This is a genomic window from Paenibacillus glucanolyticus NBRC 15330 (assembly GCF_004000885.1).
Taxonomy (GTDB): Bacteria; Bacillota; Bacilli; order Paenibacillales; family Paenibacillaceae; genus Paenibacillus_AQ; species Paenibacillus_AQ glucanolyticus.
On record NZ_BIMC01000006.1, the window covers coordinates 172,750 to 230,420 of the forward strand.

General features: G+C 49.8%; 47 protein-coding genes (2 of these 47 only partly in view). 32 read left to right on the top strand and 15 right to left on the bottom strand.

Annotated features, from left to right (window positions below; translation table 11 throughout):
* The 3 genes from PGL02S_RS12215 to PGL02S_RS12225 all read right to left on the bottom strand — a co-directional run.
* Positions 1–1,310 carry the 5' portion of an erythromycin esterase family protein gene (locus PGL02S_RS12215; protein ID WP_063455987.1) on the bottom strand. The gene continues 142 nt to the left of window position 1, outside the view, so the window shows 1,310 of its 1,452 coding nt (coding positions 1–1,310); the start codon lies at positions 1,308–1,310; its stop codon lies off the left edge, out of view.
* A 186-nt stretch (positions 1,311–1,496) separates the two neighbouring features.
* A complete protein-coding gene (locus PGL02S_RS12220; RefSeq protein WP_036641069.1) occupies positions 1,497–1,694 on the bottom strand; it encodes a helix-turn-helix transcriptional regulator in 198 nt (65 codons plus the stop codon).
* Positions 1,695–1,716: 22 nt separating this feature from the next.
* The gene (locus PGL02S_RS12225) at positions 1,717–2,226 is read right to left on the bottom strand and encodes a DUF6773 family protein (RefSeq protein WP_228030064.1); all 510 of its coding nucleotides are present in this window, start codon (positions 2,224–2,226) and stop codon (positions 1,717–1,719) included.
* A gap of 467 nt (positions 2,227–2,693) precedes the next feature.
* Between PGL02S_RS12225 and PGL02S_RS12230 the strand changes: the two genes are divergently transcribed.
* Positions 2,694–3,575 carry a putative RNA methyltransferase gene (locus PGL02S_RS12230; RefSeq protein ID WP_306765990.1) on the top strand — a complete coding sequence of 294 codons (882 nt, stop codon included), beginning with the start codon at positions 2,694–2,696 and terminating at the stop codon, positions 3,573–3,575.
* A gap of 92 nt (positions 3,576–3,667) precedes the next feature.
* On the top strand, positions 3,668–4,099 hold the full coding sequence (locus tag PGL02S_RS12235) for a VOC family protein (protein WP_036641072.1): 432 nt from the start codon (positions 3,668–3,670) through the stop codon (positions 4,097–4,099).
* 106 nt (positions 4,100–4,205) lie between these two features.
* Here the strand turns inward: PGL02S_RS12235 and PGL02S_RS12240 are convergent, their stop codons facing one another.
* From PGL02S_RS12240 to PGL02S_RS12260, 5 genes are all read right to left on the bottom strand, one after another.
* Entirely contained in the window at positions 4,206–4,457 is a 252-nt protein-coding gene (locus PGL02S_RS12240) for a hypothetical protein (protein WP_244892241.1), read from the bottom strand.
* Positions 4,458–4,774: 317 nt separating this feature from the next.
* Complete coding sequence (locus PGL02S_RS28775; RefSeq protein ID WP_255308628.1) at positions 4,775–4,909, bottom strand: hypothetical protein; 135 nt, start codon at positions 4,907–4,909, stop codon at positions 4,775–4,777.
* A gap of 185 nt (positions 4,910–5,094) precedes the next feature.
* Positions 5,095–6,915: an ABC transporter substrate-binding protein gene (locus PGL02S_RS12250; protein WP_036641075.1), complete on the bottom strand. Its 1,821-nt coding sequence runs from the start codon at positions 6,913–6,915 to the stop codon at positions 5,095–5,097.
* Between the two features lie 80 nt (positions 6,916–6,995).
* The gene (locus tag PGL02S_RS12255; RefSeq protein ID WP_036641076.1) at positions 6,996–8,504 is read right to left on the bottom strand and encodes an ABC transporter permease; all 1,509 of its coding nucleotides are present in this window, start codon (positions 8,502–8,504) and stop codon (positions 6,996–6,998) included.
* A gap of 13 nt (positions 8,505–8,517) precedes the next feature.
* Positions 8,518–9,960: an ABC transporter permease gene (locus PGL02S_RS12260; RefSeq protein ID WP_006208510.1), complete on the bottom strand. Its 1,443-nt coding sequence runs from the start codon at positions 9,958–9,960 to the stop codon at positions 8,518–8,520.
* 147 nt (positions 9,961–10,107) lie between these two features.
* Here PGL02S_RS12260 and PGL02S_RS12265 point away from each other — a divergent pair, with 147 nt between their 5' ends.
* The 13 genes from PGL02S_RS12265 (at position 10,108) to PGL02S_RS12325 (ending at position 25,022) form a co-directional block, all read left to right on the top strand.
* The gene (locus PGL02S_RS12265) at positions 10,108–11,850 is read left to right on the top strand and encodes an ABC transporter ATP-binding protein (protein ID WP_036641077.1); all 1,743 of its coding nucleotides are present in this window, start codon (positions 10,108–10,110) and stop codon (positions 11,848–11,850) included.
* Between the two features lie 583 nt (positions 11,851–12,433).
* On the top strand, positions 12,434–13,069 hold the full coding sequence (locus PGL02S_RS12270) for an SGNH/GDSL hydrolase family protein (RefSeq protein ID WP_036641078.1): 636 nt from the start codon (positions 12,434–12,436) through the stop codon (positions 13,067–13,069).
* Positions 13,070–13,415: 346 nt separating this feature from the next.
* On the top strand, positions 13,416–14,537 hold the full coding sequence (locus PGL02S_RS12275) for a sugar ABC transporter substrate-binding protein (protein ID WP_036641079.1): 1,122 nt from the start codon (positions 13,416–13,418) through the stop codon (positions 14,535–14,537).
* 87 nt (positions 14,538–14,624) lie between these two features.
* The gene (locus PGL02S_RS12280) at positions 14,625–16,172 is read left to right on the top strand and encodes a sugar ABC transporter ATP-binding protein (RefSeq protein ID WP_051449230.1); all 1,548 of its coding nucleotides are present in this window, start codon (positions 14,625–14,627) and stop codon (positions 16,170–16,172) included.
* A complete protein-coding gene (locus PGL02S_RS12285; protein ID WP_006208514.1) occupies positions 16,169–17,164 on the top strand; it encodes an ABC transporter permease in 996 nt (331 codons plus the stop codon). The genes PGL02S_RS12280 and PGL02S_RS12285 overlap by 4 nt, the downstream gene beginning before the upstream one ends.
* 269 nt (positions 17,165–17,433) lie before the next feature.
* Entirely contained in the window at positions 17,434–17,889 is a 456-nt protein-coding gene (locus PGL02S_RS12290) for an acyl-CoA thioesterase (RefSeq protein WP_036641080.1), read from the top strand.
* A 47-nt stretch (positions 17,890–17,936) separates the two neighbouring features.
* On the top strand, positions 17,937–18,935 hold the full coding sequence (locus PGL02S_RS12295; protein WP_036641081.1) for a Gfo/Idh/MocA family protein: 999 nt from the start codon (positions 17,937–17,939) through the stop codon (positions 18,933–18,935).
* 128 nt (positions 18,936–19,063) lie between these two features.
* Complete coding sequence (gene desA / locus PGL02S_RS12300) at positions 19,064–20,140, top strand: Delta(5) desaturase DesA (protein ID WP_006208518.1); 1,077 nt, start codon at positions 19,064–19,066, stop codon at positions 20,138–20,140.
* Positions 20,141–20,174: 34 nt separating this feature from the next.
* Positions 20,175–21,308, top strand: coding sequence for a sensor histidine kinase (locus tag PGL02S_RS12305; RefSeq protein WP_036641083.1), 1,134 nt, complete (start codon positions 20,175–20,177; stop codon positions 21,306–21,308).
* On the top strand, positions 21,305–21,907 hold the full coding sequence (locus PGL02S_RS12310; protein WP_006208520.1) for a response regulator transcription factor: 603 nt from the start codon (positions 21,305–21,307) through the stop codon (positions 21,905–21,907). Before PGL02S_RS12305 ends, PGL02S_RS12310 begins: the two co-directional genes overlap by 4 nt.
* A 368-nt stretch (positions 21,908–22,275) precedes the next feature.
* Positions 22,276–23,496 (top strand): cation:proton antiporter, encoded by a 1,221-nt coding sequence (locus PGL02S_RS12315; protein WP_036641084.1) that lies wholly within the window; start codon positions 22,276–22,278, stop codon positions 23,494–23,496.
* A gap of 81 nt (positions 23,497–23,577) precedes the next feature.
* The gene (locus tag PGL02S_RS12320; RefSeq protein ID WP_036641086.1) at positions 23,578–24,066 is read left to right on the top strand and encodes a cation:proton antiporter regulatory subunit; all 489 of its coding nucleotides are present in this window, start codon (positions 23,578–23,580) and stop codon (positions 24,064–24,066) included.
* Positions 24,067–24,272: 206 nt separating this feature from the next.
* A complete protein-coding gene (locus PGL02S_RS12325; RefSeq protein ID WP_036641088.1) occupies positions 24,273–25,022 on the top strand; it encodes an SDR family NAD(P)-dependent oxidoreductase in 750 nt (249 codons plus the stop codon).
* 126 nt (positions 25,023–25,148) lie between these two features.
* Here PGL02S_RS12325 and PGL02S_RS12330 read toward each other — a convergent pair whose 3' ends face one another.
* Positions 25,149–25,895 (bottom strand): class I SAM-dependent methyltransferase, encoded by a 747-nt coding sequence (locus PGL02S_RS12330; protein ID WP_036641090.1) that lies wholly within the window; start codon positions 25,893–25,895, stop codon positions 25,149–25,151.
* Between the two features lie 231 nt (positions 25,896–26,126).
* Here PGL02S_RS12330 and PGL02S_RS12335 point away from each other — a divergent pair, with 231 nt between their 5' ends.
* The 8 genes from PGL02S_RS12335 to PGL02S_RS12370 all read left to right on the top strand — a co-directional run bounded on the left by PGL02S_RS12335 (position 26,127) and on the right by PGL02S_RS12370 (position 35,726).
* Positions 26,127–27,311, top strand: a complete 1,185-nt coding sequence (locus PGL02S_RS12335; protein ID WP_036641091.1) for an acyltransferase — start codon at positions 26,127–26,129, stop codon at positions 27,309–27,311.
* 144 nt (positions 27,312–27,455) lie between these two features.
* Complete coding sequence (locus PGL02S_RS12340; RefSeq protein WP_036641092.1) at positions 27,456–28,148, top strand: response regulator transcription factor; 693 nt, start codon at positions 27,456–27,458, stop codon at positions 28,146–28,148.
* 30 nt (positions 28,149–28,178) lie between these two features.
* Complete coding sequence (locus tag PGL02S_RS12345; protein WP_376167442.1) at positions 28,179–29,387, top strand: sensor histidine kinase; 1,209 nt, start codon at positions 28,179–28,181, stop codon at positions 29,385–29,387.
* Positions 29,388–29,605: 218 nt separating this feature from the next.
* Positions 29,606–29,935: a hypothetical protein gene (locus tag PGL02S_RS12350; RefSeq protein ID WP_036641094.1), complete on the top strand. Its 330-nt coding sequence runs from the start codon at positions 29,606–29,608 to the stop codon at positions 29,933–29,935.
* 187 nt (positions 29,936–30,122) lie between these two features.
* Positions 30,123–32,378 carry an outer membrane protein assembly factor BamB family protein gene (locus PGL02S_RS12355; RefSeq protein ID WP_152826982.1) on the top strand — a complete coding sequence of 752 codons (2,256 nt, stop codon included), beginning with the start codon at positions 30,123–30,125 and terminating at the stop codon, positions 32,376–32,378.
* 52 nt (positions 32,379–32,430) lie between these two features.
* Positions 32,431–32,772: a hypothetical protein gene (locus PGL02S_RS12360; protein ID WP_006208531.1), complete on the top strand. Its 342-nt coding sequence runs from the start codon at positions 32,431–32,433 to the stop codon at positions 32,770–32,772.
* A gap of 63 nt (positions 32,773–32,835) precedes the next feature.
* Positions 32,836–33,168, top strand: a complete 333-nt coding sequence (locus tag PGL02S_RS12365) for a hypothetical protein (RefSeq protein ID WP_127502868.1) — start codon at positions 32,836–32,838, stop codon at positions 33,166–33,168.
* A gap of 599 nt (positions 33,169–33,767) precedes the next feature.
* Positions 33,768–35,726 carry a copper amine oxidase N-terminal domain-containing protein gene (locus PGL02S_RS12370; protein WP_036641106.1) on the top strand — a complete coding sequence of 653 codons (1,959 nt, stop codon included), beginning with the start codon at positions 33,768–33,770 and terminating at the stop codon, positions 35,724–35,726.
* A gap of 120 nt (positions 35,727–35,846) precedes the next feature.
* Here PGL02S_RS12370 and PGL02S_RS12375 read toward each other — a convergent pair whose 3' ends face one another.
* Positions 35,847–37,301 carry an SLC13 family permease gene (locus tag PGL02S_RS12375; protein WP_051449231.1) on the bottom strand — a complete coding sequence of 485 codons (1,455 nt, stop codon included), beginning with the start codon at positions 37,299–37,301 and terminating at the stop codon, positions 35,847–35,849.
* On the bottom strand, positions 37,298–38,482 hold the full coding sequence (locus PGL02S_RS12380) for a glycerate kinase family protein (protein WP_036641113.1): 1,185 nt from the start codon (positions 38,480–38,482) through the stop codon (positions 37,298–37,300). Before PGL02S_RS12380 ends, PGL02S_RS12375 begins: the two co-directional genes overlap by 4 nt.
* A gap of 306 nt (positions 38,483–38,788) precedes the next feature.
* Between PGL02S_RS12380 and PGL02S_RS12385 the strand changes: the two genes are divergently transcribed.
* The 6 genes from PGL02S_RS12385 to PGL02S_RS12410 all read left to right on the top strand — a co-directional run bounded on the left by PGL02S_RS12385 (position 38,789) and on the right by PGL02S_RS12410 (position 46,469).
* The gene (locus PGL02S_RS12385) at positions 38,789–41,098 is read left to right on the top strand and encodes a helix-turn-helix domain-containing protein (RefSeq protein ID WP_036641114.1); all 2,310 of its coding nucleotides are present in this window, start codon (positions 38,789–38,791) and stop codon (positions 41,096–41,098) included.
* A gap of 191 nt (positions 41,099–41,289) precedes the next feature.
* Positions 41,290–42,210: an ABC transporter permease gene (locus PGL02S_RS12390; RefSeq protein WP_006208539.1), complete on the top strand. Its 921-nt coding sequence runs from the start codon at positions 41,290–41,292 to the stop codon at positions 42,208–42,210.
* Between the two features lie 12 nt (positions 42,211–42,222).
* Positions 42,223–43,083 (top strand): carbohydrate ABC transporter permease, encoded by an 861-nt coding sequence (locus PGL02S_RS12395; RefSeq protein WP_006208540.1) that lies wholly within the window; start codon positions 42,223–42,225, stop codon positions 43,081–43,083.
* A gap of 58 nt (positions 43,084–43,141) precedes the next feature.
* Positions 43,142–44,692 (top strand): ABC transporter substrate-binding protein, encoded by a 1,551-nt coding sequence (locus PGL02S_RS12400; protein WP_036641117.1) that lies wholly within the window; start codon positions 43,142–43,144, stop codon positions 44,690–44,692.
* Between the two features lie 27 nt (positions 44,693–44,719).
* Positions 44,720–45,775, top strand: a complete 1,056-nt coding sequence (locus tag PGL02S_RS12405) for an amidohydrolase family protein (protein WP_036641120.1) — start codon at positions 44,720–44,722, stop codon at positions 45,773–45,775.
* Between the two features lie 322 nt (positions 45,776–46,097).
* Positions 46,098–46,469 carry a Rieske (2Fe-2S) protein gene (locus PGL02S_RS12410; RefSeq protein ID WP_036641122.1) on the top strand — a complete coding sequence of 124 codons (372 nt, stop codon included), beginning with the start codon at positions 46,098–46,100 and terminating at the stop codon, positions 46,467–46,469.
* A 448-nt stretch (positions 46,470–46,917) separates the two neighbouring features.
* Here PGL02S_RS12410 and PGL02S_RS12415 read toward each other — a convergent pair whose 3' ends face one another.
* The 4 genes from PGL02S_RS12415 to PGL02S_RS12430 form a co-directional block, all read right to left on the bottom strand.
* On the bottom strand, positions 46,918–47,532 hold the full coding sequence (locus PGL02S_RS12415) for a hypothetical protein (RefSeq protein WP_036641235.1): 615 nt from the start codon (positions 47,530–47,532) through the stop codon (positions 46,918–46,920).
* Between the two features lie 208 nt (positions 47,533–47,740).
* Positions 47,741–48,283, bottom strand: coding sequence for a chromate transporter (locus tag PGL02S_RS12420; RefSeq protein WP_036641124.1), 543 nt, complete (start codon positions 48,281–48,283; stop codon positions 47,741–47,743).
* On the bottom strand, positions 48,283–48,852 hold the full coding sequence (locus PGL02S_RS12425) for a chromate transporter (RefSeq protein WP_036641237.1): 570 nt from the start codon (positions 48,850–48,852) through the stop codon (positions 48,283–48,285). The genes PGL02S_RS12420 and PGL02S_RS12425 overlap by 1 nt, the downstream gene beginning before the upstream one ends.
* A gap of 54 nt (positions 48,853–48,906) precedes the next feature.
* Positions 48,907–49,389, bottom strand: coding sequence for an Lrp/AsnC family transcriptional regulator (locus PGL02S_RS12430; protein WP_006208546.1), 483 nt, complete (start codon positions 49,387–49,389; stop codon positions 48,907–48,909).
* 369 nt (positions 49,390–49,758) lie between these two features.
* Here PGL02S_RS12430 and PGL02S_RS12435 point away from each other — a divergent pair, with 369 nt between their 5' ends.
* The 3 genes from PGL02S_RS12435 to PGL02S_RS12445 form a co-directional block, all read left to right on the top strand.
* Positions 49,759–50,856, top strand: a complete 1,098-nt coding sequence (locus PGL02S_RS12435) for a CapA family protein (protein ID WP_036641126.1) — start codon at positions 49,759–49,761, stop codon at positions 50,854–50,856.
* Between the two features lie 474 nt (positions 50,857–51,330).
* Positions 51,331–57,405, top strand: a complete 6,075-nt coding sequence (locus tag PGL02S_RS12440) for a phosphodiester glycosidase family protein (RefSeq protein WP_036641128.1) — start codon at positions 51,331–51,333, stop codon at positions 57,403–57,405.
* 167 nt (positions 57,406–57,572) lie between these two features.
* On the top strand, positions 57,573–57,671 hold the beginning of the coding sequence (locus tag PGL02S_RS12445) for an antibiotic biosynthesis monooxygenase family protein (protein WP_036641130.1). Its footprint extends 228 nt past the window's final position; only the first 99 of its 327 coding nucleotides appear in the window; the start codon lies at positions 57,573–57,575; the stop codon falls past the right edge of the window.

Here is a 57,671-nt window from a genome sequence, read left to right on the forward strand (position 1 = left end):
AACCGCGGTTCGAACATCCATGAGTTTCCGGCCTCATGGTTTCTGTAACGCAGATCTATGAAGGTATATGGTGCGCCTGCAGCTGACAGAATGGATTCCATGGAACCAGGCTCTGCCGGCAGAACGTCATGCACATTGCCCATGTTATCCGCGGTTTGCCCGCTGGCCGGGTACAGTCCAAGGACATAACTGTATTTTTTCATCTCATCGGATAGTTGTTCTCCCATTAATGCAACCGGATACGGAGAGCCCATCACTTCGGTCTGAGCCTTACGGATGTGATCGTTATGTCCCCAGACGATGAATTTCTCGGTAGGGTACACTTCGGTAGCCTGCCACATGAGGTTATCCAACATCGCTTGATCTCGCCATTCCATCGATTTAAGGAACGGGGTATAGTCGCCGCTTTCCATGCCAAGCGTAGACTCGATGGAGATTTCCACATACTCCTCAGCAACCCGAATCCGGTCGTTCAAGCTTCTCTCCAGCAGCGTGGTCAGCTTAGGGTTATCCGGATAAAGCAGCTTCAGATGAGCCTCGTTAGCCTCTGTTTTCAAAGATTTCAGAGCGTCCTTATAAACTTGAATGAGCTGCTTCTTCTCTTGGCGGTAAGCTGCAAGATCTGTACCAGCGGAGTAGCCGGAGAGTTTCTGCTCCGCTTCCGCAAGACGCCCAGCCATAACCTTATCCTTCAGCCACGCTCCGTCAAACAAAGGATTTTGCAACTGTATATCAAAACCTGTCAATACGAGCGGCTGCTCGCTCTTTCGGGAGGTTTTGATATATTCGAACAATGGCATGATTTCCTTGGACCACCAGACGCCGAAGATGGAATCTTTCATGGTTTGCTCTGCGCTCTGTTGTCCAGCTTTGCCGTATGCGAGAGAGGTATTTCCGAGACCGCTCTCAAAAGCCAGCACATGGTATCCCATCTCTTGATGAAGGAACTGAATCAATCGGGTTTTTGCAAGATTGAACTCGGCAACGCCGTGGGAACTCTCCCCCAGGAATACAAAGCGTTTGTCGTGCAGCAAAGGCTTCAGCATGGCCAGATCCTTGAACGGAGTGGTTCCGTTGTTCGTACCCGCGGGCTGTATCGTATCCAAGCGGTATGCGTGGTCCTTGGCCCAGTTCCCCCACTCGGCTATTTTTTCATCCGATGTTCGGGCAGTCTTAACTTCTGTAACCTGTCCTTGGATGGCATCCGGGGGAGAAGCGTACGCTTTTCCGTCAGGGATCAGGGATGTGCCCAGGATGGAGGCGGTGAGCAGGCACAAGGTGAATGCTTTGCTTGTTTTATGTAATGGCATGATAGATGAAGTCACTCCTTATAGGATGATCTGGATTAAATGAACGGTATTTAATTGTTGAACATACATAGTAAAAAAAACTCGTCAGGATGTTTCTGTGCCCTGGGTATGGTAATTGATCTTGGCATCCCCTCCTTAACATAGTCACGAATACGGTCTGATGGTCCAAATAAACGCCTTGCCAGTCTAGTCTTCATCCCAGAACAGATCATTGAGAGTACGCGAGAGAGCCTTGCAAATGGCCACGCACAAGCTGAGGGAAGGATTATATTTGCCAAGCTCGATCAATCCGATGGTCTGTCTCGAGACGCCGACAATCTGGGCTAATTCTTCCTGTGAAAGATCCTTTTGGACCCTTGCCATTTTCAGTTTGATATTTTTCATGCCAATTCACCTTGATACCTTTCTACGAATCAAACTCATCGTTCTGTGACATTCTTCGGCTGACCTTGTTGGCACCGTAGTGGATCGCAGAATTCATGACAACAAAGAGCGGGAGATAGATGATCAGCGAAACAAGGAAAACGATGAAGAAATACTTCCATTCGGTTAAACTGTTGCCATTCCCGTACAAGACCGCACTTCGGATACCGAAAAAAAGAGCGAGTACGACACCGATAACAAGACCCGAGATCGCAGTACGCTTACTGAACGAAACCTTGCTCTTCTGGTCGTGAATCTCTACCTCATCGGAGTAGATTCCCAGCGTCACGCTTCGGATGCCGAAATATAAGCTTCCTCCAATAATGATCAACATTTCCAGCAGAACGGATTCCGTTGTGGTCAGCATAAAAGACTTGATAATGACAGAAATACTGCAGATGACCATGATCAAGGTGTATACCTCTTTGTATAATTTGTTCTTCATATTGACGATGCGCTCATCCTCAACAGCGTTTCTCTTAAACCATTTCATATCCATCAATCCCTTCCGTTTCTCTAAAGAGTAAGCACCTGAAATTTCCTGAATACCTGAATTGTAATGGTATTTACGTCATTTTGCAATATATATATGTCATTATGATTAAAATAATTAACATGAACAAAAAAACGAAGTATATCCTATCCATGTATGTTACCGTAGTAGCTGGCCTTTTTCTTGATATATTTTGCTATGTAGAGGAACAGTGAGCAGCGGGTTTACATCCTTTGTCCTCATGTTAAAATGGTTATTGGGCGCATATCACCCACGCAAAATAGAGGATAGGAGCGTGTTCGATGCCATGATCCATTACATTCGTTTACGTTAATGTGAGGTACAGATCGTATAAGCTCGGCCATTTTTAAAAAGAGTGATGGCTAGAGTTTATTTATCTGTGCCTTTTTCATTTCGTCATAACGAATGGAAAGGATGATTGGGCTGTGTCCAAAAATGAAAAGTTGTTGCAAAAAGCGAAACTGCTGTCGATTCATGAGCAGATGTTCAAATGCACGATCTGCGGCTGTTCCATGAAAGTTGAACGATTGGCAAGTGTAGTGTGCGAGAAGGGCCATTGTTATGATATATCCAAGCAAGGGCATGTGAACTTGCTCTCCCATGCAGTCACAACAAAATATGATAAGGCCCTGTTCGAATCCCGAAAACGGATAAACAACAGCGGTTTTTTTGACCCGATGATGGAGCGGATTACGGATCGGATCCTTCAAGCAGAGAAATCAGAAGGAACGGAGCTGAAGATACTGGATGCAGGCTGTGGAGAGGGTTCCCATCTAACTGGTATAACGAACAAACTTGGGAAGCGGCAGCTGGAGCAAAACGTGCTTGGCGTTGGCATGGATATTGCCAAAGAAGGCATCATGATGGCCGCAAGAAATGCACCCGGACATATCTGGTGTACGGCAGATCTGGCGAATAGCCCGTTCGCGGACAAGCAGTTCGATTTTATTATGAATATATTGTCTCCCTCCAACTACGCCGAGTTCGGTCGAATGCTTGCAGATGATGGAATGGTAGTGAAGGTGATTCCGGGAAGCGGTTATTTGCAGGAGCTGCGAGAGATGTTCTACAGACAGACGAGCAGAGCGAGTTACTCCAATGACAGCACGATGAAGCTGTTTGGCCGTCACTTTGACCGGATGGATTCCGAGCGGATTCAGTATCGCGTCGATTTGGATTCCGGGCAGATGAGACACTTGATCCACATGACGCCGTTATCCTGGGGGGGTTCCCTGGAAGTCATTGGGCAGACGCTGAATGAAGAGATGGGGATAACCGTGGATTTGACTGTTCTCTATGGCTGGAAGAAGAACCAGAGGTTCTGGTAGTTAGATTCGGGAATTTATGTTTTGCTATTGTGCTCCTTTGGGAGATAATGTGAGTAGATGCCTATTATAAGAAAAAGGAGTTGACTAGTCGTATGACACTTCGAATGAATCCGTATCTCTATATGGACGGGAATGCTAAGGAAGCCGTTCAATTCTATGAGAAGGCTTTGGATGCCCATGTAATTATGCTTCAAACCTTTGGTGAAATGCCGGCTAACCCGGACTTTCCGCTGCCGGAGAATGCACGGGATCGCGTATCTCACGCTACGCTTCAGGTTGGGGATACGATCCTGATGTTATCAGATACGTTTCCTGGACAACCGGTTCAATCCAGCAATCAGGTTCAGATCTGCATTATGACGGATGCAGCGGAACAGGCGACACGAGTATATGAAGCACTCCGGGAGGGCGGACAGGTTGTCATGCCTCTTCAGGAGACCTTCTGGAGCCCGGCCTATGGCATCGTTGCGGACAAATACGGCATTAACTGGAATATCTCAACGGAAGTAGAAGTAAAAGGCTAGAAGCTGAGCGTCCAAAAGGAAACAATGCAAGAATCCCTAACGGTAAACCGTTAGGGATTCTTCTCATTCCAGTGGAGTGACCATCAATATGATATTCCCGGTGTGGTTATGCCCGGGTCCCATTCCACCACTTGTAATAGATTTGGACATGTCCGGTAGGACTTGCTACGAGCGGGTCGATGACTAGTGTCTTGCCGCTTACCTTAAGCTCGATAACCTTCTTGTTCTTCTCGGCAGAGTCCACTTTCACGAGGAAGGAGGAATCCGCCTGAAAGCCATACAGATTAAGGAGTTCGATCAGCATGCTGCGCTGCGTTTTATCGCTGGACATTAGGTAAAAGATTCTATAACGGCCCATGACGCAGATCAAAAATGGATCCAATCCAGGCCGGATTCTTTTGCCACCCTGCTGCCTCGCATATCCAGCTTATACCTGTACCACTCCCGCCATGATCCCGTGGTGCCTTTCGCGCACGCTCAGCACTACGCGAAGCAGCTTTCCCAGGCCGGCGGGCATACGAGGGTGACGATCACTATTTCCTTGAGGGCTTGCCCGAGCTTGTAGACGATATCAAGCGTATATAAAAAAGGAACGACATTAGCTGCGCATCATAGCTAATCACGCGACTTTCGTAGTTTGTCAAAGGTGCAAAAAAGAGAGCCGTGGCGCACTACCTAAAAGGATTGCTCCAGCGGAGAAGGCGGAATGATTCTGGAGAAGCGACAGCGGTCTCCTGAAAGCTTTCTGAAAGAAAGCTGCATCGTAAGCGTAAACCGCACCCGGATTTCTACATCAGCCCATTCATTCATAGAAATCTGGGGGCAACAGAGATCGGAAGAATCATCCGCATGCGGAGCGATACAAAAAAACAGACGGAGCGATGCAAAGATCTACCCACGAATATAGCGATGCTAAGGGAATCAGAAGTTAAGGGGCGCATATAACCTCACATCAAAAAAACGACATCAGCTTTTCGCTAATGTCGTCCTCTTTTTTACTTGCTCGCTTTATATGCGCTCAAGAATTCCTTCACCTTCGCCGGGTCGGCTACCAGCTCGTTGCCGGTTTTGACAATCGGGCTGACGGTGGAGTAGGCTTTGATTTTGTTGTTGTTGTAGTAAGTCAAAATCTCATCCTGGTTGATCGAGTAGAGCACCGCTCTTCTCAGATCATCGCTTGTTGCCACATCACGGTTCTTCGTGTTGAACAGCAAGTAGGATACCGCGTTGCTCTCAATGGTTTGCAGTTTCAGCTTGCTGTCGCCTTTAACCACATCGTATTTTGTTTCAGGCACGCCGTAGTACAGGTGAATTTCGCCGCTGCGCAGAGCGGAGAGTGTGCTGTCCGCATCCTTGATGAAGCGCATTTTCACTTGCTCGATTTTCGGCTCGTGCTCTGTACCCTTCATGTAACCAGGGTTTTTGAAGAAGGTCGCTTCATAATCCGTTTTGGAAGACAAGATGTAAGGACCGCTTGCATACAGCGTATTGTTGTACTTGTCGCCTTCGGTTACCGTGTTCTGGTCACCATATGGGATGTCTTTGTTCACATCGAACTTCTCAACGTCATATGTGTTGATCGATTCGACTTGTTTCTTCGATACGATCCCCGCAGATTGGTGAGCCAGGTAGTTCAGTACTTGCGGGAACGGCTCTGTAGTAGTCAATTTGATAACCTGGTATTTACCGTCTTTCGTGCTTGCTTGGTTCTTGTCATTGACCAGGGAAGTGATTTTGGTATCCAAGCCTGCTTCAAGAGCATTCTTAACACTGTCGCCGCTTCCGGATACTTTAGTGTTCTCAAGAACGCTCATATCCGTTACAGCTTCAACGGTGTTGATGTGCTCGTGAAGCGTGTAGGTACGATGATCAGGTACTGAATTTTTGTCTTTGGCTCTGTTCATGGAGAAGATAACGTCGTCTGCGCCTACGCGTTCGCCGGAATCTTCGGCTTTTTTGTTCGTGATTTTGGCAAAGTTAATGTCATCTCTAAGAATGAAGTAGTACTCCGAATTGCCTTCACCGATGGCATGGTTGTAAGACAGCGAACCTTCGGACGTGATCTTGTCATCATCGGTCAGGTTGATCAGACGTACATTCATGTTGGTATTGATAATGTTGATGGAACCGTCATTACCCTTGATCGGATCAAGCGAAGTCAGTTCCGAGATCGATTGGGACAGAATCAGCGGCTGCGAAGCGCGCTTGGATTGATCTTTGAAATCAACAGCTTCCCAAGGAAGGGAGCGGGATTTCGAGAGACGGACAGAGTTTTCGTCCAGCACATCCTTGTTGAACGCTTGGCTCTTCAGGGAAATGTACAGCGGAGCGATGTAAGCTTTGTCTGTAACAAGACGTTGTTCCAGTTGTTTGTAGGTCTCAGCAGCGTCTTCAGGCGTTTGTGTTGCTGCTTGGTCGATCAGCTTGTCCACTTCTTCGTCGGACATAATGCTGTAGTCGCCGCCGGTTTTGAACAGGGAACGAACAGCATAGTCAGGGTTGCCTGTCACGGTCGTCCAGCTGGACAGTGCGACATCATAATTACCGGCATCCTGTTGAGCTTTGTAGCTGCCGTAGTCCGGCTGCAGATTCAGCTTCACGTTGAAGCCGTTCTTTGTAAGCTGGTCGCGAATGATGTTGATATCCGATTCGCCGGAGCTCATGCCAAGAAGTTCAATATTCACAGCGGATGTATCTGCTGCTGTATCGGATGGTTCTTGCTGATTTTGCTGTGCATCATCTTTGGTTGTTACGTTGCATCCGGCCAGTACGATGACTAGCGAGAGGACCAGTAACAGCAAGGAACTCTTTTTCATTGTGGATACCCTCCTGAGTTGTAAAAATATATATAAAATATTATTGAAACCAAAGTTAGTGTGCTTTACTTGCTGGAGGTTTAATCCAGCTTAGGATCAAGCGCATCCCGCAGTCCGTCCCCAAGGAAGTTGAAGGACAGCACCAGTGCAATGATGGCAAGGCCCGGATAAATGGCCAGGTAGGAATGCGTCTCAAGGTACGTGCTTCCGATCTTGAGGATATTCCCCCATTCCGGAATGTGCGGCTCAACGCCGAGACCCAGATAACTCAAGCTGCTCGTCGAGATGACGGCTGCACCGATAGTCAATGTGGATTTGACAATCATGGGAGCGAGCGAGTTAGGAACGATATGCTTGAATATAATCGAAAAATTGCTGGAGCCGAAGGCTCTGGCTGCATCAACATATTCAAAGGTGGAGACAAGGAGCACATTCGCCCTCATTGTTCTTGCATATGTCGGTATAGCGCCTACGCTGAGTGCCAGAATGAGATTGACGGTGTTGGCTCCGAATGCAGCAATGATCGCAATGGCAAGCAGGATGCCCGGTATTGCGTACAACACATCCAGCAATCGCATGATAATGTTATCGGTATGACGGCCATAATAGCCGGAGATGGCACCCAGAACGCCGCCGATGATAACGGGGATCGCCGTTGAGGCAAATCCGACAATCAGCGAAATCCGGGCTCCGAATACGATGCGGGAGAACAAATCCCGGCCGAAGTTGTCCGTACCGAATGGATAAGCAAGGCTTGGCGGCTGCAGAATGGCACTGTAGTTGTTATCAATCGCAATACTGTAATCGAAGGTGAACAGGCTGCTTACCGATAGACAGAACAGGAAGACAACAAAGAACAGTCCAGACATGGCCGTCTGGTTAGCTGTAAGCTTCACCCATACGTCGCCCCAGCGGGTCATCGCCGGATTGCCGTTCTTGCGGATTTTGGCTAGCAGATTAATGCCGAGCACCAGGGCAAATATATTGCCCGTTACCGCAGTCAGAATGATCGGAAAGGCAAGCCAGATCATTCTGGGATGAGCGTAGTTCGTTTTTACATATCTGGCAACCAATATAAGAGCGACCAGCTGAATGATGGCCATGATCAGAAGTGTTGCCATCGCTGGCAGGAATGTATTTGAGACATAAGGCTTAAATAGATTCAGCGCCGATACAGCGATGACAAACAGCTGGGTTAACAGCATATAGACGGCAATCGTATATTCAGGCGGCTTCTGTTTCTTGATCAGATTGAAACCGAAAGTAACGGTAAACAGGTTTCCTGTGACGATGCTCAGCAGCTGGATGTAACCCAGAATCCTCGTGGAGCGCCGGATTTCTCCCTGGCTTCGAAGATCTCTTCGGATCAGCAGCGTAATGATAATCTGAATGATGGTAAAGAGTGCGTACACTGCAAAGGCGGTGAACACCCACGGTTTGATGGTTCCCCCAGTGAAATCAAAGCTGTTCAGCAGCAGGATCACCGTTAAGGTCAAAGATATAACCCATGTGAAGCTGGCTTGACTGTACTCGTGAGAGGATTTCAGCTGGTGTTTGGTTTCTTGTTTAGAAAGAAGCTTCTTGATCATGAGTACACCTGCTTTAGTATTGTTTCATCTTGGACCTGATCCGTGGATCAAAGAACGCGTACAAGATATCAATAATGACATTCACCAGTGAAATGGTAATGGCTGTGTAAACCACGCCGCCCATAATGGCCGGGATATCGGGGATAAACTGTTTATCCACAATGTAACTGCCGATACCGCTGATGTTAAAGACCTTCTCCGTTACGGCTGAACCGCCGAGCATCCCACCGAACTGAAGTCCGATGACGGTAATGATAGGAATAATGGCGTTGCGGACAGCATGCTTCATTAGAATGGTGCGCTTGCCGAGCCCCTTCGCCCTGGCTGTGATCATATAATCTTCATTAATGACTTCCAGCGTCGAAGACCGCGTCATTCTGGCTACCGAAGCGGTGAGTCCCGTCCCGAGCACGATGACCGGCATAATCATGGACAGCCAGTTCTCCGGATTAAAGGTGGCAGGCAGCCATTGCAGCTTGATCGAGAAATTCAGGATAAAGATCAATCCCTGCCAGAAGTTCGGAATGGACAGTCCGAGCAGAGCCACAAACATAAAGGTATAGTCAAAAAACGAATTCGGTCTCGTAGCCGAGATAATCCCGATTGGCAATGCGATCGCAATCGCAATGATCAGGGAGATAACCGTGAGTGTCAGCGTGATCGGGAACTTCCTGGCGATGCTTGAGGTGATCTCTTCGTTGCCAGAGAAGGATTTCCCAAGATCGAAATAGGCGATTCCCTTAATATTGTTCCACAGCTGCGTCAAGTACCCTTGGTCCAGACCGTGCATTTTGTTAAAAGCTGCGATCTGCTCCGGTGTTGCCGTCTCCCCCAAAATGTTGGCTGCCGGGTTGAACGGCGACAAGTGGAGGATCGTAAAGACGAGCACCGCCACGCCGAAGATCACGAAGACCGTCATGACGAGTCTCTCCAGAATATATTTCAGGTAGGGATTGCTGTACAAAAAAATAAGGATGTACATCAGCAGGCCCGGAATTAGTGATATAATGAAAAACAACGGATTCTCGATAAGAGAACCAAATGTATCGGCCATGGTCAAACGCTTCTGCTGGTTCAGCTTCAGTTCCTTGCCGGTTCTTTCCTTGAGGACTTCCTGGAACCTGGCTTGAACGATCTTGTCAACTTCCTGCCGAAGCTGCCCTTCATTGACCTTTTGCTTGAAGAAGCCATGCTTGCGCTTCTGCTGCTCCATAATTTCGGTGCGTAGTGCTTCCAAATATCCGGCAGCCAGCATCTCGCTGCGTATGCGGTTCTCAGCCGCAGCGTAGTCATCCTTCTTCCTCTGAACCAAATAAAATAGGAAGACCACGAGATTCACGGGCGCTCCCAATAATAATAGTAAGTATCTATAAGAAGGATTCAGAAGGATCTTACTGTAGGTGCTGCTTATTGAACTTATGAGTCTGTTTGGTCTTGCTGCTTCTGTCCCCCCCATAAGGTGCCTTTCCTCCTTGTTCCAAATTGCATTATTCCGAGTGATATAGTATATTTTATTTTAGCCTATTTTAAAAGTCAATAGATTATAAGAGTTGCAGAGGATATTACCTTTTTAACATAAACGCATAATGGCAGGTGAGCAGAGTTGGAACCGATATTGCAGGTTAAAAATTTGAGTGTAGCCTTTCAATCCCGCGATTCAGAATTCCACGCAGTGCGCGGGGTGAGCTTTGAGGTGAAAAAAGGCGAAACGCTCGGAATCGTTGGTGAATCCGGGAGCGGCAAAAGCGTCACGGCACGCTCGATCATGCGGCTGCTGCCGTCCCCTCCTTCTTATATGAAGGATGGAGAGATCCGGTTCCTGGGCCAGAATCTGGCCGAGAAAACAGAGAAGGAAATGGAGAGTATTCGCGGTCGGGACATCGGGATGATATTTCAGGATCCGATGACGTCGCTTAATCCGACTATCCGAATCGGCGAACAAATATCGGAAAGCCTGGTTAAACACCAGAAGCTGTCCAAGCACGAGGCGAAGAAGCAAGCGCTTGATATGCTGAAGCTGGTTGGCATTCCGAACAGCGAAGCGCGCTACAATCAATACCCGCACGAATTCTCGGGCGGCATGCGCCAGCGGGTCATGATCGCGATTGCGCTTGCGTGCAGACCTGCACTGCTGATTGCCGATGAGCCTACAACGGCACTTGATGTGACGATACAGGCACAGATCCTCAATCTGATGAAGGATATGCAGGAGAGGTTCGGATCTTCCATTATATTGATCACGCATGACCTCGGCGTCGTAGCGGGCATGTGTGATCGCGTGGCGGTAATGAAGGACGGCGTTATAGTAGAGACGGGAACGACGGAGGAAATCTTCGAGAATCCGCAGCATCCCTACACCTTGAAGCTGTTAAATGCGCTTCCGCGTCTGGACGAGAAGAAGAAAGCGAAGCCGGCGCCGATCATCGTGCCGAGCACGGACTATAAGGGACCTCTTTTGGAGGTTAAATCCTTGAAGCAGTATTTTGATATGGGCAAAGGCAATGTCCTCAAAGCGGTGAATGATATCAGCTTTCACATTCAGGCCGGCGAGACCCTCGGGGTAGTTGGAGAGTCCGGCAGTGGGAAATCGACGACAGGACGAGCTATTCTTCGCCTTCATCAGCCGACAGGGGGAGAAGTGCTGTATCAAGGCATGTCCGTTAATCGTCTCTCTCCTTCGGAAATGAAGGCGATGCGTCGCCATATGCAGATGATATTCCAGGATCCGTATGCTTCACTGAACCCAAGATTGAAGGTTGTGGACATCATCGGCGAAGCGCTGGACGTTCACAAGCTGACCGGCAGCAAGCAGGAGCGAAAGAAACGGGTCGAGGAGCTGCTCGATATGGTCGGATTGGATCCGGCCTATGCCACACGCTATCCGCATGAATTCTCCGGCGGTCAACGCCAGCGGATCGGGATTGCGCGCGCGCTTGCGGTAGAGCCGAAATTCATCGTGTGTGATGAGCCGCTTTCCGCGCTCGATGTATCGATCCAGTCGCAGATCGTAAAGCTGCTGGAGGAACTACAGCACCGACTTGGATTGACGTATCTGTTTATTGCACATGACCTGTCGATGGTCAAGCACATCAGTGACCGCGTTGCTGTTATGTATATGGGCAAAATCGTGGAGCTCGCAGAAAGCGAGGAGCTGTACTCCAAACCGCAGCATGATTATACAAAGTCTCTGCTGGCGGCCATTCCGGTTCCCGATCCGAAGATTGAGTCCCAGAAGAAACGGGTGCTGCTGGATGAACGCACCGGTGAGGACAAGTATAATCTGGAGCATTCGGAGCTGGTGGAGGTATCGAAAGGCCACTGGGTGGCCATGCCAACCGGAGCCTGATCGTACAATAATAGAACCTGTCCCGACCGGAGTCGGGGCAGGTTTTTTGTTGAATAAGGAGTATGAAGTTCAGAAGTTTACCGCCTTGATCTCGCAAAAAACTTTCGCTAATAACTTCGGCTGGATAGATTGAACTAATGAAAAGAAGAACCTCAACGGAGAAGGCGGAATTATTCTGGAGGAGCGGTAGCGGTCGCCCGAAAGCTTTCCAAAGGAAAGCTCGCATCGGAAGCATATACTGCACCCGGATTTCAACCATTTTTAATGGATTGATAGAAATCTGGGGGCAACAGCGATCGGAAGAATAATCCGTATTCGTAGTGATGCTCGGGCTGAGAATCTTTAGTTCAACTTATATAGATGCGGTCTGTCTTCTGAGGAAGGTACGTCGATAGACGTCTTCCTGATTCAACGGGGCAGTCCAAAAATTCACTCATAAATCGATGATTTGCATGATTCATTAAAAGGAATTGAGCCCTGTATGGCAAATATGTAATCCTAGGAAGCGTTCTCACGAGAAAATGAGCGTAACGAGTTTCCAATTGTACGTACAATAGCACCATACGGATGAGGAGGAAATGCAATGAATCGTTTGCAGCAAGGGGATGTTGTATTATTTCAAGGGGACAGCATTACGGATTGCGGACGTGACCGGAACTTCTCCGGCAGCTTGGGCAACGGTTATCCGCTATTGATCGACTCGATGTTTGGCATGAAATTTCCGGAGTTGAATGTAACCTTTTTGAATAGAGGGATCAGTGGAAACCGGGTCGTCGATCTGAATGGCAGATGGCAGGAGGATTGCCTGGACCTGAGGCCCGACTGGGTATCCATCTATATCGGAATCAATGACACCTGGCGCCGGTATGATAGCGGAGATCCGACAAGCACCGAGGATTTCAAGTCCGGGTACCGTAAATTGATCGAACGCACCAAAGAGGCGCTGGACGCCAAGCTGGTTCTCGTAGAACCGTTTGTGCTGCCGCATCCGGAGGATCGCAGAGTTTGGCGCGAGGATCTGGATCCGAAAATTACGGCGGTGCGCGAATTGGCAGTTGAATACGGTGCGCTGCTGGTGCCGCTGGACGGCTTGTTCGCTGCAGCGTCGGTGCGCCGCGAAGCGGCCTTCTGGGCTCCGGACGGCGTGCATCCGTCACCTGCCGGGCACGGCCTGATTGCGAAGGCTTGGCTCGAAACGATGGGCGTTCGTTTGGATTAAGGCATACACCCTGTAGGTGTAATATGCACTTAAACAGCTTGTCCACTAAAAAGAGCTCGGGCATGAAATGTAAGCAGCCCGCAGCTCTCTTTTTTCATAAGAATGACATACAGCTCTGAAATGCGGGCTTGCAGCTACCGATACATATATAAACAAAGGAATGACGTTGAGAAAATGCAAGCTTCCCGAAGGAGGCCTGCCCGAGAGTTAGAAATAACTTTCATTTTTTTTGCCTGCATGGTGTAATGCATTAAAGCGAAAAAATAATAGTTGACGCCTTTGTTTAAATCCTATAGGATTACTTGTATTAATAGTCCTTTTTACGGAAAACAGGGGGAGAGAGAACATGAAAGGCAGTAAACATGTAAGGAAATTAACGGCGCTGGTGCTCGCGTTTATGATTGTCTTAACCGGATGTGCCGAATCAGGCAGCGGCAGTGGTAAGGGAGCAGGCAATCTGGCCGACAAGGTCGAGAACCTGCCGGCAGGCATTGCCGAGAAGGATCCGGTGAAGCTGATGGTGGTTCGCAAGATCGGGGGCGATGATCATACGGCACAATTTTTTGCTGGTGCGAAGCAGGAAGGCGAGGCTCTCGGCTTTAAGGTAGATACCTTCTCGGCGAACGGGGACTCCGCCAAATTCCATGATGCCATCGCGCAGGCCATTGACAGTGATTACGATGGATTTATTATATCGCATGGAGACGATCCTGCATCGGTTCAAGATGTGAAGAAGATCACGGATAAAGGGATTCCGGTTGTCACCTTCGACTCCCTGCCGGAGATCGGAGACATTGCAGGGGTTACGCAGACCTCGCAAGACGATGAGCAGCTCGCGAAGCTTGCGCTGGACAAGCTGGTTGAAGAGCAAGGACCGGATGCTAACATTGCATACCTGTGGGTGGATGGATTCCCGCCGATGGTACGCCGTAATGCAGTCTATCAGGAAACGTTGAAGAACAACCCGGGCATTAAGGAAGTGGAGCGCTTCGGCGTAGCGAGCGACCAGACTTCCCTGGAAACGCAAAATGCGGTATCCGCCATCCTGACGAAATATCCGAAGGGTGAGCTCGACGCGATCTTTGCAACGTGGGATGCGTTTGCGATCGGCGCGGCCAGAGCGCTGGAGGAAGCCGGACGTACCGAGGTTAAGATTTACGGCATCGACGTGTCCAATGCGGACCTGGAGCTGATTCAGAAGAAGGACAGCCCATGGGTGGCTACGGCTGCCGTAGATCCGAAAATGATCGGTGCAATCAATGTCCGTTTGCTTGCCAAGAAAATTGCTGGCGAGGAAACACCTGCTGTCTACAACCTGGAGCCTGTATTGATTGAGCGTTCCGGCCTTGAGGGTTCAACCGAAGCGGTCAACATGGTGAACCTGGCTGATATCATCCCTAGCTGGGGAACGAGCACCGAGTTCGAAGAGGACTGGATGAAGGCACTGAAAGCTGCCAACGGCAAATAAACAGCATTATTCCTACAGGCGCTCTTGTCGGTTATCGATAAGGGCGCCCTATCCTATTTGAAGGGAAGAATACACTTGCGAAGCGTTATGGAGACAACAGCCGTCACTTCGACCACTCTGTCGACTGAGGCCCCCTTACTTCAAATGAAGCACATCTCGATTTCTTTTCCAGGCGTTAAGGCGTTGACCGATGTTGACTTTCAGACGACCGCAGGGACTGCCCATGCGTTGATCGGTGCGAATGGAGCGGGGAAATCGACTCTGATGAAGATCCTATCGGGAGCGTACAACCACTACGAGGGAGAAATCTGGCTGGATGGACGCGAGGTACACATTCGTTCGCCGAAGGAAGCGAAGGATCTCGGCATTCAGATCGTGTATCAAGAGGTGGATACGGCACTCATTCCGAACCTGACCGTCGGGGAGAACATCATGCTGGACCGGACGGTTCATGATATGGGAAGAAGGCACCTGATCCGCTGGAAGGAACTCTATCAGGAAGCCGAATCCATCCTGGCGCGCATGAATATACGGGTCTCCGGCAAAAAGCTGATTTCGGAGCTGACGCTGGCCGAGAAGCAGATGGTCCTGATCGCAAGAGCCGTCTCCAAGCAGTGCCGGATTCTGGTGCTCGACGAGCCGACAGCTCCGCTCAGCCACAGCGAAACCGAGCAGCTATTCAAGCTGGTGCGCAAGCTGAAGGAGGATGGAGTCAGCATTATTTTCATATCACACCGGCTGCCGGAGCTTTATGAAATCTGCGACGAGATTACCATTATGCGGGATGGCCAGCTGGTGAAAAGCGATCGCATCGCGAATATCGACCAGCCGAAGGTGGTGGAATACATGCTGGGTGCCAAGATGGACCAGCAATTCCCCCGCATCGAGCGAGAAATCGGTCCCACCTGGTTTGAGGTGAACAACATGCTGGACAGCGGCAAAATTAACGGCGTGAATCTCCATATCCGCCAAGGGGAAATTGTCGGTCTGGCGGGACTGGTGGGCGCCGGGAAAACGGAGCTGTGCCGGGCAATATTCGGAGCATCCGATACTTCGACCGGCGAGATCAGGCTGGGCGGCAGCAAGCTTCGCATCCGCTCGCCGCATGACGCTGTGCGGTATGGCATTGCCCTGGTGCCCGAGGAGCGCCGCCGCGAGGGCGTGTTCGTTGAAGAGCCGGTGTCCGTTAATTTAACGGCCGCGGTGCTGTCCCATTTTTCCAAATGGGGGTCATGGCTGAGCTTTGGCAAGGAGAAGCAAGCGGCGCGAGAGATGATTGAGCGTCTCGGGATCAAGACCCCGAGCGAGAAGGCGCGGGTGAGAAATCTGTCCGGGGGCAACCAGCAGAAGGTGGCGATTGGCAAGTGGCTGCTGGTCGATGCGGATGTGTATATTTTTGATGAGCCGACCAAGGGGGTCGACGTTGGCGCGAAGCGGGATATATTCAATCTCGTGGCCGAGCTTGCCAAGCGGGGGAAATGCGTGCTGTACGCCTCAAGCGAGCTGTCCGAAATCGTTGGCATCACTGATCGGGTGTATGTGATGTATGACGGCAGTATCACCAAAGAGCTGACGACGCGGTCATCCCATGAAGAGGAAATATTGCTTTATTGCACAGGAGGCGGGTTGACATGAATACAGCAAGACCTGTTAAGGAGAAGCCGGCGGCTAGCTTCGCATTTGATTTTCTATATAAATACGGCACACTGATTACGGTATTTGTGCTTATTCTCGTCTTCGGCACGGTGGCCGACAACTTTTTGAATACGAGCAATATCATTAACATTCTCCGTTCGATTTCGATTGTTACGATTATTGCCGTGGGCTTGACGGTTTCGCTGGCCGTAGGCGGCTTCGACTTGTCCGTCGGCTCGACGGCCTCCCTGGCGAATGCACTGGTCATATCCATGTTCGTCTGGCATGGGCAAAATATAGGCATCGGCATTGGCCTGACACTGCTGTTCTGTCTCGCTGTAGGGCTGATCAATGCCTTCCTGGTCATCAACTTCAAGATCGATGATATGCTGATGACCTTAGCGACGATGTTTATATTCCAAGGGGTTGCTCTTACGTATACCCGCGGCGCTACGATCTCCCAGAATATGATTCTGCCCAGCGGGGACTTTGCTACCGGCAAAATTCCGGCGGTGTTCGAGAAGATCGGGCAAGTTCCCTGGATCATTGTTATTATGGTGCTGGTTGTCATCGTGGTTCATCTATTCCTGACCTATACCAAACATGGGCGGTATATGTACATGATCGGCGGCAACCGCGAAGCGGCGGCTTTATCCGGAATTCCAGTGAGTAAATATCGTCTGGCTGCGTACCTGGTTTCGGCCCTGTTCGCTGCGATCGGCGGGATTATACTCGGTGCCCGAGTGATGACAGCCGAGGTCAATTCCGGCGGACCTTATCTGATGGATGCAGTCGCTGCGACCTTCATTGGATACTCGGTGTTTGGAGCGGGCAAACCGAATGCACTGGGGACCTTTGTGGGCGCGGTGCTGATCGGTATTTTGCAAAATGGCCTGATCATGCTGTCCGTTCCTTATTATGCAATGGATATCGTGAAGGGCTCCGTTTTGGCGTTGGCGCTTGCCTTGACTTACTATAAGAAGAGGCATTGATACAGCCATTGTAGGCAACCGCCGCGCTTGGAAGCTGGAACAGCAAGGTTGAGGCTTCACTTACATCACATACACATGTATACTTTCTAAAGACCTTCCCTCCAGTGATCCTGCTGCCAGAGTGGATGGTCTTTTTCCTATAAATCCGGTATGTTATCCGTGATTTGGCTATTTAGTTGACGTACGTAACTTTTTTTCATTATCCTTGTAGAAGGCTGATTTTAAATTGTACATACATTCGCCTCTTATAAAGAGAAAGGGGACTCATCATGAAAAAAACAACCTTTATCCAACCGGATCCTCAGACTTGGCTGGACACTTTCCACTTTGAAATTCCGATAAAGATAAGGTACTGCGAGACCGACATGCTGGGTCATGTGAATAACGTCAGTTATTTCATGTATTTTGAACAGGGACGCATTGAGTATTTCGAGAATTTGGGATTAACCGAGGATTTATTCAGTGACAAGACCGTATCGGTTGTTGCGGATCTGGAGTGTCAGTATCTGGCACAGCTGTATTTGAAGGACCCGCTCAAGCTTCATGTCCGGGTGTCAGAGATCGGGCGTTCCTCGATGGATGTGCAGTATGCGATTGTGGTGGACGGTGCCTTAAAGGCTGCCGGACGCGGAACCATTGTGCTCATTGATACGGCGACAGGCAAGAGCACGCCGATTCCGGATTCGGCACGAGAGAAGATTGCTGCATTTGAAGGATGGGTGTAAACGAGAAACGAAATCAATTATGAAGATAAGAGGGGAAGGGATTAAGGATGACCATCCGTTTTGCCATCATCGGCACAAACTGGATTACCGAGCGGTTTATTCAAGCGGCTCTGGAGACCGAGGAGTTTATTCTTGCCGCCGTGTATTCTCGAGCGGAAGAGAAGGGCAAGGTATTCGCGGCAAAGTATGCAGATCCAAAAGTATACACTTGTCTCGAGACGATGCTGCAGGATGATGAGATTGACGCTGTGTACATTGCGAGTCCGAATGCCTATCACGCAGAGCAGGCTGTACAATGCATGAACCATGGGAAGCATGTCCTCTGTGAGAAGCCGATGGCCTCCAATGCGGTTGAAGTGTCTGCGATGATTGAAGCTGCCAAGAACAATAACGTGCTGCTTATGGAAGCCTTGAAGTCGACATTAATGCCGAACTTCAAAATCGTAAGGGACAACCTGTACAAGCTGGGCCCCATTCGGCGTTACTTCGCAAGTTACTGCCAATATTCCTCCCGTTATGATGCTTATAAGCAGGGCACGGTTCTCAATGCATTCAATCCCGAGTATTCCAACGGCTCACTGATGGATCTGGGCATCTATTGCCTGTACCCTCTGGTTACCCTGTTCGGTAAACCGGACTCCGTGAAAGCTTCAGGCTATATGTTATCCACCGGGGTTGATGGGGAGGGGAGTCTGTTGTTATCATATCCGGAAATGGAAGCCGTCATCATGCATTCCAAGATCAGTGATTCCTATGCTCCTGCCGAGATCCAGGGCGAGAATGGAACAATGATCATCGATAAGATCAATCAGCCGTATGATGTGAAGATCCACTATAGAGACGGCACGATTGAGAACGTAACCCAACTGCAAACTCATGAATCCATGTATTATGAAGCTCAGGAATTCATTGATTTATTAAAATGCGGTGAACGGGAAAGTGCAACTAATACGCATGCCAACTCTCTTATTACCGCTGAAATCATGCAGGAAGCCAGAAGCCAGATCGGCTTGAGGTTCCCGGCGGACTCCCGGGCAGGTATATGATATTTGTCATACTCCCGAAATGACGTTTATGACTACGACGCACATGACAAACTATTTATAATTAGGTTAGACAAGTGCGTAATGAGATCATAACGTCCTTGCGCTTCATTACGAGGAGGAAGACAACTATGGCTAAGCCCGATAACAAACTGTCCAGCTTGAAAAAGAACGTTGCCCCTTATGAGGAAATTGACACAAAGGCGAGTATAGGTCAGCTTCTTAATACACTGGTTCCCTTAATACTGCTATGGTATGCCGCCTATCTAAGCTTATCTGTATCTTACTGGCTTACCATTCCCATAGCCGTTATTGCTTCGGGGTTTGTTGTTCGGACGTTTATCATATTCCATGACTGCACTCACGGGTCTTTCTTCAAGAATCGCCGGGCGAACAGAATCCTTGGCACGATTACGGGCGTTATTACGCTGTGTCCTTATGAGCAGTGGAAAAACACGCATGCCATTCATCATGCTACGAGCAGCAACCTCGATAAGCGGGGAATCGGCGATATGTGGGTATTAACCGTTGAAGAGTATGGAGCGGCATCCTTTTGGCAGCGTCTGTACTACCGGGTTTACCGTAACCCGATCGTCATGTTTGGCCTTGGTCCCATCGCTATTTTTCTGGTTTCCTATCGTTTTAACCGTAAAGGTGCGAGACGTAAGGAGAAGATCAGCAACTATATAACGAATATTTCGATTGTGGCTTTGTATGCAGTGCTATGCTGGGCGATTGGATGGCAGGCATTCCTGCTCGTTCAAGCTCCGATATTCATGGTATCGGGAATGCTGGGGATATGGCTGTTCTATGTACAGCACCAATTCGAGGAGACGTACTATGAGCATGATGAAGAATGGAGTTATATCAACGCAGCCGTTGAAGGCAGCTCTTATTACAAACTGCCGAAGGTTCTGCAGTGGATCACGGGCAACATCGGCTTCCATCATGTTCATCATCTTAGTCCGAAGGTTCCTAACTATAACCTTGAGAAGGCGCATGAAGCAGCACCTCCTCTTCAAAAAGCAACAACGATTACGCTGAAAACCAGCTTGAAGTCCATTCGCTTCCGTTTATGGGACGAAGAGAAAAAACTGTTCGTAACATTTAAGGATGCACGGCGATCGCTGCGTACGTCAAAAGAATCAGTATTGGAGAAAGCCGAAAAGAACCTGGCAAGCCCGAGACCCAGAGTGCAGGGCGAGTAATTCATCAGCTTGAACCGACGGAAGGTGGGACCCCATGCAGAAATGGTATCAGATATTTCATAAAAGCACGGGGTTAAGCCCGTATGTATGGGTTGTCTTCTACATCCTTCCGTTTTATTTCATCTTCCGGTCGACGTCTACCTATCAGATTGTCATCGGTATTCTGATGATTGTGATGTTTTTTGCCTTCTATGTTTTGTCCTTTCTGTCGAAAGGCTGGGTTGTATATTTCTGGACGAGTCTGCAGATTCTGATATCAATCACGATGTCTGTGGTTTTCAGTTACATCTATTTCTCGTTGTTTCTCGCATTTTTTATCGGGAATATCAGGAATAAGGCCGGTTTTTTCACGCTGTATACCGTTCATCTGATAACGACAGTCATTACGGTCAATTATGGATTGTTAACGCGGAATCCGTTCTTTATAACACAGCTGCCGTTTGTTCTGGTCAGTGTGGTAGGCGTGATTCTGCTTCCCGTGACCAACTATAACCGAAATAAGAATGATCAACTCCAGGGCCAATTGGAGGATGCGAACAAACGGATCTCTGAACTCGTCAAGCTGGAGGAGCGCCAGCGGATTGCCCGCGATTTGCATGATACACTGGGACAAAAGCTGTCTCTCATCGGTCTTAAAAGTGATTTGGCCGGCAAATTGATGACACAAGATACGGCAAGAGCCCAAGCCGAGATCGACGATGTTCGCCAGACGGCCAGAACCGCACTGAAAGAAGTGCGCGAGATGGTGACGCGGATGCGGGGCACCCGGCTTACGGATGAGTTCTTCCGCATTCGGCAAATATTAAAGGCGGCTCAGATCGAGCTGACCTTTGAGGGAACGCTGGAGCCGGATAATCTTTCGTTAATGAATGAGAATGTAATCAGCATGTGCCTGAAAGAGGCCGTGAATAATATAGTCAAACATAGCAATGCAACGACCTGCTCCATTGCGATTGAATCCACCGAAAGCGATCTGGTTGCGAGGGTGAAGGATAATGGAACGGGATTTGTGACGGATACGAAGAATCGCGGTAATGGGCTGCGAGGCATGAGAGAGCGGCTTGAGTTCGTGAATGGAAGCATGGAGTTCACTTCTGGCGAGGGTACAACGCTTGTCCTTCGAGTACCTACTGTGCTCAGACTGCCGGATAAGGAGGCGGGAATATGATCAGAATTGTCATTGCCGAAGATCAGCGGCTGCTGCTTGGAGCTCTGGCCTCACTGCTTGATCTGGAGGAAGATATGCAGGTGGTTGGAACGGCGGGCAATGGGAAGGATGCCGTAAAGCTCGTCAAACTTCATAGACCGGACATCTGTATCATGGACATTGAGATGCCCATGATGAACGGGCTTGAGGCGGCCGAAGAGTTGAAGGGTTATGGCTGTAAGGTTATGATCTTGACTACCTTTGCCCGGCCCGGGTATTTCGAGCGTGCCGTGAAGGCAGGTGCTAACGCGTATCTGCTTAAAGACAGCCCGAGCGAGGAATTGGCTGCATCCATTCGCAGCATTATGGCAGGCAGACGGATATATGCCTCGGAGCTGGTGGACGAAGCCTATTCCGGTGAAGAGAATCCGCTGACGGAACGGGAAAAGGAAGTTCTCAGTCTCATTGCAGACGGCAAGAACACCAAAGAAATCGCCACCCAGCTATTCATTACAACAGGGACGGTTCGTAATTATATTTCCGTTATTCTGGATAAGCTTGGCGTCAGCAACCGGATTGAGGCGATTACCCGCTTTAAGGAAAAAGGCTGGTTTAAATAAATACGAAAATGACAGAAGCCCCGTGGCACTAGCCATGAGGCTCTTTTTTTTCTGTTCGAAAAGGATATCGGTTGTAGAGATGCGTGGCTAAGTGTAGATACATGGATTTTTTTACCTGTTATATCATGCATAATAATGTATATTTATTCATTATTGCAGGATTGTTTGTGATCTTCGGATAGAATTTATATTTAATGGAAACAATGAAATAACTAATCAAATAATGAGATTTATTACGAGCTCGAACATAATGATCTAAATCGGAGTCAACCAAAGAATATGGATGCATTTTTGTAAATGTATGCATTTTTATGTATAATAGAAATGATTGCCAGTAATAAAATTTGAGGAGGAGGAGGAGGTCTTCTATGGATCATATGATGTTTGAGGTTGGAACTGCTCTGATTCTGGTTGCTATAGCCTCTGCGATTGCCGGAAAACTCAAGTTCTCAATTATACCATTCTTGATTGTGCTGGGGATGCTTGTAGGGCCACATGCACCAACGATAGGTATTCTGGATTTTAAGTTTATCGAGAGCCAGGGAATCATTGATTTTCTGGGGCAGATGGGTATCCTATTCTTGCTATTTTATCTCGGCCTTGAATTCTCCGTTCAAAAATTGATCAAATCTGGACGAAACATTGTGGTAGGCGGAACCGTATATGTAGTATTGAACTTTGTACTGGGTCTTGCTTACGGATTCCTGATCAATATGCCACTGTATGAGACGTTGATCATCGCAGGAATGTTGTCTGTTTCTTCCAGTGCGATTGTGGCTAAGGTACTGGTAGATCTGCGACGCACCGGTAATGCGGAGACGGAGCTTATTCTCGGTATGATTTTGTTCGATGATATTTTCCTTGCCGTGTTCTTGTCGATCATGTCTGGACTGCTGTTAGGCGGGGCGACATCGGTAGGAGCAACGATCATCTCGGTTTGTATTTCCATTGGCTACATGCTGTTGTTCTTTGTCATTGCGAGAAAAGGCCCGCCTATACTTAACAAATTGCTGAATATTACGTCCAGCGAGATTTTCATTATTGTTGTTTTCTCAACGATGTTCTTTATTGCCGGGTTCTCAGAGACCCTGCACGTAGCCGAAGCGATCGGTGCGCTGTTGTTTGGACTAGCTCTATCCGAGACGGAGCATAGCGAGCGGATTGAGCAGCTGGTTATTCCTTTCCGTGATTTTTTTGGGGCAATATTCTTCTTCAGTTTTGGTCTTGGTATCGATCCGACCACCCTGGGAAATGCGTTATGGCTGGCACTTGGCGCCGTGGTGCTGACCATTATCGGCAACCTCGTTGCTGGTATGATCGCGGGACGCAAGGCTGGACTGTCGCATAAGTCGTCGCTTAACATCGGGTTGACTATTATGGCACGGGGCGAGTTTACGATTATCGTTGCCAATCTGGGACTCGCGGGCGGACTGTCCGCAATGCTGAAACCATTCTCTGCGCTCTATGTTCTGATTCTCGCGATTCTTGGGCCTCTTCTAGCGAAAGAATCAAAACGCGTGTACCGTGGAATGAATCAATTATTCAAATGGACCGATCCTGTGGAGAAAGTGAAAAAAAGGAAAGCATAAGGACGACCGAGATGATTTACTTTCTCCCAACTAATCTATATAATCTAGAGATTGAATTAACCCAGAACGGAGGATTTACACATGAGTATTATTCGCGAATCTGATCTGCCGGGTATCGGGAAGAAGTTCCTTATTCAGGCGAGATCAGGGGATAAGCTGGTTGTTGTTATACATGACGACGGTCGAAGAGAGCTGTACCACTTTGAAGATGACAATCCTGAGGAGAGCATCTCCCAGATTACATTAGAAGATGACGAGGCTAGACAAATCGCCGGAATTATTGGAGGCATGACGTATAAACCGAAAGCATTGGAGACCATTGAGGTGACACTCGAGGATCTGATCATCGAATGGGCACGAATTGAGCCGCATTACCAATGCGTGGGACAATCCATTGCGGAGCTTCAGGTTCGTCAACGTACAGGTGCTAATGTATTAGCGATTGTGAACAAGAAAGAGCAGAGAATCAATCCGGGTCCGGACGATATCCTGACAGCGGGATCGACATTGGTGCTTGCGGGAGAGCGTAAACAGATCAAGCAGTTGAAAGAGCTGCTGGTCAACGGTTAATAGCGACAAGATTCACTGATGTGTGATGACCATATCCCAATATGGACAGCAAGCTTCTCCTGGTGAGAGGCTTGCTTTTTTTTGATGCATAAGAAATATGCTTCCATATTTCAGCGGGATAATATAGGTGCAATTTGAAATTCTCCACGAAATGCTCTATCTTTGATAGCGAGGCTATCATTTTGATGAAAGAAGGCGCATACAGCATGAGACTCAAGGATAAAGTAGCTATAATTACAGGTGGTGCCGGAGGCATCGGCAGCGGCATGGCTCTTGCCATGGCTAAGGAAGGCGCTAAGGTTGTAATTGTGGACGTGAATGAGGAGAAAGGGCGTGAAACGGAGAAAAGACTGAAAGAGTTCAGTGATTCGATGTTTATCAACGGTGATATTACCCATAAATCCTCGATTCAGAGTATTGTCGATGATGTTGTGAAAACTTACGGCAAACTCGACGTTCTCGTTAACAATGCACATGTATCCAAGCAGGTACCCATCGTGGATACAACCGATGACGTGATGGCGTTGTCGTTTGATACCGGTTTTTATCCGACGTTTTATTTTATGCAGACGTGTTATCCTCATCTGAAGGCAACCCGGGGCAAAGTGATTAATTTTGCATCCGGTGCCGGTCTGTCGGGCATGGTGAACCAAGCCTCCTATGCCGCAGCAAAAGAAGCCATTCGTGGGCTGTCCCGCGTGGCCGCCAACGAATGGGGAGCCGACGGCATCAACGTCAATCTGATCAGTCCCATTGCACTGACGCCGGGCGTTGAGCAGTGGAGCAAGGCATTCCCGGAAGAATACCAGGGTATGGTCGATAAAATTCCGCTGAAAAAAATGGGGGATCCCGAGCAGGATATCGGACGCGTGGCCGTATTTTTGGCAAGCACCGATTCCGACTACATGACGGGTCAAACACTGATGGTAGATGGCGGTTCAATCATGCTGAGATAATAGGGAATCTCTCCTTCAAAACAAAGAGCGCCAAGGGCCTTGTCCCTTGTGCGCTCTTTGTGTTTAATGGCAGGCTGATATGGGGTATGGATATCCGGAGGATAAAAGATAGTGGTTCGACTTCTCTTATCTTCGGGCTATCATCATAAACCGCGCGGCATTCGTCCGAATTCCCCGATCGGTGCGATGGTCGCTGATAAACTGCTGAAGGATGCGGAAATCATCTTCCTCCTGACCGAATCGAGGAATGATGGGTGTGTGCTTCAGCAGAAAGATCAGGTCCTCCTCGCGCTCGTAGTACTCGACTGCATCATACTCGGCATAATGAATATTGCGAAATCCGGCAAGCTGGAGTTCCTTCGTATACTGTTCCTTCAGGCTACCGTCCGGACGAAGGGATTGTCCTCTTCCAAAGGCCTGTACCAGATTGGCTTTATCACACTCGCGAACCTGCTGCGTCAGAAATACGCCATCCTCCATCAGGACTCTGGCAGTTTCGGATGCGTGGAAAGGGGAGTGCCGACATGAGATGATATTGAAAAATTCCGAAGGGAATGAAAGCGACCCAGCTTCCATCTGTGCAAAGCGTACATTGGAAATCGAGGTCCGCTGCATTTTCCGCCGGGCGGTTTCAACCATGGTGTGGGAAAGATCGATCCCAACCAGCAATGCTGCGTGGGAGGCGATAGACAACAGGTTCTCTCCGCCGCCAGTACCGATATCAAGCAGAACATCGGATGCTGTGCATAATCGACTAACCTGATCATAGAAATCCCATTCCACGCCTTCTGAAGTACATCTGATCTGGCTGAAGTCCCAGCCGTTCAAGGCTCCTACGGTATCATAAAATTGCTTGTATTCCTGTGAATTCATATATATGAACCACCTTTCATATTCCCATTTCACCCCGATTGGAAAGATAATTTAATTGTAAGTCCAAGGATTCCATACAATCAAGAAGAATTATGTTAGGAGAAGGGAGCAAAATCTTAAGTAATTGTTAAGGATTTGGAAGTATGGCGTTAAGAACTGTCCTATATACTTTATGAATCCGTTTCGTCTAACAAACGAAAAAAAACGGACTTCAGATGAGAGGGTATATCTATGAACAAAACGAATGTATTGCCAAGGGAGCGTCTTCCCGAATTGCAGCTGGTGCGCGCATTTGCCATTCTCGGCGTCCTGTCCGTTCACTCCACGTCGTATGCGGTGTCCGCCATGATGGAGTCCAAGTATTTTTTTATCTACAATTTCATGAATATCTTTATGAAGTACGGAACGCCTACGTTTATATTTTTGAGCAGTCTGGTCCTCTTCTACAATTACTATGATCGTCCCACAACGAAGGAGCTGATTGGCGGGTTTTACAAAAAAAGACTGTTATATATTATCATTCCGTACACGCTCTTTTCGGTGTTCTACTTCGTGCTGCTTCACTATCTGTATTATCAAGGCAGACCGTTTGGCGAGACGATGGAGAGTTTTGTCCAGAAGCTGCTGACCGGCAAAGCCTATACGCATCTATATTTTGTCTTTATCAGCATTCAGTTTTATGTGCTGTTTCCGCTTGCGCTGTGGTTATTCAAGAAACTGCCGTCGCTTGCGAAATGGGCGATACCGATTGGACTGGTTATCCAGTGGACGTTTATACTTATGAATAAGTATTATTGGCAGGTACCGAATAAGGGAAGCTGGGCGTTGTCCTACATTGCCTATTTCATGCTGGGAGCTTTTATCGGCATCTATTATCCGAAACTGAAAGCCTGGCTTGTGATCAGTCGTGCGAATGTTACGCCATACCGCGTTACGGCTTGGGTGATGCTGTGGGTAATGTGGGCTGCTGCGGGTCTTGGTCATGTCTACATGTATTACAACAATCGTCTGCACGGAACGAGCTATAATTCTACGCTGTACGAGTTGATGTGGAATGCACATACCTATTTTGGGGCGCTGGTGCTGCTCCAGCTTGCTATTCTATTTTATCGGATCGGGGTTCGTGGCTGGACGCCTGCGCTGGAGAGACTGGGGGCCGTTTCTTTTGGAATCTATTTAATTCATCCATTCTTTCTGCTCATCTACCGTGAATTCCCGCTTGCCACGGGGAGCTCGGTCATTACCCATCTGTGGTATGCCGGGGGTTTTGCAGCCGCAATAGGCTGCTCATGGATCGTTGTCGAGCTTACGGTGCGCTATATACCAGGTTCCTGGGTGATATTCGGCAATATTCCGAAATCGAAGAAATCCATCAAGCCTGCCGATCAACCGGCCGTGCCGCTCTCTGGTTCATAGTTCGCTTCGCAGCAGCCAGGACGTATGCGAAGCGAGGGCACGGCTGTCTAACATCAGGATAGATACTGCCGCGCAGCGCGCGGTTCGACTGCACAGGCTGCGTCTGGTAGACGTTCTCCTGTCAGTTGATATCAAGGAGGAGCCATGTCTTTAGTTACGATACTAATGGTAGACGATGAAACCGAAATTATTAAATTAATGGAGATTTACGTGAGAAATGAAGGCTATAAGCTGCTCACGGCTTCTCATGGACTGGAAGCGCTGGAGATTTTGAAAACGCAGAAGGTGGATTTGATCATCCTCGATGTCATGATGCCGCAGATGGATGGGATAGAGGCTTGCATGAAGATCCGGGAGGAGAACAACACGCCGATCATCATGCTGTCCGCCAAGAGCCAGGAGATTGATAAAATCTCAGGGCTCAGCATTGGCGCGGATGATTATGTGACCAAACCGTTCAGTCCGCTCGAATTGATTGCCAGAATCAAATCGCAGCTGCGCAGATACAAACACCTGAACAGCAGATCGGTACGAAACGAGAACGAGATCCAGATCGATGAGCTGATTGTCAACGTGGCTTCACACCGGGTCACGGTGGCGGGCGAGGAGATCAAGCTGACACCGCGCGAGTTTGCCCTGCTGCATATGCTGGCTATTAACCGCGGACTGGTGCTGAGCATGGACAAGATTTATACCGAGGTGTGGAATGAGCCGTTCATGGAATCGAAAAATACGGTCATGGTCCATATTCGCAAGCTGCGTGAGAAGATCGAGAAGGATCCGCAGCAGCCGGAGTATATAAAAACCGTATGGGGAATCGGGTACAAGATAGAGTAAACTTAAGCAGAGGTGACAGACTTGAAAGTAATGAAGCTCCATAGCATCCGCCTGAAGATGATGCTCATGCTGCTCACCAGCATCGGCATTACGGCTGCCCTGCTTATTATTCTCTATTCGTTAGGCACGCTGATCCTCAGTTTACCGGCGATCAATTCGCCGCTTGCCTGGCTCATCAATAATATTGGCTCGGAGCCAGTCATGATGCTCACGGGCATCATTCTCTTTTTTGCCAGCTATTATATGACCACAAAATGGTTCGTATCAGACCTGCAGAAGATCCAGACAGGACTTCAGGAAATTACAGCCGGACGATTCGATTCCAAAATCGAGCTCAAAACCCAGGATGAATTAGGCAGCGTTGCTTCCAGCATTAATCACATGACTGAGCAGTTGAACGCTTACCTGGAGGAAATTACGCACGGGCTTCGTGAAATTGCCAAAGGGAATTTCGATACCGAAATTCCGGTTTATTCCGGCAGTCAGCTGGGCGAGGTAGCCGAGAGCATCAATCAGATGAGCAGGCAGCTGCATCAATCCATTCTGGAGGAGCGCTACGCCGAGAAGACCAAGAATGATCTGATTACAGGGGTTTCTCATGACCTGCGGACCCCGCTTACCTCGATACTGGGATTCCTTGAGGTGATTGAGGAGGATCGATATCAGGATGAGGTGGAGCTGCGATATTACGTAAATATCGCTTATGAGAAAGCCCAAAATCTGAAAAGGCTAATTGATGATCTGTTTGAATATACACGGATTAATAATGGGCTCCCGCTGGATATCCGGAAGATCGATATGGTCCGGTTCATCAGGCAGCTTATCGAGGAATCGGTACCGACTCTGGAGAAATCCGGGATGGAATGCAACCTAACGGCAGAGGAAGACCTCATCATCATGGCAGACGGCGCGCAGCTTGTCCGTGCCTATGAGAATCTGATATCCAATGCGATCCGGTACGGAGAATCCGGCAAAATCATCGACATCGCCGTCCGAAGCGATCGGGATCAGGTGAGCATCAGCTTCACCAACTATGGCGATCCGATTCCCGAGCGGGATCTGCCCTTCATATTCGACCGCTTCTACCGTGTGGAAGGCTCTCGTTCGAAGCTGACGGGCGGCACCGGTTTGGGACTGGCGATTACGAAGAGCATTGTGGAGGTCCAGGGCGGCGAAATCCGGGTGCGGAGCGATGAGCGGAGAACGACCTTCGAAACCCGTTTCCCTAAAGTCATATGACGGATGCTATACAGGCTGGGCGGGTACTTGACGGAGCGCTCCCTTTGAAGGGAGCTTTTTTTGTTGACAAATAAGATAAGAAAGTTTTCACGCTGGTAATCGCATGCCCGATGTAATTGTTCAGTTTAATTTAAGCAATCGTTAAGGATTTGGAAGCCTGGTTGATAAGATATGTTCCTTATACTTTCCTTCAGGAAGTACATAAGGAGGCAGCGAAGATGAGTTTGTTGCAGCATGCGAAGCAGAACGCTGGATTTACGATGGTATGGTTGGCAATGGGTCTGATTGTTATGGTCTTGTTTGTATCGGGATGCGGAGGGGACCGGATGTCTTACAGAGAGACGTTAACTCCAAGCGGCAAAAGCCTTAAGGGATCAACAGCAGAAATGCATAAGGATTCGCCTGCCTCTTCTGCATCTTTTATAGAGAAGTTATGGGGTGAAGTGTGGGATGGGGTGACCCATCGTACAAGGCAAATGACGGGGGAGCAGGTGCCGCAGGGCCGTTTACTATATGACTCGGGCAAGAGATTGGAAATACGACGATGAAGGGAAAGCCGGCAAGTCGTGTTCCGTTGAAAATACCACGCCGTATCCGGTGAGAGGATTACTTTATTTACGCAACAACGAGAGAAACTAGAAAAAGCTCCCTTCGCGAAAGGGAGCTTTTTCTTTGGATTATGGAACATATTGTCTTATAATAGCGTTTACCATATATACGCTTGTATTGGAGAGGATGGTTCCTGTGAGTTCACGTGTATCGATCCGAAAGCGATGGTTCATCGGCATAGTGACAGCCGTCAGTATATCGCTCATTTGGGTTCCGGCTCAGCGGACGGAGGAGAGCGCTCGTGTTGTCGTTGCTGGTGCCGCAGACGTTATTAAAGCAGGTCAAACGGTCACGATCCGGCAGAAGACCGCCCTTTTTCCTAGTGCGCTTACCAAGAACAGCCATCTGACAGATCTTAAGGCAAGTTATTATGGAGCCAAGGGAGAAGTGCTCCGGATCAGCTCCGTGAAAGACGAAATGTCCTATATCCAATCCGATTCCCGAGGAGACTTGTGGCTCCCGACGTGGTATGCGACCAAGGAAGCAGCACTAAGCCAAGAAATTTCCCCGCTCTCGCTTCAATTGCGCAGTAGCGGCAGTCTATACCTGGCTCCCGGGAGCGGGGTCAGATGGCCGGTAACAGCTGCCGGAATGTCACTCGTTGCCGTCGCACAGTGGAAGGACTGGTACGGTGTTATCATCCCTCCTGCCAAGTGGAAGGATGATTACCAGATCTATCGCCCGGCGATGATGTGGGTGCAAGGAAAGGATATAGCAAGCAAACAGACGTTGCCCGACGGACTGCTGGATGGGGAGTCTGAATTATCGACCGATGTGGTGCGCAACTTGACGGAGTTTCTTTTCAAGAAAGGAACCAGCTCTTCTTATGTGAAAAAACTGCTCGGAGAGCCGCAGGTGAGGGAGACCTCACGGAATCAGGAGCAGAGCTCCAGTAAACCGATGATCCTGGGTGAAACCTGGAGGTATGAGCTGCGGGATGTACATTATACAGCCACCTTCTCACCTGCCGGAAAGCTGGTGGCTAGCGAATGGACAATGCCTGCAACGGGAGTGTTTGAGCGTAGAGGTGCTGGTGATGACTACGAGTTTACCTATCATTTTGCCGCTGTACCGCCGCTGAAGACGATAGAGGCTGACCCCGCCTGGAGAAATCAGGGCAATCTGAATTATACGTTCCTACTGGAGGCCAATGAGGACGTATTGCTCCTCAAGGGAGATGACGGCGGTTATAGCGGCATGCACGATCATTCATCCCTGTATGCCATCGATCGAAGTACAGGCAAGAAACTGTGGCAGGAGGATGCAGGTTTTGGCTGGTATACGGCCGTAATAGATAAGGATCGCGAGCATGTCACGATGTTCTCGGCCTTCAATCCTGTCATCAAAAATTATCAGGCTAGGGTGCGTCATATCCGGCTATCGGATGGTAAAGTGCTGTGGGAGGTTAAGCCGAAGAATGAATTTGGCCTGACCATGACGGCTGTGCAAGACGCGATTGTTCTGGATGAACCGCTTAATTTGCATGAAACCCGGAGTCTGCTGAGTGTGCTGGATCAGGAAACCGGCAAGCTGCGCTGGAAAAAGACGCTGACTGGCGACCACCGTCTGTTAAGCCAGGGCGATGATCCGTACATACTCATCGAACAGAATGGGCGGCTTGAAGGGTATGATCCTGTAACCGGCAAAGCCGTTTGGTATGACAACGTCGGGAAAAGGACAATGGACGATCCGACCCGGGATTCGTATTTTACGGGAGGATATCGTTATGATCCGATAGCGCCAGCGGACCTTACGACAAGATGGATGCTGCTGGGCAGCCAGTGGGTTCTGTTCAATACGAGGACCGGTGAGCGGGAGGGCGTTTATCCAGCCTCCGAAATGGAACGGTTTGAGGTGCTGGATGAGCGGTATCTGCTGGTGCAGCGTGCGCTGAACGGGAAGTATTTCAGCGGGGCGACCGCTTACGAAAGCGTGCTGTATGACAGCGTTGAAGGGAAGGAAGTCTGGACGCTGAAGGGAAGGGCCTCCCGCGGAATTATTGAGGGCGAGAGAGTCTATCTAACCTTGAACGGCATCCCGGCCGCTGTGAATCAGAAGACCGGCAGCGTGATTTGGAAGATGGATCATTCGTTGCAAGCAAAAGAAGATGTATCCCATCTGGTTGGCAGCAGTTATGGAATATTGGACCGTTACCTGCTTATAAGCCTTGGCAGTGATCTGGTGGTGCTGAACAAGGAGACCGGCAAGAGCTTGGGAAGGTTGCAGCATGTGATCACCGGCAACGTTGACCTGCGTGAGCAGTATGCAAGAAATGGCGCGCTGAACATAACGGAGCATGAGGTGCTGGTTGGAACGGTGAATGGGGCATTCATTCGTTATGATAGGGCAGAATTAGAGGCGCGTCTGGATGAGCTGCTGTAATCTCTTTTTTATAGAAAAACGGTAATGCAAAGGCTATAAAGGAGGAGGACTTGTGGGCAACAGGCTAAAGTTAGCAGGGATTCCTGTCATCAGTTTATTGTTAATCCTGTGTTTGGGCTGCGGGAGCAAGCAGTCAGTGAGTTATGCGTCTGTGTTAAATTATAACGATGAAGAGTATATCGGAAAGGGCATCGAATCTGCGGAAGTTTTTGCCGATGCAGATTTGACCTTGGCGGGTAGGATTCAGAAGCAGCTCGAGCCGGATCAATACCCGGATACGAACCTATCGTCGAATGAACTTCAAGAAGGCACGGAGATCTATATCGTGAATGATGATACGTTGGTAGCTCTGCAAGAAGACAGGAGTTTCAAAGTGTTTGAGCGTATAAACTGAGTGAGGTATAGGGAGGCGTCCTTAAAGTCTGGAGACAGGCTTTAGGGACGTTTTTTCTGCGATTTGGCACATCAATCTTGGATTGCCCGTGCCCTCAGAACCGGTACAGCAAGGGAGTTGCTGCTCGTTCCTGAGAAGGAGTGGCTGTTAGTTGTGGAGACCGATGAAAGGATGGGGCGCCCTCCCAACGGTTGGTGTCTGCATCAGGTTTTGGATGTATCGGTTGCGGAAATCCGGATCACGGCTGTTGAAGGTGCTGCTGCCGTGGTGATTGCAAGCCCCGTGTACAAAGATTCTGGGGTTGGTCCCCAACACCACTATTACGCGAGTAACCCTGGTTCTTGCCGCTGTTCCGACATCTTAACGGACTCCAGATCCGTTATTTGCCTCTTTTAATCCCTTTTTTGAATCTAACGGACTCAGGATCCCTTATTACCTCATAAAACAGACAAATTGCTGACTCATATCACAAATAACGTATCTCATGTCCGTTAGTCTCAAAAACAACACTTTTCCAGCTAAATAACGTATCCTCTGTCCGTTAGCCCCAAGAGCGGCAGCACCGTCACCACTACCACATCGCTACCATGTCACACCACCACCACTACGTCACCATTGCCACATCGCTACCATGTCACACCACCACCACTACGTCACCATTGCCACATCGCTACCATGTCACACCACCACGTCACACCACCACGTCACACAACCACCACTACCGCCAACTTGTCACCACCACCGTTACCCTCCCCTCACGGCTACGTTCCCACCGCCGCCACGCAACCGTGCCCCCAGGACCGCCATGCGACCATGCCCCCACCGCCGCCACGCAACCGTGCCCCCAGGACCGCCATGCGACCATGTTACCACCGCCACCATCAGCAACGCTGCCAAATTTTAATATGGTTTCATTCTATTGAATGGTATAATATTCCTGGTTCAAAATTACTAGATTTGAAAGTGATACATTCTAAGAGAGATGAGGTTCATGCATGTTAAAAAAAATGTTAATGCTGCTGTTAGCGGTGTGTATGATAGTCCCGACAGCTGCCGGAGCTGCTTATGGCGAGTCGGGCAAGGCAAGCTCTAAGATTGCGATGCTGCTGCCTGATGGCACACCCTTAATGGAGGATGGTACAGCTTGGGTTACTTATACCCGTCTTCCAATGACCAAAATCCCGCTTCCTATGGGTGGGGACCTGAAACAGATTGCGGGATCAAGCGAGTACGGATTCGGTGTGAACAATGCTGGTGGACTGGTCATGTGGGGAGAATCCGGTTTTCAGAATGTGGCGGGCCAGAGTAACGTAAAGCAGGTTGGACAAGGCTACTGGCTGACCTCTGATGGCAACGTTAACCGCCTGGATAGTTCCAAACCGCAAGCCGTAAAGGGCTTTGAGGGGATTTCCATATTTGATGAGAATAAGGGTATTATCGGTGGTGTTACCCAGTCGGGGACAGTATTGTATCACAATAGCGCCTATACGCCGGAGCCCGTGGCCCTGGGTCAAGTGACGGATGTGAACTCCATTCGCAAAATTAAAGTGGCCGGCGACTATGCCGCTATTTTATATAATGACGGAAGGCTCGTACTGTTCAGTACACTTCGCATTAATGGCAGCACAACCTACCTGTCACAAAAACTGATTCAAGATGCAGCTGACATTTCTTTTGGTAAAGAACAGAAGTTGATTATTGTGAAAAAGGATGGGACTGTGTGGAATGCCAAATTGGATGTGTTCACTCAAACATTCGAAATGAACCCGTTGAACGGGATCAGCGGGGTTCAACAGATTGTGGGAATTGGAGGTTCCAAAAGCTTTTTCGCACAATTAATGGATGGCACATGGATAGAGTATGATAACGGACAACAATACGATGTGCCAGTTCCAAGCATTACCAGCGTTACGCTAAAAGTATCGAATAGTAAGCCGAAGGTAGGAAGCTCCATTACTCCAACTGTTGAATTTCAGTATGGTAATGGAGAGAAACACAAGATTCCGGGCAATATGATCGCTTTGTCTGTAGATAAGCCGCACATCATCAAAGCGGTAGAGAAGGGAGCCTACAAAATCCTAGGTGTGGGTGAAGCCACTCTGACGGTGGATATTGCCGGCAAGAAGCAATCGGTCAAGATCGTTTCGGGACTTGGCAAGCCGCTCGAGAACGCCAAGCAGGAGAAGGGTATTACTTATTTGCCGCTGAAGCGGGTATTTGAAGCTTTGGGAGGCACGGTTCAGTATCAGGCAGCTTCCAAGACCTTTGATATTACCATAGGGGAGACGGAGATATATGTTAAGGCGGGTAGTAAACAGGCGAAGATCAACGGTAAAACCGTAAACATGAAAGGAGCTCCGATCCAGAATAAGGGGGAGACACTGGTGTCAGCGGACCTGTTAACCGCAGCGCTGGGTGCAAAGCTAAAGTGGGATGCATCCAAACAGCAAATGACCGTCGCCCTGGGATCAGCACAATTTGTTGTGGAGGGCGAGCAGAAGAAGGCGCAGAACTCCAGTTCAGGAGGAACTTCTGGTAAAAGCAAAATGTCTGCAGTCAATGCAAGCGGGAGTATGGCTGGGTGGAAACTGCTTAAAGGCCATGAATACGAAAAATCCTTGCGGATTTATTTTCAATACAAGAATGGCATCCTGGCTACCAAAACAGAAGATATCCGCAAGGTAGACTTGAATAAAAAGGTTACCTGGACGGATGATAATGGCCGCAAGCGTACCAATACCGTGCGTGAGATCTATTCCCTGTTTACATTGTCCAATGAATATACGTCAGAATGGCTCCTCAAGAAATTTGGCAAGCTCTATGAGGATTGGATGCTGACCTCCCTGGTTGATGCTAACCGGATTGTCGAGCAATACTTGCAGGAGACCGGTCAGATGCCGAGTTATGCTCCAAATGTAACGCTGACGCTGGATGCGGTGTTTGAGTACGAATAGGTTGGAATGATAATGAATTAGAGGACCTCCGGTTCGAATGGAAACATTTGATCCGGAGGTTTTTTCATGGAGCATCGTTCTTTGTTCTGCCAAACTCGAGGCTTTATTAAACATAACCCCTCACAACCTTAACCCCGTCCACTGCCAATATGTGTAGTAAAACAACAGCATGACACCCACATATAGAGGCATACATACCATGCTGAGCTTGACCAGGTCCTTGGCGGGATAAGAGACAGACTCATCCTCGTAATACAAGAGCAACGCTTTTGAGCTTACCGGAAATGTGATGCAGTAATTCATGCCCACCAGCGTCAAGAAAACGACGGCGGAAGCATTAAGCTGAAGCGTCTGGCCCAGCACGATAAATGCCGGGATCATCACCACGGCCCTTGTGGTATGGGATGTGATGTACAAGTGCGAAGTAACGGATACAAGAATGATGATCAGCAGCGTTATGAAGGGAGGGGCTGTCTCCAGAACACGAAGCTTGCTGAACACAATCTGCTGGAGCCAATCCACCACGCCATTCTCAACAAGGGCTTTTCCCAGAGCAGTGGCAGCTGCCACAAACATGATCAAATTCCAGGAAACGCTCTTCATTCCCTGCTTCCATTCCATAATCCCGATGGAAGGCAGCATGAGCAGCATGGCACCAGCCATCGTAATGAACGCAATGTCATAACCATGCCATCCTTCGGTCATCCACAGGACAACCATCCCGGCAATCAAGCCGAGGGTTTTCTTCTCACTGCCAGACAGGGGAAGCTTCTCTGAATACTGATGTCCGGAAGGGATGATATTGCTTTGCGGTTCATCCTTCCAAAACATTATTTTTACGCATAATAGAGCCAACCCGCACATGACAAGCGCAAAAGGCGCTCCCCATATCACCCATGTTACATAGGAGATGTCTGCCCCTGTTGCCCCGTTTAACAGCCCGATCCCAATGATGTGAGAACCGGCCCCGATGACCGTTGCAGACGAAGCGAGCAATATCATCACGGGAAGAAGCATGGCAACCGATTTTTTCTGCTGATCATTCTTCAATAAAGCGTGCAGCTCTCTCACAATGGGAAGTGTCAGGGCGGCTCGTCCGGAGGTAGACGGTATAAAGAAAGTCAAAGGCTGAATCACGAACGCGAGCCACCATAAAAAATGTTCGGGCTTGCGTGCGCGCAGCAGCATAAAGCGAGTGAAGCGAGCGGCCAGACCGCTGGTCTTGACGCTTTCGCCGATGATAAACGAACCGATCATCAGCCAGACGATTTCTTCGGCAATGGATTCGTAAAGCAATGAAGGAGGGGCGCCCTTCAAGGCAACGATGCAGACAAGAGCCCCCAGCGCAATCCATCCCGCCGGCATCTTGGTGAAAATCCATAAAGCCATGGCGATGATAAAAAAAATGAAGGCAGTTTTACCGGAGTACGATAAATGTTCAACCGAAGCGATCCAAATGCTGCAGCCTGCAAAACCGGATAGCATCCATAACCCTTTTGCAGGCCGGATAGACGGCGCTCCGGGGCCAGCCTTGTTCAGCGGCTGGTCTGCGGATGGCATGTATTCAGGCTTCATAATGGCCGATATCCTTCGTTGAGCGTACGGTGGGCGATCTGATACCCGATACGCACATGCCGGAGAGCAGCTTCGGTACTGTCTGCGATCCACGGCGATGCGTTTAAGATCGCTTGATCCAGTGAGGCCGGCGTCTGAATAATGCTTGCATAGGCGTCGATTCCATTCTCATAATTAATGGCAGCATTTTCTCCAATGGTTCCTGTAATGGCAATCACGGGGATTCCTTTGGATTTGGCTATTCGCGCAACCTCCGAAGGAATTTTTCCGTTGGGGGTCTGGTAATCCAGGCAGCCCTCGGCCGTTAACACCACATCGGCTTCCAGGATATGCTGCTCGATATTTATGTATTGCATAATCACCTCGTAACGGGGATGAAGTTTCGCGTTGGCAAAAGCAACCAAGCCCGCGCCTAAACCTCCGGATGCTCCGCTTCCGGGAGCCAAGGCGATATCCACGCCAAGCTGGTTGTGTATCAGATGGGCATAGTGCTGGAATGCACTTGCCAAGTGCTCCACTTCTTCAGCAGTGGCTCCCTTCTGCGGACCAAAAACATGGGCAACGCCGTCCCGTCCGCACAGCACATTGTGCCAATTACAGGCTACGTCAATGTGTACATCCGTGAGTCTGGGGTCCAAGTCAGCCAGATCGATGGATCGTACTTTAGCCAAATCGCCGCCGCCTCGAATATAGACCGGCTGCCCGGCTTCATCTGTAAAAACAGCTCCTAGCGCCTGCGCCATCCCTGCACCGCCGTCGGAAGTGCCGGAATCGCCGCATCCAATCAGAATATGATCCACTCCAAAGTCGAGTGCCCCCAGGATCAGCTCTCCCACACCATATGTCGTTGTCCACAGCGGGTTCCGCTGCTCCCTTGGAACTAGCTTTAAGCCAGCGACTGCTGCCATCTCGATGACCGCTGTTTTCTTGTTGTTTTCCGTGTAAACACCAAAATAACTCGTAATGGGTTGACCAACGGGACCCGTAACTTCCTTGTGATACAGACGTCCATGCTTTATATTTACGATGCTCTTGGCAAAGCCCTCACCGCCATCAATCATCGGAATGACGGTGATGCTGGCATCCAAATTCAGACGATGAACGCCCATTCGCATCGCTTCACCGACTTCTTCCGCATCCAGGCATTCCTTAAACCCTGACGGAATCATAACGATTTTCATATCATATCCTCCTGTTGTCTGTTGATGTTCTAACTGTAGAACAGAAAAACGAGAGGAGGGTTAGAGGCAAATTAGAATTTGCTGTGAAATAATTCCAAGATGGATTGGGAGGAAAGCGGCCCCTGCTTAGCATAATAAAGATATTTTTTATTCTCAGATTTTATCGATCAATCCAACGTATCCATCTACTGTTAGCCTCCCTCCCTAGATTCCTGCGGCGAATATTATAACTTACATCAAAATATAGTAAACGTAACTGCAAGCCCGCTGGACTTGCGATTTAGAAATGCAAAGGGGGGGACAATCATGAAACGAAGGACACCGCCTGTCCAAACGGCTGGGCCTGGGGACACCTATTCTTCGCCTCCCAGAAGACAGACCCTTTATTGGAGGTTGTTCGCCAACTATTTTCTCCTCATTCTCATTCCCGTTATTGCGGCATCGGTTCTCGCGCAGGTGCTTGTCGTTCGAATTATTGAGAAGGATGCCGAGCGCTTCAACAGCATCATGATGAGCCGATTCTCCGAGCAGACGGATACCGAGCTTCAGTCCTTGAAGACCAGCATGATCAATATCCTCAGCACATCGAGATTGCGGAGCGTGCTGCTTGCACCGATGTCTTCGTCGCCGGATGGTCAGCAGCTTCCGGAACTGCTTCATTCGCTGCGGGAGCAGCTGCAGCAGCTGGAATCGGATGATTTGGTCGATAAGGCTTATTATTATTTTGTACACCAGGACCTTATGATTGATGCCGAGACCTACACGAATAAAGCGTATTACTTCCATTCCCGCTATCCCTCGGACCTGAACCGTCGTCCTCAGCTTGAAGCCGAATTATCCGGCAAGAAAATGATGGATTTCTTGGATTCCCCTGCCTCACTAACGGCTTCCATGAGCTACCCGTTCAACACCGCCGCTCCTGAAGTATATCTCCTGGTCGAAGTGAAACGAGACAAGCTTCAGGAGCAGATTCATGTTCCGGAGAGCTGGGTCACGGGCACGGCCATTGTGGATGATACGGGAAGAGTGTTATCCCAAACCGGCTTGACCGGGCAGGATCAGGATGCACTGCAGCAGCGAATACACACAGAGGGCATAGCCCCGCAATTTACGATATCGGACAAGCTCGGGATGTCTTTCATGACCTCAAGCTTCGATGAGTCCTGGCATTATATCAGCATGATCGATTTAGGTACCTTAATGAAGCCGGTGCATATTACCCGCTTTATCAGCTGGTTGTTCCTTGTCTTTTTCCTGATTGTCGGCGCTCTGATTTCGTATTATTTAAGCCGCCGCTTATATCAGCCGATTCGGGAAATCAAGGAAGGGCTGAGATCGCATCACTTCTCGGGGAAGGCCATCCGCCACGAAGGGAATGAGTTCGATGTCATTAAACGCTATTCCCAGTTCATCATGACGGAGAATAAAGAGCTGTTTCAGATGGTGAGCGGGATGCTTCCCATCGTGCAGGAGCAGTTCTTCACGAAAATACTGCTGGGTCAGTATCGTGACGCGTTATCCATTGAGTATTATGCGAAGGAGATTGAATTCTCGTATAGCGAAGCTGCGGCAAGAGCCGTCCTGTGCATCTCATTCCACATGGACCCGTCGATTTACGAGTCCACGTCGGAATCGACCAAGACTTTTCTGCTGACAGAACTCAAGGAGAAGATTCACCGACTTGCACCCGGTATGGTATGGATTTGCCAGACAAGGCCGGATTTACTGGCCTGCATCGTTCAGTTTGATCCGCAGTTGGAGGACCATCCGGTAAGGATGGCGGAGCAGATTCGCCGCATATTCCTGGAGTACAGCACTTATTACAGAGCGACGATCGGAATCGGCAGAACCGTTCACGCCATGGAAGAGCTGCACCAGTCCTATGAGCATGCCTTGGCCATGCTGAAGTATCGGGGACTGCACTCTGCCGTTGAAATTTGCAGCAGCCAGCCTTGTCGGGAGACGCAGCAATGGGACCCTTTTCTGTCCGTGCAGGAGGTCCAGCGGATTCACAATCAGTATAAAACCAGGGAGTACGATAAGCTGCTCCAATCCGTGAATACTCTGCTGGAGGAGGGAAAGCGCAAGGACGCGGCAGCTGTGCAGATGAAATATTTGCTGGCAGATGTGCTGAATACCTGGATCCGGGCGGTAGAATCGGAGCGGAGCGAATTGAACGTCCCTTATTATGCCGGTCTATTCGAACGATTGAATCGGTGCATGACATGGGACGAGCTGACGCACTGCTTTCAGGATATTCACGGGTTTTTGTTCCGGAAGCCGGTATCAAGCAGTCGAAGTCAACAGTTCATGGAGGTCGTGGAATACATCCATGAGCATTATGATCAAGAGCTGTCGATCGAGTATTTTGCCGGGCTGATGAATATGTCCAGCGGACATTTCAGCCGTACCTTCAAGGATGAAATCGGCGAGAAATACGTGGAGTATATTGCCAAATACCGGCTGATGAAGGCCAAGCAGTTTTTGCTCGAAACCGATTTGAAAATCGACGAAATTGCCGAGAAGGTGGGATATTGGGGCAGGAATTCATTCATTCGGGCTTTCCGCCGATACGAAGGCATCACACCGGCCAAATATCGGAGCTCCCACCAATAGGAGAGAAGAGACTGCATTATTTTCTGAAGTCTCTTTTTTTGCATGGAACCAAGCGGGAAGCCTTGCGCCATGGGCGCTGCAAAACGAGTGTCTCGAGGAAAAGATGCATGCTAGACGCGGGAGAAACACGGCTCGTATAGTGGGGACAACAACACACGAATGTAAATGCTTTCAATCGGAGGTGGGGATTATTGGCGCAGCTAACACGAATCGGCTATGTTCTGAAAAAACATAAAGCGCTCTACTTGCTGATGCTGCCTGGCATTTTGTATTACTTGATATTCAAGTACGCGCCGATGTACGGCATCATCATCGCCTTCCAGGACTATTCGATCGGCAGGGGCATATTGGGAAGCAAGTTTGTTGGATTCAAGCATTTGATTGAATTTTTCTATGTTACCCCCGATGCATGGAAGCTGATTCGCAATACCATCATGCTGAATGTGTACGATCTTCTCTTTCACTTTCCGGCGCCGATTATACTGGCGGTTCTGTTTCATGAGCTGAAGGGGAAATGGTTCAAACGGTTTGTGCAGAACATCAGCTATATGCCGCATTTCCTGTCCACCGTTGTGATTGCGGGCATTCTGGTCACCTTCCTGTCCCCGACAACTGGCGTGGTTAACCATCTGCTCGTCAAGACGTTTGGCATCGAGCCGATCATGTTTCTGGGCATGCCGGAGTGGTTCCGGACAGTTTATGTGGGCTCCGAGATATGGCAGAAGGTGGGATGGGGCACGATTCTCTATTTGGCTGCCATTGCGGGGATTGATCCGACACTGTACGAAGCGGCCAGGATGGATGGAGCGAACCGGTGGCAGCAGGCCCGGCATATTACATTCATCGGCATGGTGCCGGTCATGATTATTTTGTTCGTGCTGTCTCTCGGCAATTTCATGGAGGCGAGTTTTGAGAAAATATTGCTGCTCTACAACACGATGAATTACGAAACGGCGGATGTCATTAACACCTTTGTGTACCGGCGGGGCATTCTTGACGCCGATTTTAGCTTCGCAACCGCGGTGGGCCTGTTCCAATCGGCGATTGGCTTCATTCTGGTCGTAGCGGCCAATCGGATGGTACGCAAATATTCGGAGACCAGCCTGTGGTAAGGGAGGTGCGTGATGAAAAAGCAGGAAAGCTTAGCCTCGAAGCTGTTTGATGTACTCAACGTATTGTTCATGATTGTGCTGATTATTGTAATGGCCTACCCCATGGTGTACGTATTCTCGGCTTCCATCAGCAATAATGCCCTGGTTGCGAGTGGAGCCGTGCTGCTCTGGCCGAAGAAGATTACGCTGGTCGCGTACGAGCAGCTTGTCTATAACCCCGATCTCTGGGTGAGTTATTGGAATACCATTCGTTACACCTTCGTGCAGACGGTACTGACGCTGATTGCTACCTCCGCGATGGCATATCCGCTTGCGAAGCGGTGGCTGCCCGGCCGAAGGGTAATTTTGCTGCTGGCCGCCTTCACGCTTCTGTTCAGCGGGGGCATGATTCCGACGTTCCTGATCGTTCAGAAGCTGGGGATGCTGGATACGATATGGGCCATTGTGCTTCCGTCGCTGATCAGCACCTGGTACCTGTTTATTATGCGGACATTCTTCGAGGCCTTGCCGGAGGAGCTGGAGGACGCGGCTGCCATCGACGGATGCGGGTCCCTGCAGATTCTCGTGCGGATCGTACTGCCGTTATCCGTACCGGTGATGGTCACGATCGGTCTGTTCACGGCCGTGAATCAATGGAACTCTTTTTTCAGCGCTTTGATCTATCTGAATGACCGGGATATGTACCCGCTGCAAATCATGATGCGCAATATCCTGATCGCCGGTACGAATGTGCAGGGCGAAGGGGATCTGACTCATCTGGAAACGCTGAAATACGCCATGATCATGATTGGCACACTGCCGATTCTGTGCGTCTATCCGTTTATCCAGAAATATTTTGTACAAGGCACGATGATTGGAGGCATTAAGGGGTAGCTGTGGATTTTATGAAAATCCATCTCTATACGTTGTCATTATAAAAGGAGGTTAGGAAATGCAGCGAAAGGGGTTCAGAACGGCGATTGCCATCCTGCTGCTTGGTGTGATGCTTGTTACGGGGTGCACCAGTGGCAGCAAAGATGACTCGGGGACGTTAAGTCCTGACAAACCGGTTACCTTCTCATGGCTGGTATACGACCGGGTGGAGGGGAAGGTTCGGGATGACTGGGAGATTTTCAAAGAGATTGAAGCCAAGACGGGCGTGAAAGTGAAGTTTCAAATCGTAAGCCAGGAAGGACTTGAGGAGAAAAGGCAGATCATGATTGCGACGAACACCGCTACGGATTTTATCCAGGTACCGACGCAGGATGGCAGGGAGCATGGACCGGAGAAGGTATTCTTAAACCTGAATGATTATTTGGATCGGGCACCTAATCTCAAAGCATTTTACGAGAAATATCCTGAAGCCAAAGCGCTGGCAACGGGCACGGATGGAGGGCTGTACACGGTACCCGTCCTGGAAGGGGATGCGGAAGGCAAGGGATTTAACTTCATCTGGTATGCCCGCAAGGACATTATGGATCAGTACGGGATTCAGGCGCCCACCACGGTGGATGAATTTTATCAGTATCTGCAAACATTGAAGGAAAAGGTTCCGGATTCCTATCCGCTCATCTCAAACGCTATTGTTGGGGATACGGGACTGTATACGACATTCGGGCGCATATTTACCGGCATCAGCGGCTTTTATAATCTCGATCCGACAACGGATCAATATGCGTTCGCTCCATACCATGAGAATTATCAGGATATGCTGGTATTTCTGAACAAGCTGTACGCGGAAAAATTGCTGGATCCGGAATTCTCGCTGCTGACGCAAGCGCAGTGGGAGGAGCGAATATTAACCGGCAAATCGCTGGTTACGTTTTTCTGGAAGGCGGATCTGGAGTCGCTTGTAGCGAAGGCGCGCGGTGCCGGTACTGCCGAATATGAGCTGGATGCCATTCCTTCCTTTGCCGCTGAAGGGATCAAGAACTACCAGTTCTCCCGTCCGGTCGTAGGTACTGTCGGCAGAGCCATTTCGGCGAAAGTCAAGGATAAGGAGCGCGCGGTTCAATTCCTTGATTATTTGGTCAGCGAAGAGGGAACGAACTACCTGTCCTTAGGCATTGAAGGCAAATCATATACGATGGAGAACGGCAAGGCGGTATACAACAAGGAGTTCGGCGAATCTCCGTTTAATGCCCTGCGTAAGGATTGGGGCGTATGGTATGACCTTATCACCTTGAATAACGCCAAATCCCGTGAAGTGTGGGAGCGCGGTTTGAGCGAGAAGAGCAAGGATATCAACGCAAGGTATGAGCAGTATATCGTCCCGGCACCGAAGCAGATTGTCAAGACGGAAGAGGAGCTGGAACTGGAAAAATCAAAACTCAACAATCTGAACAAATTCCTGGAACAGAAGGTGACGGAGTTCGTAACCGGCAAAACACCAATTAACGATACGACGTACCAGCAATTTATCGATCAGGCCAAGAAACTTGGTTCCGACGAACTCCTTGCTATGTATAACACGGCGTATACACGCACATACGGCGACAAGTAATCTGCGATAGAGTGGAGGAATCAGGCAATGGACGACTACCAAATTATCGATGTCGACGTTCATAACGAACAGGACGATCGGGCGCTGCTTCCGTATTTGCAGGAGCCCTGGCGTTCGCGGGTAGCGGCATCCGGCATCGGTTATGCCGGGTCCGGTTACTATTCGCCGATCGGCGTGATGAAAAAAGATTCGATCCCTCCGGGGGGAGGCAAAGCCGGCTCCGACCCTGACTATATGATTAAACAGCTAATCGAAGGCTACAACCTGGATTACGCTGTACTGACGGGGGTCGTCTACAACATCTCGTCGACACATGACCCGGATTACGCAGCGGCCATATGCTCGGCCTATAACGATTATTTGATAGCCGAGTGGCTCGGCAAGCATAAAGCCTTCAAGGGCGCGATGGCGGTAGCCACCCAGGATCCGCTGCTGGCGGCACGCGAGATTGACCGGATCGGCGGCCATCCGGATATCGTAGAGGTCATGATCTCCAGCGCGGCGCGTTCGCCGCTCGGGCAGCGCCACTATCATCCGATTTATGAAGCGGCGGAGCGCCATGGTCTTCCGGTCGCGCTCCATCCGGGAGCGGAAGGCGGCGGGAGCTCGACGGCTCCCACCGCGGCCGGCTACCCGGCACGCTACATTGAGTGGCACACCTGCCTTTCCCAGATGTTTATGGCCCATCTGGTGAGCATGGTCTGCGAGGGCGTGTTCGTGAAGTACCCGAACCTTAAGGTGGTTCTGGTTGAAGGCGGTGTGGCCTGGCTGCCGGGCCTGATGTGGCGGCTGGATAAAAATTATAAAGCGCTGCGCGCAACTGTGCCCTGGCTTACGAGAATGCCAAGTGAGTACATCCGGGATCACTGCTTCTTATCCACGCAGCCGATTGAGGAGCCGGACAATCCGCAGCATCTCATCGATCTCTTCAATATGATCGATGCCGAGAATATGCTGCTGTATTCCAGCGATTACCCGCACTGGGACTTCGACTCGCCGGGGCATATTTTGCGGGGCCTGAAGCCCGAGGCGCGGCGGAAGATCTTTTGCGAGAATGCGAAGCAGCTGTACCGGCTGGATTGAGGGGATGGATGAAGAAGGCACGAGGTTGAAGACTACGGCATCCAACCAATAGAGCATGAGGTGGAGGACACTACGCATCCAGGTAACTATGTACGAGGTAGAGGACGGACTCATTCAACTAATTGTGCATGAGGTGGAAGACAGACTCATTCAACTAGCGCACGAGGAGAATAACGAACTTACCCGACGAATAGCGACGAGATCCAATGATTGCGATGAGATATCCTACTAATTGAGCATTAGAGCCAATTATTGTGATGAGATATCAAATTAATTGAGCAAGAAATTCAATGAATAGCGGTTAATGGCAAGGAGGTGCAGAATGGGAATACATTACGTGCTGGCGGAGGGGGATATTCCGGATGATGGGCATGCGGTCGTAAATATTGAAGGACGCGAAATCGGCATTTACCGGATCAATGGCGAATACCACGCGATTCTCAATTACTGCCCGCATCAAGGGGCGCCGATCTGTGCGGGGCTCGTCTCCGGGACGACGCTTCCCTCGGAGGTGTACGACTACGAATACGGTCGGGCAGGCGAAATTGTCCGCTGCCCCTGGCACGGCTGGGAGTTCGACCTGCAGACAGGCAAGTCGCTGTTCAGCGACCGCATTCGGGTGAAGAAATACAAGGTGGAGGTTCATGAGGGCAAGGTTGGTGTGGTGATGGGGAGGAAAGTAGTTGGTGGGTAACGGATTGATGGAAGTAATGGAGGAACAGGTGGAGTATATGGTGGGAGAAATAGGTCACTCAAGTCACCCGCCGGCTTTCATCGGACTGTAGATCCGTTATTTCGTATTATAAGTCGTTTTTTTACAATGTTCCGGACACCAGATCCGCTAATGCACGGATTACGGGTACAAATACTAAGTAAGACAGTAAATAAGGTCCTATGGGTCCGTTCACCCTCTCAAAAGTACTGTTTTTCGAGAAATAAGGTATCCTGTGTCCGGTACGGGAGGCAACTTCCATAATCATCACAATTGGATTAGCCCAACAAGAACGAAAAGAGCGAGTGTCGAGGGTTATTTACCTTCAACTCGCTCTTTTAAATAGCTGCGGACCACGTCGTGGTCTGGGAACTAGGAACTTTAAAAACAGCATAACTCTGTGGAAGTGCATTTTTAAAGTACGACTGACCTATTGTTGAACTGGTTTCATTGATTTTGCTACTTCAATCATTTGCTCCCTAGTAAACACAACGCTACTCATTTCAATGTAAGTATCGCCTTGAATCCATGTCAGAAAGCCGCCATTCTGTTGACTGGATGCCCACGACTTAAATCTCCCTTCGATATCGTTCCATGTAACCGGTTCGCCACTCAGATCGAATTTAAATTCATATTCTACCTGTTTGGTTTTAGTGGTCTTGTTTTTAATATCGATGCTTGTAATGGACCGAGTAGTCTTGTAACCGCGGGCTTTATGCTGTTCAACTCCCATTAAATAAATGTCTCCGGACATGTCAAAGTAGCTAAACCGGGTGAAAGTGATTATTTTGTTCCCGGGAAGGTGCGGATAAGGAACTGGAATCTCCAGTTTCCAATCGGTGTGCGGCAGTTGTGGAGCATAAACTACAAAATCCGTGTCCTTGCTGAGCTGTTGCAAAGCTTGAGTTTGCAATGCCTGGCGTTCGACTGGCTGTTCAGTTACAGCCGCCTGCATGGCAGCAGTTCCATGATCATCTGCCGATGCCCCGTGCGGTAATCCAAACAAAAATATGGCACATAATAGTGCCGACATTACTTTCTTCATGTTATACAATCACTCATCACTCCAGCACTATTTGTTTAGGATAGTTTTTCCCGGTTAACCCAATTTATCCCTTCGAAAAAGCTGCTGGCTTGCATTAAAGACTACGTTATATCGTAGTCTTTTTTGTTAAGCACCCTAAGAATTATATTGGTTGCGTTCTATGAAGTATATTTGTTTGCAGTATATGGTTTGCAATGAATCAAGCCCCTCACACCACCCGCGACAACACTAACCCCCCGTAGGCAAACGCGGCCAGGATCACCAAGGCCGGGTGGATTTTGCGGATGTTCATGGCCCAAAAGGCGACGGCGGCGATGCCGAGCGACTGCAGGAGGCCGATGGAGATGAAGGAGCTTTTGCCCATCTGCCAGGTCAGGGTTAGCATCATGATGGCGATGACTGGCTGGACCAGGAGGGTCATGCCTTTGACGACCGGTGACGTGCGGTATTTTTGCAGCAGATTCAGCAGCCAAATGAGGGCGACGGCGGAAGGAATAACCGTAGCCGCGAGGGCAAGGGACATGCCCATCCAGCCGTATACGTCATACCCGACAAAAGCGGCGATTTTGGTGGCGATCGGACCGGGGAGTGCATTGCCAAGCGCAAGCATGTTGGAGAACTCCAGATCGGTCAGCCAGCCGTGGTTGGTGACGATCTCCTTATACATGAGCGGGATGGAAGCGGGACCGCCGCCATAACCGAGCACGTTAGCAATGAAAAAACTGATCAGCAGCTGCAGCCATTCTTCCATTAAGCGGATCCCTCCTTGTCCCGTTTTTGTTTTTTCAATTTGGATACGGTTTTGAAATGCACCGTGCCGTAAGCGAGGAACAATATAATCACAATGGCCGGATGAATCTGGAAACTCTCCAGCAGGAGAAACGATACGGCAAAAAATCCGATTCCGGCATAAATGCCGAGGCCCTTCACGGCCTTCTCGCCAAACTCGTAAGCCATCGTTCCCAGCATGACGGCAATGACCGGCGTCACGCCTGCAATCATGCCGGCGACCACTGTGGAGCTGCTGAGGAAGGTGACGGCAGACAGCAGGGCAATCATCGCGATACAGGTTGGGAGGATGTGCGCAAGAACGGCGACAACCGCGCCGAGGGCTCCTTTTTCCCGGTAGCCGAGATAGGCTGCCATCTTCGTGGCGATCGGGCCCGGAAGCGCGTTGGCCAGCGCGAGCACCTCCCCGAATTCATCGTCGCTCAGCCAGTGATAGCGTACAACGGCTTCGTGCCGTATCAGCGGAATAACGGAAGGACCACCGCCGTAGCCGAGTATTCCGGTTCGGACCATGCCGAACGTTAATTCCATGTAGGGGTTGCTATGTTTACTGCTCAAAGGTATGAGTCCTTTCTGTTGTGGGAGTTAGAGCCTGATGCCCATGCGGCTTTTATACCGCTTGATCAAGATTTGGGTGTCTACACTCGTAATGCCGGGAAGCGGGTAGAGTTTCTCATTTAAAAACATTTCCATTTCCTTATGATTGGTAAACAGTCCGTGCATATGCAGTTTGCTGGGCCCGGTCATATGATAGAGGCTCGTTACATACGGCTCGTTCTCCAGCGTGTCCGCCACTTGCTGCAGATATTTGGGCTCGACCTCCACGTTGAAAAAAGCAGACACCGAAATCCCCACCTTTTCCGGATTAATGACCGCCGCGAACCGTTCAATAATGCCGTCGTCCATCAGGGCACTGACCCTGGCCTGAACGGCGACACGGGATAATCCGATTTCCTTGGCCAGATCTGTGTACGAGATTCGACCGTTCTTGCCAAGAATCGCCATGATCCTGCGGTCTGTATCGTCAATCACGGGAGGAGAATTCTCCCCGTTAGAATGAATATCCATCGAATGCAGCTCCTTTAGCTTTACTTATATGTAAGGGATTTCTCAGTATTTTATTACAAAACGCAATCAAATCATTCCAATCCATTACGATAAGTCTAAATATATAAGGTATTCATAATGTTTTCAATATGATTTGCAAAGTTTGAAACTTTTTGCGTGCTTTTCAAGTCTAAGTCTATGAATAGAAAATGATAGATTTTCATTCATTGGGTAGTATTACTAAGAATATGAATCTGCATTCAGGAGTCAATTACATTCTATCTATTAAATGGGTTATTTTATAAAATTACCCTTTTATATCAATATATGATAGGATAATGAAGGTGAATTGCTAGCTTCTTAGAATCTCTTATTGAAAGGCGGCACGGTATGAAAAGATTATTTTGCCTCATTCTGGTTCTCGTTATGATTCTCCCGGTCAGCATGGTTTCAGCAGCGGATGCAAACGGGAAGGAGAGTCAGAGCAAGGCACAGGAAGCCAAGAATAAATCGGGGAATACCACGCAAGCGAATAAATCAAAGGACAAACCGATCAGTCTTGTGTTTGTAGGTGACATTCTATTAGACGGTTATGTAGGTAACCAGATTGAGCGGTTCGGTAATTTATATCCGTTCAAGAAGGTAGCTCCCATATTGAAAAAGGCTGACATGGCATTCGCCAATCTGGAGACACCGGTCTCCATTCGGGGCAAGGCAGCAGATAAAACCTTTGCCTTCCGTTCGAAGCCGGAAACACTCCAAGGCCTGGCCTATGCGGGCATCGACGGCGTAACACTCGCCAACAACCACATTCTCGACTATGGACAGCAGGCAATGCTTGATACCATCACACATCTGAAACGCCAGAAGATCGGCTACACGGGAGCCGGGCACAATCTGGATGAGGCCTTCAAGCCTTACGTGCAGAACATTGACGGGAAAAAAGTCGCGGTGCTCGGGGTGAGCCGGGTACTCTCGGGCAATTCCTGGATCGCAGGCAAGAACCACCCGGGTGCCGCTTCCGCCTACACAATGGAGCCGATGCTGACGCACATCAAGAAGTCCGCGAAAAACAACGATTTTACGATTGTGTATATCCACTGGAATCAGGAGTTTGCCGACTATCCGGAAGAATACGCTCGCACGATGGCGAAGCAGATGATCGACGCGGGTGCTGACATCATCGTTGGATCGCACAGCCACGCATTGATGGGCATAGAGTATTACAAGAACAAACCGATTTATTATTCGCTCGGAAACTTTGTGTTTAACCGCTCGACCCGGGGCGGGGATAAGACACTGCTGTCGATGATGGTGCATTTCGAGATTCAGGGCTCCAAGATCACGAGCCGGATCACGCCAGTGAAGATTATCAATGGTCAACCGAACCTGATGGACAAGACCTACAATAAGAACATCATTGCGAAGCTGAATAAATTGTCCTACAACGCGAAGATTGATGCCAACGGCAACGTCAGCAAAAAATAATAGGGATTCTCAAAAACAACTGCGGCTATTAGCTGCGGTTGTTTTTTTATGCGCACTCAAAAAAGCCTCCGCGAAAAAATGTCGGAAACTGGCGACAAGGCTTTTTTTCATTCCTCGTATTCGACAAAAACTGCTTTTACGCCACCCGACCGGAAATTCCTGCTCCAAAAATAAAATAAAGTTTTACTTAATGTATTGTAATTTGAAATAAAATTTCAATATGATGAAGGGAGATAAGACAAGTTATTTTGGGCACAGGAGGCGGTGGATACGGATTGGCAGCATACTTTTTTGCAGTCCTTCCAGCTAATGACTGAATGTAAAGCCCCTGCGGCAGAGTTAACTTCGTCTTAATACAGAATGGAGGTGGAATTAACAAGCCAGCGTTATACTTCCGAGTAGGTCTTTCGTTCGCGGACAGATATACACCGGGGAAGAACAGAGTCCAAGCATAGAGAAGGAGGAATTGATGACATGTTAAGGAGTAAAAAGAAAATATCGTCGCTGCTGAGCGGCGTGATGTTTCTGTCTTTGCTGTTTCCCGCAGGACAAGCTGCAGCAGCCAATCCGGCAGCCACCGCGCCATCGGTTATAGATATGCGGCAGATGGAGATCGGGCCGGGCGCTACATATACATGGGCGAATATGCAAAAGGGCAGCGGCGAGCAGAAGGTTCACATGGTGGAGTTTAATCCATCGCAAGGGAATCTGGAGCTTCAGCCTGGCCTGACGGACGGCAAGGTTTATGGCATGCAGGGTGTCAGCAAAATGGCATCCGATGCAGACCAGAAGGACAACCGCGTCATCGCGGCGGTGAACGGAGATTTCTACGATATGTCCACGGGCATTCCGCTCGGATTGTTCATGGGTGACGGGGAGCTTCTGACAGACCCGCCTGGCGGGAGGAACGCCTTTGGGATCAAGAAGGACGGGACCAGCCTGTATGGCAGTCCGAAATTAACGAAAAACGTGACGATTGGCGGAACCGTAAGCAGCTTATCCTCCATCAACCGTTTAAGAGGCGCGGATGCACTTGTTCTCTATACCGAAAAATTCAATGCCACAACAATGACCAATAACCTTGGAGACGAGGTTATTCTGGATATCGTGAGCGGCAGAGTTGCCAGCGGCGAGACCTTGACTATGAAGGTGGCCTCTACTCTTAAGGATCAGGGAAATTCGCCGATAGGTCCGGATCAAGTGGTTCTGTCCGCTTCGGGCTCGCAGCGGAACAAACTCGCCGGGCTGAAGGTGGGGGATGAATTAAGCGCAAGTTTTCAGCTGGATAACGAGTGGCAGGACGCCACGATGGCGATCGGCGGAACGGTGATGCTGGTGCAGGATGGCGTAGTCCAGCAGCATACCGATCCGGCCGTACATCCGAGAACGGTGGTTGGCACTAAAGCCGATGGCTCCGTTGTGCTGTTCGAGGTTGATGGCCGCCAGCCGGGCTTTAGCGAAGGGCTTAACTACATCGAGCTCGGTGAAATGCTGCAGGAGCTCGGCGTGGTTAACGCATTGAACCTGGACGGAGGCGGTTCGGCTACCTTCGTTGCCCGCCTGCCAGGGGAAACGGCGCGCAAAGTGCTCAACTCGCCATCGGACGGTGGGGAGCGCAAGACAGCCAACGGGATTCTGCTGGTGAACACAGCACCCGAGGGAGCTGCGAACAAACTTGTTGTGGCTCCGACGCTGGAACGAGTGCTGACAGGTTCCTCCGCTGCCTTTAAGACGGCAGCCGTGGATCAGAATCTGCATCCGTCCCAGATGACGGAGACCGCGATATGGAGTGTTGATCCTGCCTACGGGTCCATCGACGCCAGTGGTAAATTTACGGCCGGCAACCAACCGGGAGTGACCGAGGTATCTGTACAATCCGGCAATCTGACCGGAACAGCCGTTTTGGAAATCGTGGATGAGCTGACCGAGCTCAAATTCTCTGACGCGGTGAAGACCTTCTCTTCCGGCTCGACCGAGACACTCAAGGTCTCGGCGCTTCGTAATGGTCAAGTGGTACAGGCCGACAATAGCCGTTTGGAGTGGCGAGTGGAAGGCGATATCGGGACGATTGACGGAAATGGAACGTTTACCGCCACGGACAAGCAGGACGTCAGTGGCAAAATCTTCGTGAAGTACGGTCAAATTGAGACCTCAATCGAAGTAAACGTAGGACTTCCACCGGTGATGCTTGAGGATTTTGAGAATGGCTTAAGCCGTTATAAACCAAGCTCCGGCGCGCAGATCAAATCGACCAAGGTATCCATTGAAACCGATGAGACCTATATTCGTTCCGGTAATGGCGCATTGAAGCTGGAGTATGATTTTACAGGGATGACCGGCACCTCCGGCGCTTATCTCCAGACAAATGGTACAGCAGACAATATCGAAATTCCGGGCTATCCGGAGAAGATCAGCATGTGGGTGTATGGAGACGGCAACGCGCACTGGCTCCGTGCCCAGATTCGTGACAGCAAAGGAGCGATCCCCCTCGATTTTACCGATCAGACGGTCGGCGTTAATTTCAAGGGATGGAAGTATCTCGAAGCGTCCGTTCCCAAAGGAAGAACTCTTCCACTGGTGATGGACATGCCGGTTCGTTACATGGAAACGCAGGCAACGAAAAAAGACGCCGGAGCTATCTACGTGGACGAAATTCGCGCATTATACGGTCCGGCCCATGACGATATCGAGCCGCCGGTTCTGAAGAATTTCTCGCCCGTTAACGGTGCGGAGATCAAGGTGAACACACCGACCATTACCGTGTATGCCGAGGATGCAGGTTATGATCCTGTGACACATCCGGGCACCACCCTGATTGATCCGGACAAAATCCGGTTTTATCTGGACGGCAGTCTGGTACAGCATACCTTGTATCCGCCGGAAGGAAGAATTCATTACACGCCGAACGTTCCGCTTGCCGATGGTGTCCATCAGGCGAAGGTCACCGTCCGTGATCTCTCGGGTAACCAAACGACTGAGGAATGGAACTTCACCGTAAATACAGGTGCGGCCAGGGTAGTGTACGATACACCGGACACGGTCTATGCGGGAGGCGGCTACACGCTGGATATCGGCGGGGTGAAGACGTCCCAAATCCGCAGTGGTCATATCGATTTCCAATTCGATCCCACCAAAGTGGAGAATCTGGAGCTCATACCGGGGGACAAGCTGAGTCCAGCCCAGGTTAGCGCAGACATTGACGCTACAACAGGAAAGGTCAAAGTGACCTGGAAGGACATCCATACCGCATCCCTGTTGGATACGGATTGGATCGGCCAAATCCGGTATGATGTGAAGAAGAACGCAACCGACAGCAGCATCATATCGCTTACGTCCGGGGCTGTATCTTTCACCGATACGGGGAATACCGAATTTTCATTCTTCGGTCTTCCGATGGAATCCAGGATCGCAACGCATTATACGCTGAGCTGGAATCAGGAAGGAACGGTGCAGGGATACGAGACCGAATTTAAAGTGAGCGATGCCCAGGGTCAGCCTGTGGAAGGTGTACAGATCATGGCTGATGCAGCAGCGGTGGGAACAACGGATGCAGCGGGTATCCTGAAGACGGGGACTCTGACCTCCCAGGTCAAGACGTATACGGTGCAGGCGGTGAAAGGCAATCAATACAGTCCGGCACTGGAATTCAAGGTTTCGCCGCTGGCCGGAAGCCCGACGCCGTTCAACATCAGCGTAGGCATGGGCGAAGATCCGACTACGTCGCGGATGTTCAACTGGCATACAGACCCGGCAACGGACGGGACCATCTTGGAACTGGCCAAGAAATCCGAATTTACGGATTTCGATGTCCCGAATGTCCAGAAAATCGATGGAACCAGCGAGCTGTACCATACCTTGGATCTTGGGACGGTCCGCGTCCATAAAGCGACAGCGTCCGGCCTTGAGCCAGGCACAGAGTATGTGTACCGTGTCGGTGACGGCCAAGGCCATTACAGTGCTCAAGGCTCGTTTAAAACGACCGAGCTTGCGGGAGACACCACGAAATTCCTGTATTTTGCGGATTCTCAGGCCTCTACCGCCAAAGAATTCGAGCTGTGGGGGAACACAATCGACAAAGCGGCAGCCGAGCATCCGGATGCCGAATTCATGGTCCATGCCGGTGATATGGTGGACAAGGGATTCCTGGAAGAACAGTGGAACTATTGGTTCGCTGAGGCCCAGAAGCATTTTCTGAATACAACGTTAGTGTCGACCATTGGCAACCATGAAGTGATGGGGACCAAGGAGAACGGGGATTTCCTGGCTCACTTTAACCAGCCGGGCAATGGTTTGGACAGCCTGAAGGGAACGAACTTCTCATTTGATTACAAAGACGTTCATTTCATCATGCTGAACAGCGAGTATCAGCTGGAGGAGCAGAAGCAATGGCTCCAGCAGGATCTCGCTGACAATGACAAGAAATGGACCGTCGCGATGTTCCACCGCGGGCCTTACGGCAGCATTTACGATACCGCCGAGGTGCGCAGCTTGTGGGCGCCCGTGCTGGAGGAATTCGGCGTGGATCTTGTATTAAACGGTCATGATCATATTTATATTCGTTCCTACCCGATGATGGACAATCAAATCGCTGCGGACGGTCAGGGCACGACTTACGTTGTAGCGGGATCGTCAGGTCCCAAATTCTACTCCCATACGGAGCGGGGATGGCATGAGGTGGTCGACGACGAACAGACTCAGATGTACGCCTCCGTGGAAGTGAAGGGAGACGAGCTTCATTTTGTAACCAAAACGGTTGGCGGACGTGTCGTGGACGAGTTTACGCTGACGAAATCGGGAACGAAGCCAGCTCCGGAGCAGATTATAGTGAGCCCGGACCAGCTTAAGCTTGCCGTCGGCGAAAGCCGTGAATTGCAGGCTGAGGTAAAGCCAAGCGGGGCCGAACGAACCGTAGTATGGTCCGTATACAGCTCCGAACCGTCGGATGACATCGTCAGCGTATCAGCAGACGGCATTGTGACGGCTCAAGGACTGGGGAATGCGGTCGTAAGAGCAACCAGCACGGCGGCACCGGATGTGTATACAGACGTGAATATTTCGGTAGATCGAATCCCGAATGGCAGCATGGAATCGATCGCCTTAAGCGGCAAATCCGAGCTGAAGGTTGGGGATACCGATAAGACGGTTACGGAGGCGGTTTATACCGACGGCAGCCGTATCCGCTTAATCGAAGGCGTAACTTATCTGAGCAGTAAGCCGGAGATAGCCTCGATTGATGAACAGGGCTTGGTACGGGCTTTAGCAGAAGGGGCAACTGTCATTTCGGCAACCTACGAAGGGTTCAAGTCGGAGTACGCCTTGAAGGTGATCACCCGTGGCGGAGGCAATCCCGATCCGGGAACGGAGCCGCCAGTAAATCCACCGGTGAACCCACCGATAAATCCACCAGTACAGCCGCCCGTGACACCGCCGTCTGGCAGTATCACCTTGTCGGCCATTGAGCTTGCAGCTAAGCTGTCGAACGGGCAAGTGACCTTGTCAGTGGATGGAAGCTTTACGGACCTCACATTGCCGGGCAATGCGGCTGACATTCTTAAGGACGGCTCCATACGAATCGAGGCGAACAACTTGGCCATAACGATTCCATCCAAGGTGCTCCGCCAGCTGGGTGGTCTTGCAGATGCTGGCCAGCTTGAGAAGGGCACCATCAAGCTGAGTGCCGTCACATTGTCGGATGCGGAGATGAAGGAGCGCATCGCGCAAGCCGTCCGTGTCTCCGGAGCGAAGCTGACAGCAGCCGGAGCTATGCTGGAGTTCCAGCTTGCTCTGACGACAGCAGATGGTCAGGTCCACCGCCTAACCGAGTTCGATCATCCGATGACGCTGGAACTGCCGTTATTCTCAGATGCCAAGGGTTCAAGAATCTCCATGTACTATTTGTCCGGCCATGGAGAGCTGGAGTACATTGGCGGTGTGAGCAAAGACGGTCGCATGTCAGCGGGAATACGTCATTTCAGTGCATACGGTTTGCTTGATTATGAGAAAACCTTTGCGGATGTGCCTTCATCGTTCTGGGCTGCGAAGGTTATCGGTGATTTGGCCGCGAAGCAGCTTATCCAAGGCATCAGCACGGAGCGCTTCGCACCGGCTCAGCAAGTGACCCGAGCCGAATTTGCTGCGATGCTGGTTCGTCTGCTTGACCTTCAAGCAGAACGTTCTGCACCGTTTGCGGATGTAGCTTCAGGCAAATGGTACGCGGAGGCTGTTGCGGCCGCTAGCGAGTCCGGCATCGTGAACGGACTCGGCCAAGACCGTTTTGCACCGGAAGCCCCGATTAAACGTCAGGAAATGGCGGCCATGCTGGTGCGCGCTTATGCCTATGCAATGAAGCAGCAGCAGGAGAACCTAGGCGCGAGCAGCGGATTTACGGATATCGCCGAATCTCCTGACTGGGTTCAGGAAGCGGTAGAAACTGCGTATGCCCTCGGTTTTATCCAGGGCCGCACGCCGAGCCGCTTTGCACCGGAAGGACTAACCACGCGTGCGGAAAGCGCGCAGGTTATCTATAATCTGTTGAATAAGCTGAAGTAAGGCTTAGGCGATTACGCCTCTCTCCACCTGTAGAACATCGCAGAGGAGAGAGGTGTTTATTTTTCAGGTAAAGTATGGCGGAAGTTCCGATATAATGATATACAGGGTCAATGAACGAAACGTAAGCCGAAGTTACACCTATTCAGCAACTGGAGAGGGGGAAGAGGATGACGGAATACGCGAATACGCCGAAGCCGCCTTATTATGCCTGCATTTTTGTGTCCAAACGAACGGAGGGCGACCGGGGTTACGGAGCGATGTCCGAT

Bases quoted from the DNA above. Each gene is read 5' to 3' on its own strand.
- PGL02S_RS12220 (WP_036641069.1), bottom strand. From the start codon at position 1,694: ATGAAAAATATCAAACTGAAAATGGCAAGGGTCCAAAAGGATCTTTCA.
- PGL02S_RS12225 (WP_228030064.1), bottom strand. From the start codon at position 2,226: ATGAAATGGTTTAAGAGAAACGCTGTTGAGGATGAGCGCATCGTCAAT.
- PGL02S_RS12235 (WP_036641072.1), top strand. From the start codon at position 3,668: ATGACACTTCGAATGAATCCGTATCTCTATATGGACGGGAATGCTAAG.
- PGL02S_RS12240 (WP_244892241.1), bottom strand. From the start codon at position 4,457: ATGGGCCGTTATAGAATCTTTTACCTAATGTCCAGCGATAAAACGCAG.
- PGL02S_RS28775 (WP_255308628.1), bottom strand. From the start codon at position 4,909: ATGAATGAATGGGCTGATGTAGAAATCCGGGTGCGGTTTACGCTTACG.
- PGL02S_RS12250 (WP_036641075.1), bottom strand. From the start codon at position 6,915: ATGAAAAAGAGTTCCTTGCTGTTACTGGTCCTCTCGCTAGTCATCGTA.
- PGL02S_RS12255 (WP_036641076.1), bottom strand. From the start codon at position 8,504: ATGATCAAGAAGCTTCTTTCTAAACAAGAAACCAAACACCAGCTGAAA.
- PGL02S_RS12260 (WP_006208510.1), bottom strand. From the start codon at position 9,960: ATGGGGGGGACAGAAGCAGCAAGACCAAACAGACTCATAAGTTCAATA.
- PGL02S_RS12270 (WP_036641078.1), top strand. From the start codon at position 12,434: ATGAATCGTTTGCAGCAAGGGGATGTTGTATTATTTCAAGGGGACAGC.
- PGL02S_RS12275 (WP_036641079.1), top strand. From the start codon at position 13,416: ATGAAAGGCAGTAAACATGTAAGGAAATTAACGGCGCTGGTGCTCGCG.
- PGL02S_RS12280 (WP_051449230.1), top strand. From the start codon at position 14,625: ATGGAGACAACAGCCGTCACTTCGACCACTCTGTCGACTGAGGCCCCC.
- PGL02S_RS12285 (WP_006208514.1), top strand. From the start codon at position 16,169: ATGAATACAGCAAGACCTGTTAAGGAGAAGCCGGCGGCTAGCTTCGCA.
- PGL02S_RS12290 (WP_036641080.1), top strand. From the start codon at position 17,434: ATGAAAAAAACAACCTTTATCCAACCGGATCCTCAGACTTGGCTGGAC.
- PGL02S_RS12295 (WP_036641081.1), top strand. From the start codon at position 17,937: ATGACCATCCGTTTTGCCATCATCGGCACAAACTGGATTACCGAGCGG.
- desA (WP_006208518.1), top strand. From the start codon at position 19,064: ATGGCTAAGCCCGATAACAAACTGTCCAGCTTGAAAAAGAACGTTGCC.
- PGL02S_RS12305 (WP_036641083.1), top strand. From the start codon at position 20,175: ATGCAGAAATGGTATCAGATATTTCATAAAAGCACGGGGTTAAGCCCG.
- PGL02S_RS12310 (WP_006208520.1), top strand. From the start codon at position 21,305: ATGATCAGAATTGTCATTGCCGAAGATCAGCGGCTGCTGCTTGGAGCT.
- PGL02S_RS12315 (WP_036641084.1), top strand. From the start codon at position 22,276: ATGGATCATATGATGTTTGAGGTTGGAACTGCTCTGATTCTGGTTGCT.
- PGL02S_RS12320 (WP_036641086.1), top strand. From the start codon at position 23,578: ATGAGTATTATTCGCGAATCTGATCTGCCGGGTATCGGGAAGAAGTTC.
- PGL02S_RS12325 (WP_036641088.1), top strand. From the start codon at position 24,273: ATGAGACTCAAGGATAAAGTAGCTATAATTACAGGTGGTGCCGGAGGC.
- PGL02S_RS12330 (WP_036641090.1), bottom strand. From the start codon at position 25,895: ATGAATTCACAGGAATACAAGCAATTTTATGATACCGTAGGAGCCTTG.
- PGL02S_RS12335 (WP_036641091.1), top strand. From the start codon at position 26,127: ATGAACAAAACGAATGTATTGCCAAGGGAGCGTCTTCCCGAATTGCAG.
- PGL02S_RS12340 (WP_036641092.1), top strand. From the start codon at position 27,456: ATGTCTTTAGTTACGATACTAATGGTAGACGATGAAACCGAAATTATT.
- PGL02S_RS12345 (WP_376167442.1), top strand. From the start codon at position 28,179: ATGAAGCTCCATAGCATCCGCCTGAAGATGATGCTCATGCTGCTCACC.
- PGL02S_RS12350 (WP_036641094.1), top strand. From the start codon at position 29,606: ATGAGTTTGTTGCAGCATGCGAAGCAGAACGCTGGATTTACGATGGTA.
- PGL02S_RS12355 (WP_152826982.1), top strand. From the start codon at position 30,123: ATGGTTCCTGTGAGTTCACGTGTATCGATCCGAAAGCGATGGTTCATC.
- PGL02S_RS12370 (WP_036641106.1), top strand. From the start codon at position 33,768: ATGTTAAAAAAAATGTTAATGCTGCTGTTAGCGGTGTGTATGATAGTC.
- PGL02S_RS12375 (WP_051449231.1), bottom strand. From the start codon at position 37,301: ATGAAGCCTGAATACATGCCATCCGCAGACCAGCCGCTGAACAAGGCT.
- PGL02S_RS12380 (WP_036641113.1), bottom strand. From the start codon at position 38,482: ATGAAAATCGTTATGATTCCGTCAGGGTTTAAGGAATGCCTGGATGCG.
- PGL02S_RS12385 (WP_036641114.1), top strand. From the start codon at position 38,789: ATGAAACGAAGGACACCGCCTGTCCAAACGGCTGGGCCTGGGGACACC.
- PGL02S_RS12395 (WP_006208540.1), top strand. From the start codon at position 42,223: ATGAAAAAGCAGGAAAGCTTAGCCTCGAAGCTGTTTGATGTACTCAAC.
- PGL02S_RS12400 (WP_036641117.1), top strand. From the start codon at position 43,142: ATGCAGCGAAAGGGGTTCAGAACGGCGATTGCCATCCTGCTGCTTGGT.
- PGL02S_RS12405 (WP_036641120.1), top strand. From the start codon at position 44,720: ATGGACGACTACCAAATTATCGATGTCGACGTTCATAACGAACAGGAC.
- PGL02S_RS12410 (WP_036641122.1), top strand. From the start codon at position 46,098: ATGGGAATACATTACGTGCTGGCGGAGGGGGATATTCCGGATGATGGG.
- PGL02S_RS12415 (WP_036641235.1), bottom strand. From the start codon at position 47,532: ATGAAGAAAGTAATGTCGGCACTATTATGTGCCATATTTTTGTTTGGA.
- PGL02S_RS12420 (WP_036641124.1), bottom strand. From the start codon at position 48,283: ATGGAAGAATGGCTGCAGCTGCTGATCAGTTTTTTCATTGCTAACGTG.
- PGL02S_RS12425 (WP_036641237.1), bottom strand. From the start codon at position 48,852: ATGGAATTAACGTTCGGCATGGTCCGAACCGGAATACTCGGCTACGGC.
- PGL02S_RS12430 (WP_006208546.1), bottom strand. From the start codon at position 49,389: ATGGATATTCATTCTAACGGGGAGAATTCTCCTCCCGTGATTGACGAT.
- PGL02S_RS12435 (WP_036641126.1), top strand. From the start codon at position 49,759: ATGAAAAGATTATTTTGCCTCATTCTGGTTCTCGTTATGATTCTCCCG.
- PGL02S_RS12440 (WP_036641128.1), top strand. From the start codon at position 51,331: ATGTTAAGGAGTAAAAAGAAAATATCGTCGCTGCTGAGCGGCGTGATG.